The organism is Dorea longicatena, assembly GCF_025150085.1.
Classification (GTDB): Bacteria; Bacillota; Clostridia; order Lachnospirales; family Lachnospiraceae; genus Dorea_A; species Dorea_A longicatena.
Map to the genome: position 1 here is coordinate 1,584,043 of NZ_CP102280.1, position 57,671 is coordinate 1,641,713.

At 43.4% G+C, this 57,671-nt stretch carries 55 protein-coding genes (2 of these 55 only partly in view); 3 read left to right on the plus strand and 52 right to left on the minus strand.

The genetic code is table 11. The annotated features are described in order from the left end of the window. Both NQ508_RS07490 and NQ508_RS07495 read left to right on the plus strand, forming a co-directional pair. Positions 1–82, plus strand: the end of a protein-coding gene (locus NQ508_RS07490; protein WP_022415509.1) for a Maf family protein. 536 nt of this gene lie to the left of the window's left edge; only the last 82 of its 618 coding nucleotides appear in the window; its start codon lies beyond the left edge, outside the window; its stop codon occupies positions 80–82. Continuing rightward, positions 72–1,025, plus strand: a complete 954-nt coding sequence (locus tag NQ508_RS07495) for a cation diffusion facilitator family transporter (protein WP_006426479.1) — start codon at positions 72–74, stop codon at positions 1,023–1,025. Before NQ508_RS07490 ends, NQ508_RS07495 begins: the two co-directional genes overlap by 11 nt. A gap of 164 nt (positions 1,026–1,189) precedes the next feature. Here NQ508_RS07495 and NQ508_RS07500 read toward each other — a convergent pair whose 3' ends face one another. From NQ508_RS07500 to gpr, 46 genes are all read right to left on the minus strand, one after another. Then, positions 1,190–2,419: an aspartate aminotransferase family protein gene (locus NQ508_RS07500; protein ID WP_022415511.1), complete on the minus strand. Its 1,230-nt coding sequence runs from the start codon at positions 2,417–2,419 to the stop codon at positions 1,190–1,192. A gap of 349 nt (positions 2,420–2,768) precedes the next feature. Then, the gene (gene rpsU, locus NQ508_RS07505) at positions 2,769–2,945 is read right to left on the minus strand and encodes a 30S ribosomal protein S21 (RefSeq protein WP_005603101.1); all 177 of its coding nucleotides are present in this window, start codon (positions 2,943–2,945) and stop codon (positions 2,769–2,771) included. 163 nt (positions 2,946–3,108) lie between these two features. Then, a complete protein-coding gene (gene alaS, locus NQ508_RS07510) occupies positions 3,109–5,748 on the minus strand; it encodes an alanine--tRNA ligase (RefSeq protein WP_044919536.1) in 2,640 nt (879 codons plus the stop codon). Positions 5,749–5,944: 196 nt separating this feature from the next. After that, entirely contained in the window at positions 5,945–7,456 is a 1,512-nt protein-coding gene (locus NQ508_RS07515; RefSeq protein WP_006426475.1) for a 4Fe-4S dicluster domain-containing protein, read from the minus strand. 162 nt (positions 7,457–7,618) lie between these two features. Further along, positions 7,619–8,626 carry an aspartate--ammonia ligase gene (asnA, locus tag NQ508_RS07520; protein ID WP_006426474.1) on the minus strand — a complete coding sequence of 336 codons (1,008 nt, stop codon included), beginning with the start codon at positions 8,624–8,626 and terminating at the stop codon, positions 7,619–7,621. 56 nt (positions 8,627–8,682) lie between these two features. Continuing rightward, entirely contained in the window at positions 8,683–11,073 is a 2,391-nt protein-coding gene (locus NQ508_RS07525; protein ID WP_006426473.1) for a homocysteine S-methyltransferase family protein, read from the minus strand. A 29-nt stretch (positions 11,074–11,102) separates the two neighbouring features. After that, positions 11,103–11,747 carry a vitamin B12 dependent-methionine synthase activation domain-containing protein gene (locus NQ508_RS07530; protein WP_006426472.1) on the minus strand — a complete coding sequence of 215 codons (645 nt, stop codon included), beginning with the start codon at positions 11,745–11,747 and terminating at the stop codon, positions 11,103–11,105. 10 nt (positions 11,748–11,757) lie between these two features. Next, positions 11,758–12,627: a methylenetetrahydrofolate reductase [NAD(P)H] gene (gene metF / locus NQ508_RS07535; protein WP_006426471.1), complete on the minus strand. Its 870-nt coding sequence runs from the start codon at positions 12,625–12,627 to the stop codon at positions 11,758–11,760. A gap of 31 nt (positions 12,628–12,658) precedes the next feature. Continuing rightward, positions 12,659–14,095, minus strand: a complete 1,437-nt coding sequence (gene glgA, locus NQ508_RS07540) for a glycogen synthase GlgA (RefSeq protein WP_006426470.1) — start codon at positions 14,093–14,095, stop codon at positions 12,659–12,661. A 69-nt stretch (positions 14,096–14,164) separates the two neighbouring features. Beyond that, positions 14,165–14,953: a sporulation transcription factor Spo0A gene (gene spo0A / locus NQ508_RS07545; protein WP_006426469.1), complete on the minus strand. Its 789-nt coding sequence runs from the start codon at positions 14,951–14,953 to the stop codon at positions 14,165–14,167. Positions 14,954–15,071: 118 nt separating this feature from the next. Next, positions 15,072–16,136 (minus strand): SpoIVB peptidase, encoded by a 1,065-nt coding sequence (spoIVB, locus tag NQ508_RS07550; protein ID WP_006426468.1) that lies wholly within the window; start codon positions 16,134–16,136, stop codon positions 15,072–15,074. Positions 16,137–16,229: 93 nt separating this feature from the next. Then, the gene (recN, locus tag NQ508_RS07555; protein WP_006426467.1) at positions 16,230–17,903 is read right to left on the minus strand and encodes a DNA repair protein RecN; all 1,674 of its coding nucleotides are present in this window, start codon (positions 17,901–17,903) and stop codon (positions 16,230–16,232) included. A gap of 8 nt (positions 17,904–17,911) precedes the next feature. Beyond that, entirely contained in the window at positions 17,912–18,361 is a 450-nt protein-coding gene (gene argR, locus NQ508_RS07560; RefSeq protein ID WP_006426466.1) for an arginine repressor, read from the minus strand. A 4-nt stretch (positions 18,362–18,365) separates the two neighbouring features. Continuing rightward, positions 18,366–19,205, minus strand: coding sequence for an NAD(+)/NADH kinase (locus NQ508_RS07565; RefSeq protein WP_006426465.1), 840 nt, complete (start codon positions 19,203–19,205; stop codon positions 18,366–18,368). Positions 19,206–19,211: 6 nt separating this feature from the next. After that, positions 19,212–20,021: a TlyA family RNA methyltransferase gene (locus tag NQ508_RS07570; RefSeq protein WP_006426464.1), complete on the minus strand. Its 810-nt coding sequence runs from the start codon at positions 20,019–20,021 to the stop codon at positions 19,212–19,214. Between the two features lie 15 nt (positions 20,022–20,036). Then, positions 20,037–21,899: a 1-deoxy-D-xylulose-5-phosphate synthase gene (gene dxs, locus NQ508_RS07575; RefSeq protein ID WP_006426463.1), complete on the minus strand. Its 1,863-nt coding sequence runs from the start codon at positions 21,897–21,899 to the stop codon at positions 20,037–20,039. A gap of 15 nt (positions 21,900–21,914) precedes the next feature. Further along, positions 21,915–22,817, minus strand: a complete 903-nt coding sequence (locus NQ508_RS07580) for a polyprenyl synthetase family protein (RefSeq protein ID WP_006426462.1) — start codon at positions 22,815–22,817, stop codon at positions 21,915–21,917. Further along, entirely contained in the window at positions 22,807–23,034 is a 228-nt protein-coding gene (gene xseB, locus NQ508_RS07585; protein WP_006426461.1) for an exodeoxyribonuclease VII small subunit, read from the minus strand. The genes NQ508_RS07580 and xseB overlap by 11 nt, the downstream gene beginning before the upstream one ends. Positions 23,035–23,073: 39 nt before the next feature. Then, a complete protein-coding gene (xseA, locus tag NQ508_RS07590; protein ID WP_006426460.1) occupies positions 23,074–24,288 on the minus strand; it encodes an exodeoxyribonuclease VII large subunit in 1,215 nt (404 codons plus the stop codon). A 13-nt stretch (positions 24,289–24,301) separates the two neighbouring features. Continuing rightward, positions 24,302–24,700: a transcription antitermination factor NusB gene (gene nusB / locus NQ508_RS07595; protein ID WP_022415520.1), complete on the minus strand. Its 399-nt coding sequence runs from the start codon at positions 24,698–24,700 to the stop codon at positions 24,302–24,304. Continuing rightward, positions 24,701–25,084, minus strand: coding sequence for an Asp23/Gls24 family envelope stress response protein (locus NQ508_RS07600; protein WP_006427558.1), 384 nt, complete (start codon positions 25,082–25,084; stop codon positions 24,701–24,703). A 107-nt stretch (positions 25,085–25,191) separates the two neighbouring features. Further along, positions 25,192–26,796, minus strand: a complete 1,605-nt coding sequence (locus tag NQ508_RS07605) for a peptide chain release factor 3 (protein WP_006427559.1) — start codon at positions 26,794–26,796, stop codon at positions 25,192–25,194. A gap of 126 nt (positions 26,797–26,922) precedes the next feature. Beyond that, positions 26,923–27,585, minus strand: coding sequence for a SpoIIIAH-like family protein (locus tag NQ508_RS07610; RefSeq protein WP_044920015.1), 663 nt, complete (start codon positions 27,583–27,585; stop codon positions 26,923–26,925). Between the two features lie 31 nt (positions 27,586–27,616). Then, complete coding sequence (locus tag NQ508_RS07615; RefSeq protein WP_237998607.1) at positions 27,617–28,261, minus strand: stage III sporulation protein AG; 645 nt, start codon at positions 28,259–28,261, stop codon at positions 27,617–27,619. Further along, complete coding sequence (locus NQ508_RS07620; protein WP_006427562.1) at positions 28,236–28,700, minus strand: stage III sporulation protein AF; 465 nt, start codon at positions 28,698–28,700, stop codon at positions 28,236–28,238. Before NQ508_RS07620 ends, NQ508_RS07615 begins: the two co-directional genes overlap by 26 nt. Next, positions 28,693–29,973: a stage III sporulation protein AE gene (locus NQ508_RS07625; protein ID WP_006427563.1), complete on the minus strand. Its 1,281-nt coding sequence runs from the start codon at positions 29,971–29,973 to the stop codon at positions 28,693–28,695. The genes NQ508_RS07620 and NQ508_RS07625 overlap by 8 nt, the downstream gene beginning before the upstream one ends. Continuing rightward, complete coding sequence (locus NQ508_RS07630; RefSeq protein ID WP_044920017.1) at positions 29,970–30,356, minus strand: SpoIIIAC/SpoIIIAD family protein; 387 nt, start codon at positions 30,354–30,356, stop codon at positions 29,970–29,972. Before NQ508_RS07630 ends, NQ508_RS07625 begins: the two co-directional genes overlap by 4 nt. 59 nt (positions 30,357–30,415) lie before the next feature. After that, entirely contained in the window at positions 30,416–30,610 is a 195-nt protein-coding gene (gene spoIIIAC / locus NQ508_RS07635; RefSeq protein ID WP_006427565.1) for a stage III sporulation protein AC, read from the minus strand. 17 nt (positions 30,611–30,627) lie between these two features. Further along, positions 30,628–31,146, minus strand: coding sequence for a stage III sporulation protein AB (locus NQ508_RS07640; protein ID WP_006427566.1), 519 nt, complete (start codon positions 31,144–31,146; stop codon positions 30,628–30,630). Further along, positions 31,143–32,090: a stage III sporulation protein AA gene (spoIIIAA, locus tag NQ508_RS07645; protein WP_044920019.1), complete on the minus strand. Its 948-nt coding sequence runs from the start codon at positions 32,088–32,090 to the stop codon at positions 31,143–31,145. Before spoIIIAA ends, NQ508_RS07640 begins: the two co-directional genes overlap by 4 nt. A gap of 451 nt (positions 32,091–32,541) precedes the next feature. Next, positions 32,542–34,629, minus strand: coding sequence for a polyribonucleotide nucleotidyltransferase (locus tag NQ508_RS07650; protein ID WP_006427569.1), 2,088 nt, complete (start codon positions 34,627–34,629; stop codon positions 32,542–32,544). Between the two features lie 339 nt (positions 34,630–34,968). After that, complete coding sequence (rpsO, locus tag NQ508_RS07655) at positions 34,969–35,235, minus strand: 30S ribosomal protein S15 (protein WP_006427570.1); 267 nt, start codon at positions 35,233–35,235, stop codon at positions 34,969–34,971. A gap of 129 nt (positions 35,236–35,364) precedes the next feature. Continuing rightward, the gene (locus NQ508_RS07660) at positions 35,365–36,288 is read right to left on the minus strand and encodes a bifunctional riboflavin kinase/FAD synthetase (RefSeq protein ID WP_006427571.1); all 924 of its coding nucleotides are present in this window, start codon (positions 36,286–36,288) and stop codon (positions 35,365–35,367) included. 17 nt (positions 36,289–36,305) lie between these two features. Next, complete coding sequence (gene truB, locus NQ508_RS07665) at positions 36,306–37,205, minus strand: tRNA pseudouridine(55) synthase TruB (protein ID WP_006427572.1); 900 nt, start codon at positions 37,203–37,205, stop codon at positions 36,306–36,308. Between the two features lie 3 nt (positions 37,206–37,208). After that, positions 37,209–38,180 (minus strand): DHH family phosphoesterase, encoded by a 972-nt coding sequence (locus tag NQ508_RS07670; RefSeq protein ID WP_006427573.1) that lies wholly within the window; start codon positions 38,178–38,180, stop codon positions 37,209–37,211. Continuing rightward, the gene (gene rbfA / locus NQ508_RS07675) at positions 38,170–38,556 is read right to left on the minus strand and encodes a 30S ribosome-binding factor RbfA (protein ID WP_006427574.1); all 387 of its coding nucleotides are present in this window, start codon (positions 38,554–38,556) and stop codon (positions 38,170–38,172) included. The genes NQ508_RS07670 and rbfA overlap by 11 nt, the downstream gene beginning before the upstream one ends. A 12-nt stretch (positions 38,557–38,568) precedes the next feature. After that, complete coding sequence (gene infB / locus NQ508_RS07680; RefSeq protein WP_006427575.1) at positions 38,569–41,112, minus strand: translation initiation factor IF-2; 2,544 nt, start codon at positions 41,110–41,112, stop codon at positions 38,569–38,571. A 14-nt stretch (positions 41,113–41,126) separates the two neighbouring features. Continuing rightward, a complete protein-coding gene (locus tag NQ508_RS07685; protein ID WP_044920021.1) occupies positions 41,127–41,450 on the minus strand; it encodes a L7Ae/L30e/S12e/Gadd45 family ribosomal protein in 324 nt (107 codons plus the stop codon). After that, positions 41,437–41,691 (minus strand): RNase P modulator RnpM, encoded by a 255-nt coding sequence (gene rnpM, locus NQ508_RS07690; RefSeq protein ID WP_006427577.1) that lies wholly within the window; start codon positions 41,689–41,691, stop codon positions 41,437–41,439. The genes NQ508_RS07685 and rnpM overlap by 14 nt, the downstream gene beginning before the upstream one ends. A gap of 34 nt (positions 41,692–41,725) precedes the next feature. Next, complete coding sequence (gene nusA / locus NQ508_RS07695) at positions 41,726–42,925, minus strand: transcription termination factor NusA (RefSeq protein WP_006427578.1); 1,200 nt, start codon at positions 42,923–42,925, stop codon at positions 41,726–41,728. Positions 42,926–42,955: 30 nt separating this feature from the next. Beyond that, a complete protein-coding gene (rimP, locus tag NQ508_RS07700; RefSeq protein ID WP_022415534.1) occupies positions 42,956–43,423 on the minus strand; it encodes a ribosome maturation factor RimP in 468 nt (155 codons plus the stop codon). A gap of 190 nt (positions 43,424–43,613) precedes the next feature. Beyond that, complete coding sequence (gene nudC, locus NQ508_RS07705) at positions 43,614–44,450, minus strand: NAD(+) diphosphatase (protein WP_006427580.1); 837 nt, start codon at positions 44,448–44,450, stop codon at positions 43,614–43,616. A gap of 5 nt (positions 44,451–44,455) precedes the next feature. Further along, complete coding sequence (locus tag NQ508_RS07710) at positions 44,456–46,696, minus strand: DNA gyrase/topoisomerase IV subunit A (RefSeq protein ID WP_006427581.1); 2,241 nt, start codon at positions 46,694–46,696, stop codon at positions 44,456–44,458. A gap of 25 nt (positions 46,697–46,721) precedes the next feature. Then, a complete protein-coding gene (locus NQ508_RS07715) occupies positions 46,722–48,644 on the minus strand; it encodes a DNA gyrase/topoisomerase IV subunit B (RefSeq protein ID WP_022415537.1) in 1,923 nt (640 codons plus the stop codon). 129 nt (positions 48,645–48,773) lie between these two features. Continuing rightward, entirely contained in the window at positions 48,774–49,985 is a 1,212-nt protein-coding gene (locus tag NQ508_RS07720) for a stage II sporulation protein P (RefSeq protein WP_006427583.1), read from the minus strand. Positions 49,986–50,085: 100 nt separating this feature from the next. Next, positions 50,086–51,075 carry a GPR endopeptidase gene (gene gpr / locus NQ508_RS07725; protein WP_044920047.1) on the minus strand — a complete coding sequence of 330 codons (990 nt, stop codon included), beginning with the start codon at positions 51,073–51,075 and terminating at the stop codon, positions 50,086–50,088. Between the two features lie 187 nt (positions 51,076–51,262). Between gpr and rpsT the strand changes: the two genes are divergently transcribed. Beyond that, positions 51,263–51,526, plus strand: coding sequence for a 30S ribosomal protein S20 (gene rpsT, locus NQ508_RS07730; RefSeq protein WP_022415540.1), 264 nt, complete (start codon positions 51,263–51,265; stop codon positions 51,524–51,526). Between the two features lie 323 nt (positions 51,527–51,849). Here rpsT and ilvC read toward each other — a convergent pair whose 3' ends face one another. From ilvC to NQ508_RS07760, 6 genes are all read right to left on the minus strand, one after another. Further along, positions 51,850–52,869 carry a ketol-acid reductoisomerase gene (ilvC, locus tag NQ508_RS07735; RefSeq protein ID WP_006427586.1) on the minus strand — a complete coding sequence of 340 codons (1,020 nt, stop codon included), beginning with the start codon at positions 52,867–52,869 and terminating at the stop codon, positions 51,850–51,852. Positions 52,870–52,997: 128 nt separating this feature from the next. After that, the gene (gene ilvN, locus NQ508_RS07740; protein WP_044920023.1) at positions 52,998–53,519 is read right to left on the minus strand and encodes an acetolactate synthase small subunit; all 522 of its coding nucleotides are present in this window, start codon (positions 53,517–53,519) and stop codon (positions 52,998–53,000) included. A 131-nt stretch (positions 53,520–53,650) separates the two neighbouring features. Beyond that, entirely contained in the window at positions 53,651–54,322 is a 672-nt protein-coding gene (locus NQ508_RS07745; RefSeq protein WP_006427588.1) for an HAD family hydrolase, read from the minus strand. Between the two features lie 94 nt (positions 54,323–54,416). Continuing rightward, the gene (locus tag NQ508_RS07750; RefSeq protein ID WP_044920049.1) at positions 54,417–55,115 is read right to left on the minus strand and encodes a TraX family protein; all 699 of its coding nucleotides are present in this window, start codon (positions 55,113–55,115) and stop codon (positions 54,417–54,419) included. A 16-nt stretch (positions 55,116–55,131) separates the two neighbouring features. Further along, positions 55,132–57,195, minus strand: a complete 2,064-nt coding sequence (locus NQ508_RS07755; protein WP_006427590.1) for an ABC transporter permease — start codon at positions 57,193–57,195, stop codon at positions 55,132–55,134. After that, on the minus strand, positions 57,185–57,671 hold the 3' portion of the coding sequence (locus NQ508_RS07760; protein WP_130096282.1) for an ABC transporter ATP-binding protein. The gene runs 353 nt beyond the window's last position; 487 of the gene's 840 nt are visible here — the last part of the coding sequence; its start codon lies beyond the right edge, outside the window; it ends in the stop codon at positions 57,185–57,187. Before NQ508_RS07760 ends, NQ508_RS07755 begins: the two co-directional genes overlap by 11 nt.

The following is a 57,671-nucleotide window of genomic DNA, read 5'->3' on the forward strand; positions in this document are numbered from 1 at the left end:
TGTAGTCGGCCTTCCGATCGCACGACTCTACCATGAACTTGATTCCATTTTGCCAAAGGAGAAGATACATTATGCATTCTAGCCGGAGTAAACAGAAATACGAAAAATCCGCACTCCGTATCTCCATCACAGGAAGTACGATTTTCGTAATCCTGGAGATCGTTATGGCGGTCATCACAAGGTCGCAGGCCGTCCTTCTGGACAGTGTCTATGACGGCGTCGAGATTCTGATGGTATTCGTATCACTTTCACTGGTTCCGCTGATGTACAAGCCGTCCAGCGAAAGCCACCCATTTGGTTACCAGCAGATTGAATCCTTATTTGTTGTTGTAAAAGGTGCGATCATGATTGCTGTTACCGTCGGACTGATCATTAACAACATCCAGATCATCTTCCACGGCGGCCAGCATGTCAACTTTTCCATGGTTGCGTATTTTGAAATGAGTGCCACCTTAGTCAGTATTGCTGTGATCTTCCTGCTTCGCAGGATGAACAGTAAACTGACTTCACCGATCGTGATCATGGAGATCCAGGAATGGCAGATCGACTCTGTCGCATCGTTTGGTATGTGCATCGCATTCTTTCTGCCGCAGATCATAACCGGAGAATGGTTCCAGCCTTTGATTCCTTATCTCGACCCGATACTGGCGATCATCCTGTCCCTTTTTATGCTTCCGGTTCCGATAAAAACCGTGATCACGGGACTTCGGGACCTGTTCTTACTCCCTCCGGAGGAAGAAACGGTTCAGGAGATCAAAGAGATCGTATCTCCGATTCTTGCCACATACGGGGACACAAAATTATATTATGATATCCTGCGTACCGGACGGAAATTATGGATCAGCGTGTATATCACCATGAACCGTGATATGATCTCTATTTCCAAGTTCAAATCCGTGCAGAAAGAGATCATTCAGGCTCTTTCAAAAGAATATCAGGACTTTTATTTTGAACTGCTTCCGGACATTGAATACACTGGAGATACAGAGGTCCCTGAGCCTGTTCCTGATGAAGAAGAAACTTAATCTGCAAAACCTGCCACTGGCAGATTTTCTTGTATACTTTGGTATGCGTAAGAGGCTGCCGGCAAAATCGCCGGCAGCCTCTTTTTGAAGGTAGTTCTATGAATCAAAATTGTGGTAACGTCTGAATCATTTGTATTTCTGTATCTTCTTATATTTATTTACGCTTACTTGCTTTCGTATTTTGCGGCAGCATCTTCGATAGACGCTCTCATGATCAGCATCAGCTCATCGATCTGTTTCTTCGTTACGATAAGTGGTGGAATCATACGGTTTACGCTGTCTCCGATGGCTGTGATCAGTGCCATTCTGTCCAGGCATCCGTGTTTTACTTCTACTGCGATTGGAATATCATATTCGCATCCAACCAGAAGTCCACGTCCTCTTGCTTCTTTTACATGTGGGAGTTTTGCAAGTTCCTGTTTCATGTATTCTCCCATTTCTTTTGCATTTTCACTTAAGTTGTTATCAAGAATCTCTGTTACTGATGCAAGACCTGCTGCACATGTTACACAGTGTCCGCCATATGTAGAGCCATGTGTTCCTGCTGTAAATGCTTTTGCTACTTTTTCAGTTGCACAGCATGCTGCTAACGGCATTCCGCCTCCGACTGCTTTTGCCATAGATACTGCGTCTGGTTTTACACCATATCCCATGTAAGCCATCGGTGCTCCGGTACGTCCCCATCCTGTCTGAACTTCATCAAACAGAAGTAACATATCTTTCTCGTCACATAATTTACGAAGTCCTTCGATGAATTCCTGTGTTGCAGGATGAACACCGCCTTCGCCCTGTACAGGCTCAATCATGATTGCGATTGTATTCTCTGTTACCTTTGATTTGAAATCTTCAAGGTTATTATATTCTGCATAATCGAATCCAGGAAGCATTGGTTTGAATCCCATCTGAATTGCATTGTCCGGCTGGCCTGTTGCAGACATTGCTCCGTAAGTTCTTCCATGGAAACCATGTTTTGCTGTAATGATGTGATATCTTTCCGGTCCGAAATTATCTACACCATATTTTCTTGCCATCTTGATCATACACTCATTTGCTTCAGTTCCGGAGTTCTGATAAAAGATCTTATCCATTCCGATCGTATCACAGATCTTCTTAGCCAGTAATGCCTGTGGAATGGTGTATGGATAGTTGAATGTATGCATGATATCATCTAACTGATCCTTGATTGCTGCAATGACTTTTGGATTTCTGTTACCACAGCTGTTAACGGCAACCCCACCGTAGAAATCCAGATATGCATTTCCTTCTTCATCGTACAGATACATACCTTCTGCTCTCTCTGCAATGAAATCATATCTCTCATAAGTCTCCACCATATACTTATTAACCATGTCCTTCAGTTCTTGTGCTGTAAGTCCCGTATCCTTTAATCTCATAATAAAACTCCTCACTTTCATCCATCCTAAAAATTTGTTGAATAATTATGATCTCGTTCGTCTTCCTATCCTTTTATCACTCTATCAATAGAACGAAAAAAGGCACCACACCCTAACGGGTATGGCGCCTTTGCCTTTCAACGATTCACAGTATATACCTGTGTTTTGAAAACGTCAACATGTTTTTTGAAAAATTTTCAAAAATATTTTTCCAGACTGCTTCGCTAAAGTGTGCCACCGGCGGCTTTCCAGCATGCTAAGACACATATAGAACCTGTCACTGGCAGGTTCTATCGCATACTAAAGTATAAAAAATAGAGTGCCATACGACACTCTATTTCTGCACATATTAGTTATACTTACGTTTTCTAGCAGCTTCAGATTTCTTTTTGCGTCTTACGCTTGGTTTTTCGTAATGTTCTCTTTTACGAATTTCCTGCTGAATACCAGCCTTTGCACAGTTTCTTTTGAATCTGCGTAAAGCGCTATCTAACGATTCGTTTTCTTTAACGATTACATTTGACATAGACTCACACCTAACCTCCCCTCCAGTCCTATATTGTGCATCATACGACTGTTCGGGTATTTTTATTGCACTACATATGATTATAACATATTTTTTTCTCACGTCAACAACTTTCTTCCACTTTGGAAAAAATTGCAAAATTTCGCGAATTGACAGTAAAATTTTATGCAAGCTGTCCTTCTAATGCTTCTTTTGCAGCCTTCAGAGCATCCTCTACACCTGCCGGATTCTTACCGCCGGCCTGCGCCATATTCGGACGTCCGCCGCCACCGCCGCCAACTAATTTGGCAACTGCTTTGATCAGGTTACCTGCATGAGCTCCCTGTTTCATAGCTCCGTCTGTAGCGGTAGCCATCAGGCTTACTTTACCATCATTAACAGAAGCAAGCAGGATCACACCTTCGCCCAGCTTCTCTTTTAACTGGTCTCCAAGATCACGAAGGCCGTTCATATCTACACCTTCCAGGCTTGTAGCAAGGAATTTCACACCTTTTACTTCTTCTACCTGGTTCATTACATCACCCATGGCATCTTTTGCAAGTTTGCTCTTCAAGCTCTCTACTTCGCCCTTTAATACCTTATTTTCATTCATCAGATGAGAAACCTTCTCTTCGATGTTTTCCGGTGTTGCTTTCAGTAATTTTGCAGTCTCATGAAGCTTCTTCTCCTGAGCGCTGTAGTAATCCAGAAGTCCTTTGGATGTCAGGGCTTCAATACGGCGTACTCCGGCAGCCACACCTGTCTCGGACAGGATCTTGAATGCCATGATGTTTCCTGTATTCTTTACATGTGTACCACCACAGAATTCGATAGAGAAATCACCCATACTTACAACACGTACAATGTCTCCGTATTTTTCTCCGAACAGAGCTGCAGCTCCCGTCTTCTTAGCCTCTTCGATCGGCATATTTTTAATTACAACCGGAAGATTCTCACGGATCTTCTCATTTACGATATCTTCAACCTTCTGCAGTTCTTCTGCCGTCATGGCAGAGAAATGTGTAAAGTCGAAACGCAGTCTCTGTGCATTATTCAGAGATCCTGCCTGCTCTACGTGATTGCCAAGTACCATACGGAGAGCTTTCTGAAGCAAATGGGTTGCACTGTGGTTGTTCTCAGCAAGTGCACGGTTCTCTTTGTCAACCTTCAGAGTCACCTTGTCGCCGACTTTGATCATACCCTTTGTAACCTGGCCTACATGGCCGAATTTACCGCCTGCAAGCTTCACAACATCTTCTACGACAAATTCACCGTCTTCGGTACAGATGATACCTTTATCAGCTTCCTGTCCACCCATTGTTGCATAGAATGGAGTCTTGGCAACGATGATCGTACCCTTATCTCCGTCTGTCAGTGCATCTACAACTTCTGTCTCGCTTGTCATAGCTGTCACATCAGATTCAACCTCTAACTGATTATATCCGACGAACTCAGAAGATAATTCTGCATCCAGCTCATCATATACACTGGCATCTTTACCACTGTAGTTGTGTGTACCGAATGTTCCTTCGGATTTTGCACGCTGTTCTTTCTGTGCTTCTTCGAATCCTTTTTCGTCATAAGTCAGACCCTTTTCTTCCAGAATCTCACTTGTCAGATCGATCGGGAATCCATAAGTATCATAAAGCTTAAATGCGTTCTTTCCAGAGAGAACAGCCTCACCATTCTTCTTCATCTCTTCTTCCATGTCTGCAAGAATAGAAAGTCCCTGGTCAATTGTCTTGTTGAACTGAGCTTCTTCTTTGGCGATTACGTTAAAGATAAAGTCTTTCTTTTCTTCCAGTTCCGGATATCCGTCTTTCGATCCGTCAATGACAGTCTGTGCAAGTTTTACAAGGAATGCTCCCTTGATTCCAAGAAGTCTTCCATGACGGCATGCACGGCGGAGAAGACGTCTCAATACATATCCACGTCCGCTGTTTGATGGAAGGATACCGTCTGAGATCATAAATGTTACTGAACGGATGTGGTCTGTCAGTACTCGGATTGAAGTATCTGTGTTATCATCTTTCTGATATTCCACACCTGCCATGTTACATACATGGTCTCTTAAAGCCTTTAATGTATCGATGTCGAACATAGAATCTACATCCTGCACGATACATGCCAGACGTTCCAGTCCCATACCTGTATCAATGTTCTTCTGCTCTAATTCTGTATAGTTGTTATGTCCGTCATTGTCAAACTGTGTAAATACGTTGTTCCAGATCTCCATATAACGGTCACATTCACATCCGACGGTACATCCAGGCTGTCCACATCCGTATTTTTCCCCACGGTCATAATATACTTCTGAACATGGTCCGCAAGGTCCTGCTCCATGCTCCCAGAAGTTATCTTCCTTTCCAAAACGGAAGATTCTCTCTGCCGGGATTCCAATCTCTTTATTCCAGATCTCGAAGGCCTCATCGTCATCCTGGTAAATGGATGGATATAATCTATCTGGATCCAGTCCTACTACTTCTGTAAGGAATTCCCATGTCCAGTGAATTGCTTCGTCTTTAAAATAGTCTCCAAATGAGAAGTTACCAAGCATTTCGAAAAATGTACCATGTCTTGCTGTCTTTCCTACGTTCTCGATATCTCCTGTACGGATACATTTCTGACAGGTGGTAACACGTCTTCTCGGCGGTATCTCCTGTCCTGTAAAATATGGTTTCAATGGTGCCATACCAGAGTTGATCAGTAACAGACTCTTATCGTTATGAGGCACTAATGAGAAACTTTTCATTGCCAGATGTCCCTTGCTTTCAAAGAACTCAAGAAACATTCTTCTTAATTCGTTTACGCCATACTTCTGCATAATTTCCTCCTGCTCTACATTCATGTATCAAATCAGTATAAATATTTTTATCAATACTAACTTTTAATTATAAAGAGAGACAGGCGTTTTGTCAATCATTACGCCTGTCTCTTTTAAACTTAAATATGCATAAAACGCGCATAAAATATCGTCATGAACGACATTCCGGATTCTTGTTTTCTCATTCGGAACCCTCTTATTTTAACTCAATCTCACCGAGTTCCTTTGGTGGAAGCTGTTTGCTGGATGCTTTCACAAATTCCTGTACTTTCTTCTGTGCTTTCGGTACCGGAATATTCGTTCCTGCTCCGGCTACACATCCGCCCGGACATCCCATTCCTTCGATCAGACATCCGTTCATTCTTCCGATCTTCGCCATAGAAAGGATCTTCTTACAATCTGCAAGACCTTCTGCATGTTCGATCTTTACTTCCACACCCGGATAGTATTCATTCACACATTTTTCAATCGCGGATGCAACACCGCCTGCAACTGCATATCCACGTCCTACACCTGTTGCATTATGGAAAGATGACTCTGCTTCATATTCGGAAAGATCAATTTCCTTCGCATCGAACATTCCCTGTAATTCCTCAAATGTCACTACAAAATCAACATCACTTCTTACGCTTCTGCGCATTGCTTCCAGCTTCTTGGCCGCACATGGTCCGATGAATACTACTTTTGCATTCGGATGTTCTTTTTTGATCGTACGTGCAGTAGCGACCATAGGCGTCAGCTCCTGAGACACTTCATCGATCATATCCGGGAAATATTTCTTTGCCAGCATTGCCCATGACGGACAGCAGGATGTCAGAAGGAATGGAAGTTCTCCCGTTGTAACCTTTTCCACATAATGGTGTGCCTCTGCAACAGCTCCGATATCAGCTCCAAGAGCTACTTCGTATACCTGTGAAAATCCAAGTTCTTCCAGTGCTGCCTTTAAGTTTCTCGCATTGATATTATCTCCGAACTGCCCGGTAAATGCCGGTGCGATCTCAGCAATGATCTGCTCGCCTTCCGACAATGCTCTTGCAAGCTGGAAGATCTGGGATTTGTCTGAAATTGCTCCAAACGGACAGTTTACCATACACATACCGCAGGATACGCATTTGTCCGGATTGACATATGCACGTCCCACTTTATCGTTTTCAATCGCATTGACACCACAGGCTTTTGCACAAGGGCGCTCTTTCTTGGAGATTGCGTCATATGGACAGACACTCTTACATTTTCCACATTTGATACATTTTTCCTGATCAATGTAGGATTTTCCGTTCACCATGGAAATTGCACCCTTTGGACAGACTTCCATACAAGGATGTGCCAGACATCCTTTGCACATGTTGCTGACCTCATATCCTTTCGCCTCACATCTCATACATGCAGACGGGATAACCTGTATAAGCGGCGGCTCATAATATTTGTCTGATATGTTACTTGCTTCTACTCCCGCTGTCAGATGTACCGGTTTATCTTCAGGTCTGAGCGCAAGTCCCATTGCAAGTCTTACCTGCTCTCGTACAACTGCTCTTGCACGGTAGACACTGTCACGGTACTGTTCCGTCTCATCATTCACCAGCGCATATGGGATTGCTTCCATATCGTCGCATAAAGTATCCGCATCCGCTTTGAAACCAAGCGCTGCGACTTCTTCAAAGACTTTTCTTCTCAACCGTCTTACGGTTGTATTAATGCCTCTCATCATAGTTGGAGTTCCTCCTGTTTTTCCTTTGTCATTTTTATGACAGTCTATAGTTCTATTATAGACACTTGAGAAAATCTTATCAACTAATTTTGGGGATTAATTTATTAACTGGGTTGGCCTTTCGGTCCGGGTATCCACCAGCCTGTTGAATTAAGTACCAATTTACAGCAGAATAATATTATGCTCTCTGCAAGTCTCCCGCATCTCTTCCGGCCACAAACTTGCCTGCACCTCGCCGACATGAGCACGGTCAAGAAGCAGCATGCAGAGTCTGGACTGTCCAATACCGCCTCCGATGGTGTATGGAAGTTCTCCGTTTAACAGCATCTTATGATATGGGAGATTCTTTCTCTCTTCGCATCCTGCTTTTACAAGCTGCTCTTCCAGAGCTTTTTCATCTACACGGATACCCATGCTGGAGATCTCAAGTGCACAGTTCAGTGTCTCGAACCAGAACAGGATGTCTCCGTTTAACTGCCAGTCATCGTAGTCTGGTGCACGTCCGTCGTGCGGCTCGCCGCTTGCGAGTTTGTCACCGATCTTCATCAGGAATACACAGCCGTGTTCTTTTGTGATCAGATTTTCTCTTTCCTTTGGAGTCTTATCCGGATACATGTCTTCCAGTTCCTGGGAAGTGATGAAATAGATGTCCTCCGGAAGTTTCTTCACTGCCTGTGGATATTTGTACCATACCTCATGTTCCATATGTTTGATGATCTTGAAGATATTACGTACGGTAGCTTCCAGTGTCTCAACAGTACGTTCTTCTTTTTTGATCACTTTTTCCCAGTCCCACTGGTCCACGTAGCAGGAATGTAAGTTGTCAAGTTCTTCATCTCTGCGGATCGCGTTCATATTTGTATAAAGTCCTTCACCCGGCTGGAATCCATATTTGTATAATGCCATACGTTTCCATTTTGCAAGGGAATGTACAACTTCGATTGTCTCTCCCGGAACGCCTGCGATATCGAACTGTACCGGTCTTTCCACACCGTTCAGGTCATCGTTCAGACCACTGCTTTTTTCTACAAATAACGGTGCAGAGATTCTCTCCAGATTCATCTCTTTTCCGAATTCCTTCTGGAACGTGTCACGAATGTACTTGATTGCTTCCTGTGTCTCTCTTACGCTTAAGCGAGGGTCATAATGTTCTGGTAATATTAATCCCATTTTTTCTGTCTCCTTTTTGTCTGTTGTATATTTTTATGAAATTCTTTGCTCACTGATTACTCTTCTCCAAATACTCTCTGTGCATAATATACGGACTGCATTGCATCTTTGCCGTAAAAATCTGCCCCGATCATATCTGCATAATCCTGATTCAGCACAGCTCCACCTACCATGACTTTACATTCAGGTTTACGTTCTCTCAATAACTTGATGGTCTCTTCCATGCTTACAACCGTTGTTGTCATAAGCGCACTTAAACCTACCAGCCGGATATCCTGCTCAACTGCAGTATCTACGATCACTTCCGGCGGTACATCTTTCCCCAGATCGATCACATCAAAACTGTAATTCTCCAGAAGGACTTTTACAATGTTCTTACCAATATCGTGAATATCTCCTTTTACCGTTGCGAGAATAACTTTATTCTTCGCCTGGACTTCCCCGCCTTCCTGTGCGAGTACGTCCTTGATCACTGCAAATGCGATCTTTGCCGCATCGGCACTCATCAGAAGCTGCGGCAGGAAGACAGTTCCCTTTTCAAATCCTTTTCCCACCGTATCCAGTGCCGGGATCAGGTGTTCATTGATGATCTCCAGCGGTGCCTGTTCCTTTAACAGTTCTCCTGTTGCATGATGCGCTTCTTCTTTCAGACCTTTTTCGATGGCCTCTTTTAAAGTCAGTTCTGCCTTGGCTGCCGGTGCAGGCGTTCCTGCTTTCTGACTGCCATATACACGGATATAATCCTCGCAGTTCTTGTCGTAATTCATCAGCGCACAGAATGAATAGTAAGAACACATCATATCTTCCGAAGACGGATTGATGATTCCGGCACTTAAGCCATTCTGCATGGCCATCGTATAGAAATTCGAATTGACTGCCGGACGGTACGGAAGTCCGAATGAAATGTTCGATACACCAAGTACCGTACATACACCGTAAGTCTCTCTGACTTTTTTCAGTGCTTCCAGAGTGACCTTTGCTCCTTCCGGCTCGGAACTGATCGTCATTGCCAGCACATCGATTACAATGTCCTTTTTGTCAATGCCATATTTTTTCGCTTCTTCAATGATCTTTCCTGCCACACGGACTCTTCCATCTGCCGTTGCCGGGATTCCATCCTCGTCGATCGTAAGCCCGATCACAACACCTCCGTAACGCTTAATAAGCGGGAAGACAGCATCCATATTTTCCTGTTTTCCATTTACAGAGTTCACCATCGGCTTACCGTTATAGATGCGCATCGCCGCTTCCATTGCTGTGATATCAACGGTATCGATCTGAAGCGGCAGGCTTGATACGCTCTGAAGCTCCATGATGACTTCTTTCATCATCGCCGGTTCGTCAATATCCGGAAGTCCTACGTTGACATCCAGAATATGTGCTCCCTTATCCTGCTGCGTAATCCCCTCTTTCAGGATATAATCCATGTCGTGGTCTTTTAATGCCTGTTTGAATTTCTTCTTACCGGTCGGATTGATTCTCTCTCCGATAATCATCGGCTTGCCGCCAAGGATGACCGCATGTCCGTAAGAAGATACCATTGTGATATCTTTCTTTGTTGCCGGCTTTACGCTCATCTCTCTGGTCGTCTCAACCATCTTCTGGATATGTGCAGGTGTTGTTCCACAGCATCCGCCGATCACATGCGCTCCCATCTCTACGATCTTTGCCATATATCCAGCAAACTGTTCCGGTTCTACATCATAATAGACTTCTCCGTCACGCTGCTTCGGAAGTCCTGCATTCGGTTTTACGATGATCGGAACCGATGCGTATTTCAGAATATCCTCCAGAATCGGAAGCATCTGCTCCGGTCCCATACCACAGTTGATTCCCAATGCATCTACACGAAGGCCTTCCAACATGGTAACCACCGCCGGAACATCTCCTCCTGTCAGGAGTTTTCCCTTTTCATCGAAGATCATAGTTGCAAATACCGGAAGTGAAGTATTCTCTTTTGCAGCAAGTACTGCTGCTTTCACTTCGTAACTGTCACTCATGGTCTCGATATGGATCAGATCAGCTCCTGCCTGTTCTCCATAAATCATCGTTTCTTTAAATGCATCATATGCATCTTCAAACGAAAGATCTCCCATTGGCTTTAATAACTTACCGGTTGGTCCTACATCTAATGCTACATAAGTCTTTCTTCCGTCGTGCACGCCACGTTCTGCAGCCTTTTTTGCATTTTGGATTCCTGCTGTTACGATTTCTTTGAGTCCATACTTGGAATCATGGAATTTGATCGCATTAGCACCAAATGTATTACTTAAGACGATATCACTGCCTGCCTCAAAATATGCCTTATGGATATCGATGATTTCTTCTGCATGTTCCAGGTTCCAGACTTCCGGGAGTTCTCCCGGCTGTAATCCCTTTGACTGAAGAAGTGTTCCCATTCCACCGTCAAAGTACAATAATTCTTTTCCCAGTCGTTCTAATAACATTTGTCTGCTCCTATCCTCTTTCTTGTATCTTATGATCTGCGGTATGCGCAGTCTTTCTTCTGACACGCCTCACAACCTTTGATATGGCAGGAAGTCTCTGTTTCACTGAGACCGATCACTGCCGTCACCGATTTTGACGGTGTCAGCATATTGCCGCCGGTAAGTGTCAGCCCGATCTTCTTTGCCGTATCCAGCATACGGAGGATCATATCCTGATGTGCAATATCAAAGTCTCCATATCCAGGACTGAATCTCGGTCTGATATAATAACCCTCTTTCTTCATATCTGCTTCCAGAGCAGTCTGCCATTCATCCAGATATTCTTCTAGCATAGCAGCCGCACACGCCTGAAGTGTTACCACTCTTGCCATATCTCCGATGGAATATTTCCGCAATAGCAGATCAACTTTCGGTCCAAGCGTTGCACCCAGCAGCACTGCTTTTTTACATCCCGTCAGATTTTTATAAAGATTTTTACTGTGGATATCCAGATTTCCCAGAAGGATTCTTCCACTCTCCGGGAATTCTAATTCAAAAATGCGGTAGACGATCCTGCCGCACGCCGCCTGGGAAAGCTCTTCAAAACAGCTTTCCACAAGCTTCAGCGTATGATCATCTACCGCATGTCTGCCATATCCCAAGTAACGAATTGCTTCTTTCGTTCTTGCGTCCATTTTGCTTCCTCTATTTATTCAGAATCTCTGAAAGATTTGCCTGGATTGCCGCAGCAACCTCCGGTTTATTCATAGAATATACGTGAACATGGTTAATGCCATTTGCGAACAGATCGATGATCTGGTCTGTCGCATACGCAATACCTGCCTGCTGCATTGCTTTCGGATTATCTCCAAAGCGATCTACGATTGCTTTGAATCTCTCCGGAAGGTTGGTTCCGGACATAGACAGGATTCTCTTTACCTGATTTGCATTTGTTACCGGCATGATTCCCGGAATAACCGGAACGGTAACACCCTTTTCTCTCGCTCTATAGAGGAAATTATAAAGAATATTGTTATCAAAAAACATCTGTGTAGTCAGGAAATCTACACCACAGTCTACTTTCTGTTTCAGATGTGCAATATCATCCTTCTTATGCTCGGACTCTACATGTCCTTCCGGATAACATGCAGCCCCGATGCAGAAATCTCCCTGACTCTTGATATCCTCGATCAGCTCATATGCATACTGATAATGATTCGGAAGTGGGAATTCACTCTCTTGTGGAATATCTCCTCTGAGAGCAAGGATATTCTCAATTCCTGCTGCCTTTAACTGATCGATTACCTGATGCACTTCTTCTTTTGTTGATGATACACAAGTAAGATGTGCAAGGCTTGGTACATTATATTTATCTTTGATATGTGATGCAATCTTTACAGTATTCTTACTGGTACCGCCGCCTGCACCATATGTAACACTCATATATGACGGTTTCAATTCTGCAATTGCTTCTGTCGCCTTTAATACTCCTTCATATGCTGCATCTGTCTTCGGAGGAAATACCTCAAAAGAAAGATGCGGTGTCTTTTCTACTAATATATCACTGATTTTCATATTTTTTCTGTCATTCTCCTTTAGTCTGTTTTTACATTCCTTCGTATAATTCTTCGTACTGTTTTGCAGAATTCTTCCATGAGAAGTCTTTATTCATGGCACGTTCAACAATCTTGTTCCAGTCACGTTTCTTATCGTAATAGATCTGTTCTGCATAACGTACAGTTGCCAGCATCTCATGTGCATTGTAGTTCATGAAGCTGAATCCTGTACCAGTCTTTTCATACTCATTGTATGGTTCTACTGTATCTTTCAGACCGCCTGTCTCACGGACGATCGGAACTGTTCCGTAACGTAAACTCATCAACTGGCTGAGTCCGCATGGTTCAAACAGTGACGGCATAAGGAATGCATCACAGGACGCATAGATCTTATGAGACATTGCTTCTGAATAATAAATGTTTGCAGATACTTTTCCAGGATATTTCCATGCGAAATGGCGGAACATATTCTCATACTGTTCTTCTCCTGTACCAAGCGCTACGATCTGTACTGCATCCTGACACAGTTCATCCATTACATATGCAACAAGATCAAATCCCTTCTGATCTGTCAGTCTGGATACGATACCGATCATCATAGTTTTATGATTCTCTTCCAGACCAAGTTCCTTCTGAAGTGCGATCTTGTTCTTGATCTTCTCTTTACGGAAATTGCTGACATCATAATTTCTCTCGATCTTATTGTCTGTCAGTGGATTATAATCTTCATAATCAATTCCGTTCACAATTCCAGACAGGCAGTTTGCTCTTGCATTCATAAGACCGTCCAGTTTCTCGCCATAGAATGGTGTCTTAATTTCCTCTGCATAAGAGTTACTTACCGTCGTTACTCTGTCCGCATATACGATTCCACCCTTCAGGTAGTTTGCATCCTTGTATGCTTCCAGCTTATCCGGTGCGAAATAATACTGTGGTAATCCGGTAATGTCTCTGACACGCTTCGGATCCCATGTTCCCTGGAATTTCAGGTTATGTATAGTCATCACCGTCTTGATTCCACGGTAAAATTCATTGCCATATCTGAAATTATCCAGATAGATCGGAACCAGTCCTGTCTGCCAGTCATGGCAGTGAATGATGTCTGGTCTGAAATCGATCAGTGGAAGTGCACTTAATACAGCTTTTGAGAAGAATGCGAATTTTTCAATATCCGCATACATATCACCGTATGGTGCATATCCGTTAAAGTAATATTCGTTATCTATAAAATAAAACTTAATTCCGTCGTATTCCATTTCAAGAACGCCAACATACTGTTTTCTCCAGTTCAAGTCCATATAAAAATGAGTATGATACTGAAGTTTTTCTTTCCATTCGTCTTTCATGCACATATACTTTGGAAGCATTACGCGCACATCGTATTTTTCTTTATCAAAATATTTCGGTAATGATCCGACAACATCGGCAAGTCCTCCTGTTTTGATAAATGGGACTGACTCAGATGCCGCAAATAGTATTTTCTTCATTGCATTTCCCTCCCAACCTTAGAATACTTTATCATTATAACGTATTTTTATTCAGAATAAAAGGGTTGTTTAGCGGTTTTTATTTTCCAGTCGGATCGTATCTGCGATCAATGCTATAAATTCTGAATTTGTAGGTTTTCCCTTTCCATTACTTACTGTATATCCAAATAACTCATCCAGCGTATCAAGCTTTCCACGGCTCCATGCAACTTCGATCGCGTGACGAATTGCTCTTTCCACTCTGCTTGCCGTTGTCTGATGCATCTTGGCAATTGTAGGATACAAAACCTTCGTAATCGCATTCAACACATCCATATCATCCACTGCCATAATGATCGCATCCCGCAGATAATGATAACCTTTTATGTGCGCCGGTATTCCGATTTCATGGATCATATCCGTCACACGGGTCTCTAGATTATATTCTTGCTTTTTGGAAACTACATTCCGGCTTTCGGATTCCGAACTGTTCTTTCTCTCCCCGTTTCCCGCATCTTTGATCCTGCTTAAGATCATATCATTGTGAAATGGTTTCATCACATAGTAACTTGCTCCTTTTCGGAAGGCATCTTCTGTAATTCTTTCCTGTCCGACAGCTGTCACGATAATAAATTCCGGTCGTTTGGTAATCTGCTCATCCATATTTACTTTTTCCATCACACTTAATCCATCCATCTTTGGCATGATCAGATCCAGTAATACAACATCCGGTTTCTTTTCTTTGATCAGATGATAGATATCTTCACCGTTATCAGCTTTTCCTATCAGATTCAAATCCTGGTCTTGCTCTATGATTTCACCCAGCATATCCAAAATTCTTTCATTGTCGTCAGCGATTGCTACATTAACTTCTCTCATTTTACGTAATGCCTCCTTGTCCCTTAATAATTATGTCGAGTTTTATTATATATTTTCCTCAATTTTCGAACAAGAAAATACTGTCGTAAAAACATGACCCGCATCGACAAAATTCTGATTATTCTACATATTTCAGCATATTTTCGATAAAAATCCCATAACCCCTCGTTGGATCACTGACAAATACATGGGTAACCGCACCCGCTATCTTTCCATTCTGGATAATTGGTGTTCCCGACATTCCCTGAATGATTCCGCCTGTAATTTCCAGCAATTTTGGATCTGTCACTTCTATTTCGAGTCCTTTATTTTCCTCTCTGGTATGTTTGTCAATTTTTGTAATACGAATTTTATACTCTTTTACTTTTCCTTCCACACAGCATCGGATTTTTGCATCTCCTTTTTTTATTTCATCCGTCTGCATTATCTCCATCGGATCCGTGTCCTGAAACAGGTTTTCTGTGCGGTCAAGCGTTCCAAAAATCCCACAATCCGTATTTTTATCAATTTTTCCAAGCACATTATATCTGTTATAAACAATGATTCCTTCAATGCCTCCTGGATTACCGTCAATTCCTTTCTGGATACTTCGTATACTGGTTTCGTATACTCTTCCATTTCGAATCTCCATAAGTGCATTCGTATCTGTGTCATGAATTCCATGTCCAAGTGCTCCAAATCTGCTGTCAGAATTAAGAAATGTTACTGTTCCAAGTCCCTGTGCATTGTCCCTTACCCATATCCCGAGCATGCAATTATTTTTTTTGCTCCTGACCGGTTTTACCTTCACTTCCAGATATTCCGAATCTCTGCGCAGCTTTAAAATCACATCTGTTCCATCTGTAGTTTTTAATATCGTCTGTAGTTCTTTTTTATCCCTGATCTTCGTTCCATTGCATTCTACGATATAATCACCGGCCTTTACCAGATGTCTTGCCGGTTCCAGTCGTTCACCGTCTGTTCCTGTAACCTTCTCTGTTCCAAGAACCATGACTCCTTCTGTTTCCAGATAGATTCCGATCGGCATACCTCCCGGGATCACCGTATTGTCAGACACCGTCCCCGCGCTTACTTCCTCTTTTTCGTTACGTTCCATTTTTTCCTTCACTGAATATCCCGTGTAAAAAAAGACAGAAAAAACAAGTGTTATGATCAGACATTTTCGATACCAATATTTTCTCATGTTCCACACCTCAAAAAAAGATAGACATCCCTGCAAGAATGTCTATCTTAGTATGTGGTATTTTATAAAAAATACTCTGGATCTGTATACTTTTTATTTTATCTGACCTGCCAGATTTTTCATCTCTTTTGCGCTTTGGATCACGGTATCTGTAATTTTTGCACCGCCGAGGATCCTTGCCAGCTCTTCTACCGACTTTTCTTCTGTCAGCGGATAAATGTGTGTACGCGTCACTGCATCCTCTGTCTTTTTTTCAATCAGGAAATGCTGATCTGCCATCGCTGCAATCTGTGCAAGATGTGTAATACAGATCACCTGATGTTCTTTTCCGATCAATGCCATCTTTTCCGACACTTTCTGTGCCGTACGTCCGCTGATACCAACATCAATTTCATCAAAGATCAGTGTCTCAATCTCATCTTTATCTGCCATTACAGCTTTGATCGCCAGCATGATTCTGGAAAGCTCACCACCGGAAGCAACTTCTGTCAATGGTTTCACCTGCTGTCCCTGATTGAGCGAAATACGGAATTCCGCATCATCAATGCCATCTTTGGAATATTCTTTCTTTTCCGCAAAATGTATCTCAAACTGCACCTGTTCAAAATTCAGGTCTTCCAAGCCTTTCTGGATCTTCTTTTCCAGCATGTTTGCCTTCTTCTTTCGAAGAGTCGAAAGTTTCTGCGCCCTTTTAAGATAATCCTGTTCCAACTGCTCACAGGATGCTTTCAATTCCTGCATATACGCATCATAGTTTTCCAGAATTTCAATTCTTTCTTCCTGCTTCTTACAGTACTCCATGATCTTTTCATACGAGTTACCATATTTCGTCTTCAGATGATTGATCTCATTTAACCGTTTTTCTGTTTCATAAAACTCTTCATCCGAAAATTCACAGTTTTTCTGATACTCCGCCAGTTCGTGATTGAAATCATTTAACAGATTATCTACATCCGCAAGCTGCGAATATAACTGCGCAAGCTGCTCATCAGCATCTGAAACTTCCGACAGGGTTCTAAGTGCCCTTCCGAGCTTTTCGCTTGCGCTTTCCCCATCTCCGCCTGTATACTGATAGCTTTCGGTCACGCTCTGGACAATCCGCTTTCCATTGCACATACGACGGTAAAGTGACTCCAGCTCTTCGTCCTCATGCTCTTTTAATTCTGCCTGCACGATCTCATCGACTTCGAACTGTAAAAATGCCAGTTCTTTCGCCCTTTCGGATTCATCTGCTCCTGCCTCTGACAGTTCTTTTTGTTTTTCTTTGTACTGCCGCCATATCTCTACGACTTTTTCTTTCTGTCTCTTCGTCTCTTCACCTGCAAAAGCATCAACGATCGCCAGATGATTCTTTTTATAAAGCAGTGACTGATGTTCATGCTGTCCGTGAATATCGATCAAAATCGATGATACTGCTTTAAGTGTCGCCATCTGTACTGTCTCGCCATTGATCTTGCTGACACTTCTTCCTTCCATCAGTCTTCTCTGCAGTGTAATAAACCCATCTTCCGGGTAAATATCCAGTTCTTTTAATTTACGGATCTGCCGTTCATTTTCCACTGAAAATGTCAGCTCCACCAATCCGTATCTCGCTCCCTGGCGAAGAATGTCTTTCGTGTATCTTCCGCCAAGAGCAAGATTGACCGAGCCTAGAATGATTGACTTCCCGGCACCGGTCTCTCCTGTTAATATGTTCAGCCCTCTGCCAAACTCTACTTCGATCTCATCGATCAAAGCCAGGTTTTTCACATGCAAATATTGTAACATGCATCCTCCTATAAGATAATCTTGCTGATCTTGTCCATTACTTTTACCGTGTCATCCACGCTTCGTATTGCACACATAATCGTGTCATCTCCCGCAATACTTCCGACAATTTCATTCCATTTCATTGCATCCAGTGCCGCACATACAGCACTTGCCATTCCGGCCACTGTCTTGATCACCAGAATATTCTGTGCCATATCCATAGACAGATACCCTTCTCTTAAAACACGGATATATTTCTCACTCATTCCATTCTCATTATGCTGGTGCAGTGCATATCTCTGTTTTCCATTTTCTGAAGGTATCTTTGTAAGTTTCAGGTCACGGATATCTCTGGATACCGTTGCCTGAGTAACTTTGAATCCCTCCTGGTTCAGATATTCCGCCAGTTCTTCCTGCGTTTCAATATGATATTTATTAATCAATTCAATAATCTTCGCATGTCTGTTAACTTTCATATCATCAATTTCCCTTCATCTTTCTCCGTAATATTTCCAAAAAACTGATTTTATTAATCTTCATGATTTTTGTCGACTCTTTTGCCTTGCAAATGGTCAGACGATCTCCTGTCTCAAGCGGCACGCTGGTCGCACCGTCAAATGTAACCAGTACTTTTTCTATATTGCCTCTGCGTCCTTCTCCGATCTCAATCACGATCTCATCGTCGGAAGACAGAACAATGCTTCTTGTGTTCAACGCATGTGAACAGATTGGTGTGATCACAGTAAGAGACGCCGTAGGTTCTACGATCGGACCTCCCGCCGACATATTATATGCCGTAGAACCGGTTGGTGTGGAAATGATGATTCCATCCGCTTCATAGGAATTCAACAGTTCCCCGTTTACGAACAATTTAAAATATATAATACGCAGATCATCACCTTTACGTGACACAACAATATCATTAAGTGCAACATCTTTCTTTCCGTTCGGAAACATGCCTTCCAGCATCATACGCTCTTCATACAGATAATCACCTTTCAGCATCTGTGTGATATCTTCTGCCAGATTGCTTACCTCTACCTCTGTAAGATACCCAAGCGTTCCCATGTTGATACCCAGAATCGGAACGTCTCTTTTCCAGAGCGTTCTTGCCACTTCAATCAAACTCCCGTCACCGCCAATCACGATTGCACAATCGATCATGTCCGGAATCCGTTCCCTGATAATATTTTTCTCTGCATCTTTTTCACACAATATACAGCTTCTTCCCGCTATCTCCAGTAATTCCTTTACTTTTTCCGTCACCGCATGATTCGTATCTTTTCCATCATTTGTAACGATCCAAAACTTTTTTAACATCTGTCTCTAACCTTTCGCAAGTGTCGCAAATGACTGATCTACCGTCTTTTCGACATCAATCTCAGGCGAAATTCTGTCAGTCGCTTCGCATTTCTGTAAATGGACCAGATATTCGATATTACCTTCCGGTCCTTTGATCGGAGAGAATTCCAGATTCAGCACTTCAAATCCGATAGACATTGCATAATCAATCACTTTATGGATGACTTCTATATGCGTACTTTTTTCGCGTACAACGCCTTTTTTCCCAACCTTTTCTCTTCCCGCTTCAAACTGTGGCTTGATCAGTGCAACTATCTGTCCGTCTTCCGTAAGATAATTACGAATCGGAAGTAACACTTTTGTAAGCGAAATAAATGATACATCAATAGATGAAAACTGTACCGGTTCTCCAATGTCTTCCGGTGTGACATAACGAATGTTCGTTTTTTCCATACATACAACTCGTGGATCCTGTCTGAGTTTCCAGTCAAGCTGTCCGCGGCCCACATCAATCGCAAATACTTTCACAGCACCATTCTGCAACATACAGTCCGTAAAGCCTCCTGTAGAAGAGCCTACATCTGTACATACCTTTCCTTCTACACTGACATCAAAATTCTTGATCGCTTTTTCCAGTTTCAGACCGCCGCGGCTGACATATGGAAGAGTATGACCTCTCACTTCGATCGTCGCTTCTTCCGGAAATGTAGTTCCTGCCTTATCTTCTTTCTGTCCGTCTACATATACGATCCCGGACATAATGATTGCCTTTGCCTTTTCTCTGGAAGCCGCCAGATTTCTTTTTACAAGTAATACATCTAATCGTTCTTTCATAATCTCTCCTGTTATCTACATTGTCTCATACATCTTACAGATCTGTGCCGTCATGGATTCTACCTCCAGACCAGTCTCTTTGCGCAGGACATCTACATTACCATGTTCTACATAATCATCCGGGAGTGCCAGAATCTGCACTCTCACATCTGCACCGATCCTCATCAGATATTCACTTACATGTTCTCCAAATCCTCCGGATTTTACGTTTTCTTCAATCGTAACAATCAACCGATGCTTCTTTGTAAGCCGGTCCAGCATCTTGGCATCTAACGGTTTTATAAATCTCGCATTAATAAGCGAGCAGTCATAGCCTTTCTCTTTTAAATCTTCTCTTACCTTCAGTGCCTCTTCAAACATATGCCCTACGAAAATAATTGCAATATCACTTTCTTCATACAATATCTCACTTTTTCCGTATTCAATCGGACTTCTGAATTCCGGACAGACATCACATGCACTCCCCCTCGGATAGCGGATCGCGATCGGTCCCTCATATGAGATACCAAATCTCACCATATCCGCCAGTTCCCATTTGTGTTTTGGTGACATGATTACCATGTTCGGGATACTGCTCAGATAAGACAGATCAAAAATTCCCTGATGCGTCTCTCCGTCATTGCCTACTAATCCCGCTCTGTCCACGGCAAACATCACAGGAAGATTCTGAAGTGCCACATCATGAATCATCTGATCATAAGCTCTTTGAAGGAAAGAAGAATATACCGCAAATACCGGTTTCATCCCGCCTGCCGCAAGTCCTGCCGCAAATGTCACCGCATGTTCTTCCGCAATCCCCACATCAAAAAAGCGGTTCGGATATTTCTTTCGGAATCTCGCAAGACCCGTTCCATCTGCCATTGCTGCAGTGATCGCCGCAAGTTTATCATTTCTTGCCGCTTCATCACACATTACTTTTCCAAATACATCTGTATATGAATCTTTTTTCTTCGGTTTTTCCGGTTCACCGGTCTCTACCTGGAACGGTCCGATCCCATGGAATTTATCCGGCTGTTCTTCTGCCGGTTCATATCCTTTTCCTTTTTTGGTAAGGACATGCAATAACACAGGTCCCTCAATCTTCCTTGCTTCTTTTAATGCACGTACCAACATTGGTATGCTGTGTCCCTGAATCGGTCCCAGATATGTAATTCCCATATCTTCAAAAAACATTCCTGGTACGATCAGCTGCTTCAGACTGCTTTTCGTCTTACGGATATGTTCAATCATAGGATCTCCCACAACCGGTACATTATGAAGCATATTCGTTACACCTTTTTTCAAATCTGTATAAAAATCTGCAGTACGAAGCTTCGCCAGATAATCCGACATTCCACCTACGTTTTCGGAAATCGACATATGATTATCATTCAAAACAATAATAAAATTCTTCTTAAGCCTTGAAGCATTGTTCAAAGCTTCATAAGCCATACCTCCGGTCAGAGAACCATCCCCGATCACAGAGATCACACTGTAATCTTCTTTTTGCAGATCTCTTGCACATACATATCCAAGCCCCGCAGAAATAGAAGTCGAGCTGTGTCCCGTGTCAAATGCATCGCATGCACTTTCCTTTCTCTTCGGGAATCCGCTCATTCCACCATATTTTCTCAGGTCATCAAATCCATCTTTTCTACCGGTCAGGATCTTATGCGTATAAGACTGATGTCCGACATCCCATATAATCTTATCTTTCGGAAGATCAAAAACCAGATGTATTGCCATCGTAAGCTCTACCACGCCAAGATTTGATGCAAGATGACCACCGGTCCTGCTGATCTTTTCGATCAGAAACTGTCGGATTTCCTGTGCCAGTTCCGGCAGTTCCTCCGGTGCCAGTTTTTTTATATCATTTGCTTTTTGAATTCTTTCTAACATAACCAGGTATCCCCTCTATCTGTCTCTGTGGATCAACTGTATCAGCAGTTGTTCCAGATATTCATTCTCCCCTGAAAGCTGGTGAAGCAGATCTATTGCCTGATTGGATAATTCTTCTACTCTTTTTTGTGCCTGCTCAATTCCCAGAAGTGTTACATATGTTGTCTTCTGATTTTTTTCATCACTGTGGATTGGTTTTCCCAGTACTTCTTCCGTACTGGTCACGTCCAGGATATCATCCTGAATCTGGAATGCAATGCCCACATAATGTGCTATCTTTTCGACCTTTCGTACATCCTCTTCTTCTGCCCCTCCGAGAATTGCACCAATCATCATAGCACATTCGATCAGCGCTCCTGTCTTCAACTCATAAATCGTATCCAGAACATCTTTCGGCACAGCATGTCCTGTTTCTTTTACATCGATCACCTGTCCGCCGATCATTCCATAGACACCTGCTTTTCTGCCAAGGACACTAAGGGCACGTCCGATTTTAAGGCTCTCCTGCGGTGCTGTCTCAAACGCACGAAATGCTGTCTCAAACGCATAATTTAAAAGTGCATCCCCTGCCAGTATCCCCATATCTTCTCCATAGACAATATGTGTAGTCTTTCTGCCTCTGCGATATTCATCGTTGTCCATCGCAGGAAGATCATCATGAACCAGAGAATACGTATGAATCATTTCAAGCGCCGCCATAAATGGACAAAGCGCTTCTGTTTCATCGCCAAATAATCTGCTGGTCTCTCTCATTAACATTGGCCGCAGTCTTTTTCCCCCTGCCATCAGACTGTATTCCATAGCTTCCATGATCACCTTCTGATACCCTTCCGGTTTTGGAAGATATTCTTTCAGGATTTCTTCAATTTCGGCTACTTTCCTTTTCATCTGTACTGTAAATTCTTCTTTAGAATTCATGTTCCTCACCCTCTTCATCCAGTAACAGCATCTTCTTTTCTACCTTATCGATTTTACTGTTACATGCTTTCAGCATATCCATACCCTGATGATACAACCGGAAAGATTCCTCCAGCGAAATCTCCCCGTCTTCCATCTCTTTTATCGTCTGTTCCAGATCTGAGAAAATCTCCTCAAGGCTCTGGTCTTCCAAAGATTGTTCCTTTTTTTCTGCCATTGCATTTCTCCCGGTATCTGTCTGTTATCTTAATAATCCTTATATTTTATATGTCTTTTTCTGCACAGCTTTAACAGATGTACGGATGAGTCCATCCGTTACATATACTGTCAGCTCATCACCCTTTTCCACCTGACGGATACTCTTTACAACACCACCGTCTGCTTCTTCCACATAGGCAAAGCCCTGGTTCAGCTTTCTGACCGGAGACAATCCATTCAGCTTTTCAATCTGAATCGCCAGGCGATGTCTTGCTTCTTTTACCCGGTCTCTCATCAGCGTTCGAAGTTCCTCTTCCAGTTCTATCAGTCTTTGCTGTTGATCCTGCAGTTTGTGACGTGGATGCAGATAAGAAAGCCTCACATCCAATTCTTTCAGTCGTAACCGGTTTATACGAATCGTTCCTGTCATGCTCCGATTCATTCTCAATCTGCATTCATCCAGATATCCCTGTAACTGTCTGTAATCCCAGACTGCAAGTTCTGCCGCCGCCGAAGGTGTCGGTGCACGCAGATCTGCCACATAATCTGCAATTGTCACATCTGTCTCATGGCCCACTGCCGATATCACAGGAACCTGACAGTCAAAAATTGCCCTTGCCACGCACTCATCGTTAAATGCCCACAGATCTTCGATCGAGCCTCCTCCTCTTCCGACAATGATCACGTCTACATTTTTTGTCTCCAGCATACGGATTCCACGCACGATTGATTCTTTCGCTCCCTCTCCCTGTACCTGTGCCGGATACAGAAGTAACTGTACATACGGATTACGTCTTGCAGATATATTCATGATATCCCGGACTGCCGCTCCTGTCGGTGCAGTCACTACGCCGATCCGCTTCGCATATCTCGGAATTGCTTTCTTATATTCCGGTGCAAACATTCCCATCTCTTCCAGTTCCTGCTTCAGCATCTGGTATTTCTCATAAAGTGTGCCTTCTCCGTCCAGACGGATCTCCTGCGCATAGAGCTGATAAGAGCCTGTTCTTTCGTAGACATTCACCGAACCAAGTACAATGATCTGCTGTCCTTCTCTCATATGAAAAGAGAGCCCGCCTCGCTGCCCCGCAAACATGACACAGGCAATCGTTCCGGACTCATCCTTTAATGAGAAATATATATGTCCCGATGTGTGATACTTACAGTTAGAGACTTCTCCTTTTACATAGATACGGTTCAGCATAAAGTCCTGGGTGAACATATTCTTTATATAAGAATTCACCTGTTTTACTGTATATACATTTCGAGCCATTCTCTACCTCTGATTAATCTGCAAGTTTTGCCAGTACTCCATTTACAAATGATGCACCGTCTTCACTGCTGTATTTCTTTGCAAGATTGACAGCTTCGTTGATCGCAACACCTGTCGGAACGTCCTCGTCCCACTTCATCTCGTAGACTGCAAGTCTTAAGATTGTAAGATCTACCTTATTCATACGGCCAGTCTTCCATCCTGTTGTATGTTCATTGATCAATGTGTCGATCTCATCAATCTTCTCTATAATCTTCTGTGCTTTCTGACTGATATACTGCATATCTTTTTCCGTGGCACCTTCAATCTGCTCCAAATACAGTTCTGTCTGCGTTCCCTGTTCTGACTCTTCATTAAAATCAGCACCAAATATTAACTTAAAGATATGTTCTCTCTGCTCTGTTCTCTTCACTTATGCTTCCTCCGGTATCTCGACTCCGGCAACACGAATATTCACATCTGCCACCTCAAGTCCTGTCATGTTCTCAATTGCAGTTTTTACTTTTTCCTGCACTTTAGAAGTAATCTCTTTTATGCTGTATCCATAATTAAGATTTAATGCCAGGGATACAGTTACAATGCCATCCAGTACATCTACCTTTACACCTTTGGATAAAGACTTCATTCCAAGTTTGCTGATCAGTTCTCTTGTTGCATTACCTGCCATAGAAGCAACACCTTCTACTTCCATTGCTGCAAGACCTGCAATAATAGCTACAACTTCATCTGCAATCTTTACTTCTCCAAGATTTTCATCTGTTTTTATTGTATACGTATTCTTTTCTTCTTTACTCATCTTTTCAGAAACCTCCCGTCTGGTTTTTCACTGTCTTTTATTATAACAAACTTACATACATTTGAAAACCCCCAGTCAGCCTGGGAGTTTTATTTCTGTTTATATTTTTATGATCTGCCAAATTCCGTAAGTTTTAATCCATCATTTCTGTCTATCGTCATACGGATACTCCATTCATTCACGAACAGCAGTAATGGACGGCCTTTCAGATCTTTAACTTTCTTCATATCTGAAGTTCCTGTCAGCTTATCCAGATCAATCTCTTCATTTTCAATCCAGCGGATGTACTCGTACGGAAGATTTTCCAGACGGATCTCTACATTATATTCGTTCTCCAGACGGTATTTCAACACATCAAACTGAAGTACGCCGACAACACCGACGATGATTTCTTCCATACCAGTATTGTATTCCTGAAAAATCTGGATCGCACCTTCCTGTGCGATCTGGTTGATTCCTTTGATAAACTGCTTTCTCTTCATCGTATCAACCTGACGTACACGTGCAAAATGCTCCGGTGCAAATGTCGGGATTCCTTCGTATGTGAATTTGTCCTGTGCTGTCGTCAATGTATCTCCGATTGAGAAGATCCCCGGATCAAATACACCGATAATATCTCCGCCATAAGCTTTACTGATCATCTTACGCTCACTTGCCATCATCTGCTGCGGCTGGGAAAGACGTACTTTTTTGCCACCCTGCATATGATATACATCCATACCGGCTTCGAATTCTCCGGAGCAGATACGCATGAATGCAATTCTGTCTCGGTGAGCCTTGTTCATATTGGCCTGAATCTTGAATACAAAAGCTGAAAAATCTCCCTCTTCCATCGGATCGATCGGACCTCTGTCAGATATTCTCGGAAGCGGTGAGGTCGTCATCTGAAGAAAATGCTGAAGGAATGTCTCTACACCAAAGTTCGTAAGAGCGGAACCGAAGAAGACCGGTGAAAGTTCTCCTTTGCTTACCAATTCCTGATCAAATTCTGCTCCGGCACCGTCCTGAAGTTCAATCTCCTCTTCCAGCTGTAATTTCTGGTCATCTGTAATAAGCCAGGAAATCTCCGGATCATTGATATCGACCTTCTTTACCTCTCCCTGAGTTGTTCCTTTTTTCGTATCGGAAAAGATCTCAACTTTTTTAGATGCTCTGTCATATACTCCCTTGAATTCTTTACCGGAACCGATTGGCCAGTTGATCGGACATGTGGCGATTCCAAGTTCATTTTCAATATCATCAAGAAGTTCAAATGTATCCATTGCTTCACGGTCCATCTTGTTAATGAATGTGAAGATCGGGATATGGCGCATCGTACATACTTTGAACAGCTTTCTTGTCTGCGCCTCGACACCCTTGGATGCGTCAATGACCATCACTGCGGAATCTGCTGCCATCAATGTACGGTACGTATCTTCCGAGAAGTCCTGATGTCCCGGTGTATCCAGAATATTGATACAGTATCCGTCATAATTAAACTGCAGTACTGAAGAAGTAACCGAAATACCTCTTTCTTTTTCAATTTCCATCCAGTCAGAAACCGCATGCTTTGCAGTTGCCTTTCCTTTTACGCTTCCCGCCTGATTGATGGCACCTCCGTAGAGAAGGAACTTCTCTGTCAGTGTCGTCTTACCTGCATCGGGATGTGAGATAATTGCAAATGTTCTTCTTTTCTTTATCTGATTCTTTACTTCATTCGTAATCTGTGACATATATTATACACTCCTAATTTATAGTATATCCGTTTATAGGCACTATTAGTCAGTATAACATATGTCTATAAAATGCTCAAATACATTTTTCCTGTATTTTCAAGGTTTTCCTGTGTTTTTAGATAATTACTTCGAATCTGCATTCACTGGATTGATCACAATATTCTGCGCTGCCACGCCCGTCTTTCTTGTCACAATGTCCTCGATCTGCGCCCGGTTCGCATCACTTAATTCCGAAGCACCTACGATCACATCTGCCTGATCATCCGTAATACTTACCACAGAATCGTTAAATCCTTTTGCCGCGAGCAGTGATTCTGCTGCCGCTTCTTTTTCTGCGATTTCTGTCATCTGTACCATCTGGTTCACTGCATTTTCTTTCTCTGCATCACTAAGATTCTTATTGTCGATAATGCTCTGTAATGTCTCTTTATTCTTGGAGCGTACCTGTTCCCTGCTCACCTTCGCCTGTGCTGCCACAGAACTTACCGTTCCGTTGGCGAGGACTGCTTCCCCAGGCGTCCCGTCTACACTGCCGTCATCTGTACTGCTGGCATTACCGTCTGTGCTGCCAGTATCTCCATCCTGACTTTTAATATCCCCAGATGATACAGATGTATCTTCATCAGAAATATCTAATAATTCCTTATTTGCAAGTTCCGAATTTGTTTCCTGTGTTTTCGTCTTACCTGGGAATAATTTGCCAGAGTAATTCATATACCCTGCTGCCGCGATCATTACTGCCAGCGTTGCAATCACAATCTGATTCTTTTTTGCGATCTTTTTCACTATCTTGCCCTCCTGCTCTTTCATACTGCTCTTAATTTGTCTGCTTTTTCATTATTCTAATCTTATGCGGTTCAATATCAAATAATGCCTGGACCGCACTGCTGATATTTTCTTTTACTACTGCATTTTCCCCACCGTCTGCGATCACTACCACACCTTCGATCTTGGGACTTAGTTCCTTACTCACATACGGGGATCCACTTCCTTGACTGTTGCTTTCACTGTCCGTCCTATACACCGTATTTTCTTTTTTGGATGTCTTTGACGACTGTCTGGTCCCTCCCTGGCTGTCTTCTTCCGTCACTGTTTCCTGATCCGATTCCGTATCCTTATCCAGTACCTTTTCCGCCGAAGATTTCAGCGTGATCATCACCTTTACTTCTCCGGCTCCTTCAATCTGCGATAAGGTTCGGTTCAGGCGGTCTTCCAGATAAGCTGTATACGTTTCCTCATCCGTTCCGGCAGATGTCCCGTTTACTGATTTTCCTGTATTATCGTTCGATGCGGACGACATATTTTCCTTTTTCTTTCCTGCGGGGACTGCAATCACCATCAGAAGAATTCCTGTAAGGAGCAGGATCAGAAGCTGATCTTTTCTTAGATTTTTTAATGAGAATTTTTTCCAGTTTCCAAGTTTATTTGAAAATAAATCACTCAGATTCTTTGCCGATTTCAATCTGCTCCACCTCGATTCTCCTGTTCTGGCTTACATTTTCATCTGAACTCCTGTCTGTGTTCGAATCTTGTATCTGATCCTCTGTATTCTGGCTGCCCGTACCCGAATTTTCTATGTTTTGATTCTCTACGTTCTGTCCATCTATATCGAGAATATCTTCCTGAACTTTCTGACTTTTTTCTTCCAGTTCACTGGTCCGAATCTTATATGCACTATTATGATAAATCTCTTCAAATGCGGCTCTCTTATCAAACAATTCCAGTACCGGTACAACCAGCATTGCCGCCAGAATCAGTCCCAGGACAAAGCGGACATATTTTTGGAATCCATGATCCGGTATCATCTGCAGGATCACGCTTCCAAGCACGGCAAAAAATGATAATTTCAAGATCCAGTTATAGATCATCTCCATCTGTTCCGCTCCTTCCCGGTCATGCATTTGTTACCGCCGCCACGATTGCGATCGTCAGCAGAAATAACACTCCCACGGTAAATACAATCTGCAGCAGTATCTGACATCCTTCTCCCACTGCTTCTACACATCCTGTGACACGTTCATCCGACACCGGCTGGATCACGGCAGCCGCAAGCTTATAAAGCAGAGCCGTTCCCGCAGTCTGAACCAGCGGTATCACACACAGGGCAATGCAGATTACTGCTCCTGTCATTCCAATTCCATTCTTTACCAGCACTGCCGTTCCAAGCGCTACTTCCGTCATTCCGCCCAGAAGATTTCCTACTCCCGGAATTGCCTCTGCCCCTTTCAGCACAGTACTTCTCTTCACCGTATCGATCGCGGGACTGATCATTCCCTGAATCAGATTCGCACCGATGACACACGCAAGTGCCGTCTTCAGTGTCCAGCGGATGATCAGTTCCAGGAATTCCGATAATTTTCCCAGCATATCTTCCGGTCCCAGAAAGTTCAGAACACGGATAATCATATATACCCGCACCATCGGCAACAGTACATTTCCGATTATGATCTCAACCGCATAGATCAGGAACAGAACAAGATTATAAAATGCCACTCCGGTCACACTTCCCTTCGCCACCGCAACTGCCAGAAAGTAAACCGGATAAAACACTCCCATAAAAGCAGTGATATTACGTATCCCGGATTCCACCCACTGAATAACCACATCGAATGCCGCAACCGTCAGTGCCGCCAATAATATATAAATCATATAGAAACCGACACTTGCCACCTGTCGGTTCTGAAGGGTACCCGCGAACTGATTCATGAATGCTGCGATCATTGCGATCAGCAAAATATGTACCAGATTTTTCTTCCCTGTCTGAAGCAGATAAAGCATCTGTTCTCCGGCAAATTCGGTAAGAAGTTTGACGGAAGATTTCAGATCTCCGGTTAAAATTTCTGATATTACTTCTTGAAATGCAATCCGTTTTTCAGGAAACAGTGAGCGTAAGGAATCATCGATTTCTCCATATTCAAATTCCGAAAGGATGGTTTCTTTTATTTTCTGTTGTTCCTGTTCTGCATCTTCCGCAGTATTTTCACTGTCTTCAGATAATTCATCTGCATAACAATATATAAGTCCTACATTTCTCGTCGATAAAAACAACAGAAAAAAAGCCAAAATACAGCAAATAAAAACACCTGCCAGTTTTTCACATTTCTTTTCACATTGCAGATTACAGCTCTCATTATCTTCCACATTCAATTTCTTATATTTCATATCGTATCTCATACCAGAAATCCCCGTATCGTCTGCAAAAGCGCACTTAAAACCGGAAGACTCAAGACCAGAATCGTAATCTTTGCGAACACTTCAATCTGTAATGCGATCGTCTGATACCCCGCATCTTTACAGATTGCCGACGAAAATTCAGCTGCATATGTAACTCCCAGAATTTTCCACAATGTTTTAAAATAATCACTGTTAAGCCCTACTACATTACTGACCTCATTCAGTACATCTTTGAGCAGACTGATCTTTCCAAGCAGAGATGCAAAGATCAGCATGCCAAGAGCGATACTGATATAGATGCCATATTCCGATTTCCCGCTTTTGAACTGAAGTGCCAGCAGAACTCCTGCCACCCCCAGTATCCCAATCTGCAGCATGCTCATGCGTTCCACCTCCCATGCCTGTACAGAATACATTTTTTACAACATATAGCCCCTTTCCTTTATAATGAAAATAAATTCTGGATGGATTCAAACAGATCATAAATATACGGCACGATCCAGAACAGTACCAGCAAAAGTCCTGCAAGACTGGTTAGAAAAGCCTGTTCTTCCCTCCCACTGTGCTTCAACACCTGACACAGTATTGATACCAGAATCCCGACCGCTGCAATTTTAAATATCAGATTTATCGTCATACATACTCTCCCTTTTCTTACAGGAGGATGATTGCCAGAAATACACCTCCGGTCACTCCGATACATTGATACAGACGGATTTTCTCCTTCTGTTCCGTTCTCATGTCCTCCATTTTCTGCTCCATTTGTTCCAGATACAGATCCAGTGTCCTTACCTGCATCTCGATATCGATTGTTCCCAATTCACCTCCCAGACGGATCAGGCTCTCCAACATATCCTGTGGGATTCCGATTACCGGCAGATGTGTTCTCGTCTCTTCTTCCCATATTCCCGCCAGACTTGTACCCTGTCTGTTTTCCAGCCGCTCATACAAAGATAACAGCCACATCTTATACGGCTCCTGAGCTTCACTCCCTACACTCAGGAATGCTTCTGGAAGCACCCGTCTGGAATAACGGATCTCACTTCTGATCCGGAAAATTAATTTTCTCAGGTAACGCATCTGCCTGTAACATTCTTCAATTTTCGCCGCCTGCAGCATCCCCCAGCCGCTGCCCGCAAGAATCACCATGACTGCTCCGATTGCCTTTATCATTTCGCCATTTCCATTGCTTCTTTGTAAAGAAGACTGCCCCTGTTATCAAAGATCCCTTCAATCTGTCCTACGTGTACATTATTTCCAAGTAAAATGTACCGTTCAAATCTTCCCTCTCCGATCATCCGGTTGAACAACGGTTTCTTTCTTAATTCTTCCATAGACTCAGCATGTACTGTTGCCAGCATCTTACACCCACAGTGCATCGCATATTCAATGGCATGTACATCTTCCGGTGTCCCGATCTCGTCCACTGCGATCACCTGCGGTCCCATTGAACGAATCAGCATGATCATTCCCTCCGCTTTCGGGCAGCCGTCCAGAATATCCGTCCGGATTCCCAGATGATTCTGTGCCACGCCCATATAGCAGCCGCCGATCTCCGAACGTTCATCCACCACTCCTACCGCAAGCCCCGGAATCCAGGAATTTCCTTCCGATATCTGACGGATCAAATCTCTTAGCATCGTGGTCTTTCCACATCCCGGCGGTGATACGATTAATGTATGACACAACACCCGGTTGCATACAATATAAGGAAAGACCGCATCGGCGCATCCGATCATCTCATGCGCCACACGGATATTCACCGAAGAAATGTATTTCAGGTTCTTTACCTTTCCATTTTCCATAATAGCCTGTCCCGATAATCCCACTCTGTGTCCTCCTTCAATTGTAATAAATCCCTGCCGCATCTCCTGTTCACATGCGTAAAGAGAATAATTACTGATGTATTCCAGCATTTCGCGGATATTATCTTTTGTCACCAGGTATGGCCGTCTGGCTTTCGCTCCGGGGATAACTTCCGTGTCATGATACAGAAAGATCAGTGGTTTTCCTTCCCGAAGACGAATCTCCTGCAAGTATTCAAATTCCAGCTTTTCCTTTTGTATAATACTTCTGACATCCCATGGCAGGACTTTTAAGATTGTATCTTCTTTCATGTTCATCACCTCTTTACACCCATGTATATGTGGATGGATAGAGATTATGACTGGTATTTTTCTGGGGACGCAAAAAGGTGATATGAAATTTTGTGTTTTGTTTCATATCACCTTTACTCCTATATCCATTTTATACTTCTTATAATCACAAGATTATCCATTATTTTCAAAATTACTCTTTGTTTGCAGCATTTCTTCTACTTGCTCTTTATCTAGTCCTATAAGTTCACTAATCTGGGCCGAATTCATTCCTCTATCATATAATCTCCTCACCAGACAAATTCTCTCTTCTGCTCTTTCTTCACGTAAACCACTCTCTCATCCTTCACGTCTGACTCAATTTGCCTTATTTTCCAATCTCTTTCCCATGCTTTAGTAACAAAAACGCCCCAGGCTTCCACTACCGGAACCCTGGGGCATTCACATTACATCTTATATTAAATTTATAATCTTATTCCGCTACATCCTTCATAGAAAATGAGATTCTTCCCATCTTGTCCTTGCCAAGGCATACAACCTTAACAACATCGCCAAGTGTCAGAACGTCTTCTACGCGGTTTACTCTTTCTTTGGAAAGCTTAGAAATGTGTACCATTCCTTCTTTTCCAGGTGCAAATTCAAGGAATGCGCCGAAGTCTTTGATGCTGACAACTTTTCCTTCCAGAACCTGTCCTGCTTCGAAATCTGTTACGATAATGTGGATCAGCTTCTGCGCTTCTTCCATGCTCTTAGCATCTGTTCCGCAGATAGATACGGCACCGTCGTCTGTGATGTCGATCTTCACGCCTGTCTGCTCGATGATCGCGTTGATTGTCTTTCCACGCTGTCCGACTACATCGCCGATCTTCTGTGGATCGATCTGCATCTGAACGATCTTTGGAGCGAATTCTCCAACCTGTGCTCTTGGAGCATCGATTGCTTTATTCATAACTTCATCAATAATGTAAAGTCTTGCTTTTCTTGTCTTAGCGATAGCTTCTTCAATAATTGGTCTTGTCAGTCCATGGATCTTGATATCCATCTGGATCGCTGTGATACCTTTGTGTGTACCGGCTACCTTGAAGTCCATATCTCCGAAGAAGTCTTCCAGTCCCTGAATATCTGTAAGTACAAGATAATCATCATCTGTATCACCTGTAACCAGTCCACATGAGATTCCGGCTACTGCAGCCTTGATCGGTACACCTGCTGACATCAGTGACATAGAAGATGCACATACACTTGCCTGAGAAGTAGAACCATTTGATTCAAATGTCTCAGATACAGTACGGATCGCATATGGGAATTCTGCTTCGCTTGGAAGTACCGGAAGCAGTGCACGCTCTGCCAGTGCTCCATGTCCGATCTCACGACGTCCCGGTCCTCTGGATGGCTTTGTCTCACCTACAGAGTATGATGGGAAGTTGTAGTGGTGCATATATCTCTTTGTTGTCTCTGCTTCATCCAGACCATCCAGTTTCTGAGCTTCAGAAAGTGGTGCCAATGTACAGATGTTGCAGATCTGTGTCTGTCCACGAGTGAACATTGCAGAACCATGTACTCTAGGAATCAAATCAACTTCTGCTGCAAGTGGTCTGATCTGGTCAATCTCTCTTCCGTCCGGACGTTTGTGGTCTTTTAAGATCATCTTACGTACTGTCTTCTTCTGGTACTGGTATACAGCCTCAGGAAGAACTGCAAGCCACTCTTCATTTTCAGCAAATGCTTCTTCTAACTTTTCTGTTACGACACGGATATTTTCTTCTCTTGTCTGTTTATCATCAGAGAATACTGCTACTTCCATCTCTTCCGGAGTAACGATCTCTTTGATTGCTGCAAAGAGTTCTTCCGGAACTGCACAGCTTTCATATTCGTGTTTTTGTTTTCCACACTCTGCTACAATTGTATCGATGAATGCGATTACTTTCTGGTTTAATTCATGTGCTGCAAAGATTGCATCGATCATCTGCTGCTCTGGAACTTCGTTTGCTCCGGCTTCGATCATAATGACTTTCTCTCTTGTAGAAGCAACCGTTAAAGCCATATCAGATACTGCTCTCTGAGCTGCTGTAGGGTTGAATACGAATTCTCCGTCTACCAGACCTACCTGTGTAGTAGAGATCGGTCCGTCAAACGGGATATCGGAAATCGTTGTTGCGATTGCTGCACCAAGCATAGCTGTAAGCTCCGGAGCACAGTCCTGATCTACAGATAATACAAGGTTCTCCAGTGTTACATCGTTACGGTAATCCTTTGGGAACAGTGGCCTCATCGGACGGTCGATTACACGGCATGTAAGGATAGCATTTTCAGATGCTTTTCCTTCTCTCTTATTGAATCCTCCAGGAATCTTTCCTACTGCATACATTCTTTCGTTGTATTCCACGCTCAGTGGGAAGAAATCGATTCCGTCTCTTGGCTTCTCTGAAGCAGTTGCTGTACAAAGTACAGTTGTGTCACCGTAATGCATTAATACAGCACCATTTGCCTGTTTTGCAACTCTGCCTACGTCAACTTTTAAAGGTCTTCCGGCGAGTTCCATTTCAAATGTTTTATACATAAATGTTTTCTCCTTTATTTTTCTTTTGTGGTTCAAGATTACCCCGAAACTACTGAAAAACACATTTTTCACTATGCAAATGCCATATAAAGCAGCATTTCTGCATCAAATATACTTTTCAGTGGTCTCGGTGAAGCTTTCCCAATCCACAATCTTAGTTATTATAACATACCCTTACATAAAAAGCTACACCAAAAACACTTACTACTGCAGAAACTGCCACTTCGAAAAGCATCCCCAAAAAATTGCCAGCAAAAAACCTTACAGATGATAACTTTTTACCGATATCAGGCAACGAAAAAGGGACATTCTTCCGAATGTCCCCATAAAAAGCATGAATTATTTTCTTAATCCAAGTTTCTCGATCAGTGCACGATATCTTTCGATGTCTGTCTTCTTCAGGTATGCAAGAAGTCCTCTTCTCTGTCCTACCATCTTAAGAAGTCCTCTTCTTGAGTGGTGATCCTTTGGATTAGCTTTGAAGTGATCTGTAAGATCATTAATTCTTGCTGTCAGGATAGCGATCTGTACTTCCGGTGATCCTGTATCTCCTGCTGTTCTACCATACTGTGCTACGATCTGTTCTTTCTGCTCTTTAGAAATCATGTTTGTTTCCTCCTATATACTCTTAATTAAAACGCCTGATATTAAGTAACGGTTGGAGTTTCCAGTTACCGAACACCGGCTTCAACGTTGCTTAGTATATCATATGAAATTCCTCGTGTAAAGAGAAATTTATACAATTCCGAAATATTCCATTCCTTTTGCAATATCCTTATCGATCTGTCTTTTCAGTGCATCGATCCCGTCAAATTTCTGCTCCGGTCTCCGGAATTTTTTAAGATTAATCCGTACTTTTTCCCCGTATGCATTTCCGGAATATCCGAAAAGAAATGCCTCGATCAACAGCTTCTTTTCTTCTGTCACGGTCGGTTTGATACCGACATTGGCAATTCCCGGATAAGTCTTTCCTTCGATATCTATCTTACAGAAATAGACTCCGTGCGCCGGCACGATCTTTCCTTCCGGCCATGCTACATTCAGCGTCGGGAATCCAAGCGTACGGCCAAGCTGTCTGCCATGTTCAACCGTCCCTTCTACTTCAAACGGATAACCAAGCAGAGTTTCTGCCAGCCCTACATCGCCCTCTTTTACTACTTCTTTTACATAAGTACTGCTGATAATCCGGTCGTGATAACGTTCTTTTTCTATAACGATCAGTTCATAATCATACTGGTCTGCATATTCCGCCAACATATGCACATCCCCGCGTTTCTCACATCCGAATGTAAAATCTGTCCCTACCACGATATATTTCGCACGAAACAGATCATGGATGATCTCCTGTATAAAATCTTCCGCACTCTTCTGACGAAAAGATTCGGTAAACGGGCATTCGATCAGGTAATCGACCTCATCTTTTACCCTTTCCTGCCGTTCCTCTCCGACCATCAGAAGTTCCGGGGCAATCCCTTTTTCCTTCCATAACGGTCTCATGTCAAACGAACATACGATACTGTTTATATTCTCCTGTTTTCCTAATTCACGGACCTTTGTCACAAGCATCTGATGGCCTCTGTGTAATCCATCGAACTTTCCAAAAGTCACTGCTGCCCTTCCGTTTCCGTTATATTCCGCAAGCTCTCTGATATACTGCATAGTCTTTTCTTCCTCGTTTACTCGTTAAAAAACATCTTGACGATGTGGTATTTTTTTTCTTTCCACTGGTAAATGGCGATGAATTTACCCGACTCATCATACAGACGCACCTGAGTTTCTTCGTCTTGTCCGCATGCCTCTTTTAACATTTTAAGATCCAGAGGATTCCCATTCTTAGCAAATGCCTTCCAATCATCTTTCACCGTGATCTTCGGATAAGACGGGAACATCGCATCGATCGGTACCAGAAGCTCTGCAAGCTTTCCTTCCTGCTTCAAGGTTTCGATTTCATCCAGCGTTTTCGCATCTTCAATCCGGAACGTTGACACCCTTGTACGGATCAGTGATTCCATGCAGCCTCCGCATCCGAGCTTCTCACCTATATCATGACAAAGCGTACGGATGTAGGTCCCTTTCGAACACGATACTTCCATACGGACTTTCGGAAGATCAATCTCAAGAATCTGAATATCCAGGATCTTAACCAGACGCGCTTTTCTCTCTATGACCTTTCCTTCTCTGGCAAGCTCATATAATTTCTTTCCATTTACCTTAAGAGCCGAATACATTGGGGGAATCTGTTCATAATCTCCGATAAATCCTTCAATAGCTTCTCTGACTTTTTCTTCGGTCAGTGCCTCTGTTGACTTTTCTTCCAGAACTTCACCTGTAATATCCTGTGTATCCGTTGTCTTGCCAAGAAGCAACACTGCTTCATATGTCTTGTTCTTGTCAGTCAAAAGATCACAAAGCTTGGTTGCTTTTCCAAGACACACCGGAAGGACACCTGTCGCATCCGGATCAAGTGTCCCTGTATGTCCGATCTTCTTTTGTCCGACGATCCCGCGAAGTTTCGCCACCACATCATGGGATGTAAATCCCTTTTCTTTATACACATTGATAATTCCGTGTATCATAGTTTACTGCTCCTGTGTCTTTTCCAGTTTTTCCATCTGTACCTCAATCTGTTTGGACAAATTATTCAGCACATCAAACGGTGTTCCCGCCATTGTAAATCCGGATGCCTTCTTATGACCGCCGCCGCCAAAATACTGTGCGATCTTGCTGACATCGATTTTCTCTTTGGAACGGAGGCTTACTTTGAATTCATTCTGTTTCAACTCATACATGAATACAGCAACCTCTACTCCTTCTGTCACGCGAAGCTGGCTTACAATTCCTTCCAGATCTTTTGGTCCCACACCGTAAAAATCCATCACATCTTTCCGAATATAGGACGCGATACCTGTTCCATTTAAAAACAGGATACTTTCCATCAGTGCACGGCCCATCACAAGATTCTGCGCATAAGATTTCGCATAGAATGTATCTTCTATGATCTTTGGTCCGTCAATGCCTTTTTCCAGAAGATTTGCGGCCACCCGGAATGTCTCCGGTCCGGCGCAGGAATACTGGAATACGCCTGTATCATGCACAATTCCAAGGTACAGTGCTTCCGCCACATTTTGAGAAATCTTCTCTTCATCCAGAAGTCCGTATACCAGTTCTGATGTCGAACTTGCTTCCGGAACGATATGATTTACATCTGCAAAGCCGATGTTACTGATATGGTGATCCACACAGAACGTATGCTTTGCTTTATTAAATAACGTTTTAGAATACTCCAGTCTGTCTGTATCCCCGCAGTCCAGGGAAATGAAGAGATCATATACTTTCTCTTCATCATCCACAGACTCCCGGATTGTCTCTGTCCCTTTTAAGAAATGAAACGATTCCGGGATATCTTTCAGATAAATATCCACGATTTTATCACTGTAGTTTTCACGGATATACTGTCCGAGTCCCACACAGGAACCCACACAGTCTCCATCCGGACGCACATGTCCGCCGATCGCGATCGTGGACACGTTCTCCAATACTTTATTCAGCATCTTCCTCAACACCTTCCGTTTTCAGGTCTTTGGTTACTTCATCAATCTTCTTTGACATATTCACACCATACTCAATGGACTGATCCAGTACAAACTTGATCTCAGGTGTATTACGCAGATTTAGTGTTCTGGCCAGTTCACGACGGATATAGCCTTCTGCACTCTGCAGCCCCTTAATTGTCTGCTCCTGCTCATAAGCATCTCCAAGTACACTGATATATGCCTTACACGTCTTAAGATCCGGTGCAACTTCTGCAGCCACGACCGAAGTCCACGGTGCAACACGCGGGTCTTTTAATCCCCCGCGGATGATGTTCGATAACTCATGCTGCACTTCTGTATTTACTCTTGTATTCTTAATGCTTCTTTTTCTCATTTATATCAACTCCTAGCGTGGAATCTCTACCATCTTGAATGCCTCTACGAGGTCTCCTTCTTTGATGTCATTGAAGTTTGCAAATACGAATCCACATTCGTAACCTGCTTTTACTTCTTTTACATCATCTTTGAATCTCTTCAGAGATGCCAGAGGTCCTTCAAATATTACAATACCGTCACGTGTCAGGCGGACAGAGCAGTCTCTTTCAAATACACCATCCAGAACATAAGATCCTGCAATTGTTCCGACTCCGGAAGCCTTGAATGTCTGACGTACTTCTGCGTGTCCGAGTACCTTCTCCTCAAATACAGGATCCAGCATACCCTTCATAGCTGCTTCTACATCTTCGATTGCATTGTAGATGACACGGTACAGACGGATATCTACACCTTCACGGTCTGCTGTTTCTTTTGCTGTTGCATCCGGACGAACGTTGAATCCGATGATGATCGCATTTGATGCAGAAGCCAGACTTACGTCAGATTCATTGATTGCACCAACGCCACCGTGAATGATCTTAACGACTACTTCATCATTAGACAGCTTCAGTAAGCTCTGTTTGATTGCTTCTACAGATCCCTGTACATCTGCCTTTACTACGATACCAAGTTCTTTTAAGTTGCCTTCCTGAATCTGTGTAAACAGGTCATCCAGAGAAAGTTTAGATTTTGTCTCTTCCAGAAGTTTTACCTTGCTCTGTGAAATGAATGTCTCTGCAAAGTTTCTTGCTTCTTTTTCATTTCCACATCCGACGATAACTTCTCCGGCATTCGGTACATCGTTAAGTCCAAGGATCTCTACCGGTGTAGACGGACCTGCTTCTTTGACTCTTCTTCCCTTGTCATCCATCATGGCTCTTACTTTACCAAATGCAGAACCTGCTGCGATTGGATCTCCGACACGGAGTGTTCCCTTCTGAACCAGGATATTTGCAACGGAACCTCTTCCCTTATCCAGTTTTGCTTCCAGTACAAGACCTCTTGCACGGCGGTTTGGATTGGCTTTTAATTCCATTACTTCTGCTGTTAAAGCAATCATTTCCATCAGATCTTCCAGACCTTCTCCTGTCTTGGCAGATACCGGAACGAAGATTGTGCTTCCACCCCAGTCTTCCGGAATCAGTTCGTATTCTGTCAGTTCCTGTTTTACACGGTCAATGTTGGCACTTGGTTTATCCATCTTGTTGACAGCTACGATGATCTCTACACCTGCAGCTTTTGCATGGTTAATCGCTTCTACTGTCTGCGGCATAACACCATCGTCTGCTGCTACTACGAGAACTGCGATATCTGTAGAGCTTGCTCCACGCATACGCATTGCTGTGAACGCCTCATGTCCCGGAGTATCCAGGAATGTGATCTTCTCTCCGTTGATCTCTACAACATAAGCACCGATGTGCTGTGTGATACCGCCGGCCTCACGGTCGATGACATTTGTATGACGGATTGCATCCAGAAGGGAAGTTTTACCGTGGTCAACGTGACCCATAACGCAGACTACAGGCGGACGTTTCTTCATCTTCTTTTCGTCCTCTTCTTCTTCTTTTAGAAGTTCTTCGATCACGTCTACAACTTCTTCTTTCTCGCAGAGAACGTCGAATTCCAGCGCGATCTCTTCTGCTGTCTCATAATCGATCTCCTGGTTCACCGTAGCAACTTTTCCCTGCATAAAGAGCTTTTTGATAATTACAGACGGAACAATCTTCATCTTATCAGCCAGTTCTTTGATTGTCAGAACCTCTGGGATTGTGATCTGTTTGATCTCTTCCTCTACCTTCTGCTCTTTCTGCTGTGGTTTCTGAAGCTGCTGTTTTGGCTCGTTTTTCTTCTTGCCCTTTGGCATTCTTTCTTCATCATCACGACGATAATCTTTCTTCTTGTGATCGTCTTTTCCCTTGGCATTCTTTCTCTGTGGTTTCTGTCCTTCGATTGCAGGAGCCGGAATGCTTGGGTTGTTCTTTCTGTCATTTCTTCTGTTGTCGTTTCTGTCTCCGAATTTACGTCCCTGTCTGTCATCGCCACGGTTATTGTCTCGTCTGTTATCACGGTCTCCCTGGTTTCTGTCGGAACGTCCGTTCTGCGGGCGGTCTCCTCTCTGGAATCTCTGTCCGCCTCTTCCTTCCTGGCGGTCACCGTTACGTCCGTCTCTTCCGCCACGTCTTTCACCACCACGGTTATTTCTGTTATCGGATCTGTCGTTTCTATCAGATCTTTCATTTCTTTCAGATCTCTCCGGTCTTTCACTTCTTTCCGGACGTCTGTTCTGTGTTCTTTCTGCTGCCGGCTTCTCTGTCCTCTTTGGAGCCTGTGCTTCTTCTGCAGACGCATTCTGTGCTGCAGAACGGCCAGAACGTCTTGCCGGACGGCCGTTATTTACCTGCATCGGTTTTCCCTGTCCGGAATTCTGACGATTTCCTCCGGATCTTCTTCCTTTGTTACCACCGTTCTGTGCATTCTGCGGACGTATTACATGCACGATATTCTTTTTCTTTGGTGTTTCTGATTTTTGTGTATTTTCGTTTGTATTTGTTTCTATATCTTTATTATTTGACATATAATCTGCCTCCTCTATGCAATTGTCTGATTCTCTGTGTCTATATGCTTCCGGATTCCTTTTGCAAATCCCTCATCCAGGATAACCAAAGATGCACGGAACTCTTTTCCCATTGCATGCCCCAATGTATCTTTATCTTTGTAAAAATAGATCGGGACCTGATAAAAGTCACACATGTTCTGAAATTTCTTCTTGGTATTATCGGATGCATCGTCTGCAACGATCACAAGATATGCCCTTCCGGATTTTACTTCTTTCTCCGTACAGAACTCCCCGCTTGCAACCTTGCCGGCTTTCGTGGCAAGACCGATCATAGATAATGCTTTATTCTGACTCAAGTACTTCCATCTCCTTTTCCAGTGCTTCATACACTTCTTTCGGGATAGCCTGCTTAAAGGATCTCTCCAGGCCCTTATTCTTCACTGCTTTTGCAAGGCAGTCACTGTTCGGGCAGAGATAAGCACCGCGTCCGTTCTTTCTTCCTGTTGCATCCAGTAGAAATTCTCCCTCCGATGTGCGGATGACACGAATCATCTCTTTTTTACTCTTCATTTCCTGACATCCTACGCATTTACGCATAGGAACTTTTTTATTTGCTCCCACGAATTATCACCTATTCCTCTGTATCCTCTACTTCATCGAATGTGATCTCTGCGTCGTCATCATCATATTCAGCATCTGCTGTGTTCTCTACATCGAATTCTTCTGCATCGTCATCGTACTCTTCTTCGTATACACCTTCGCTTAATTCCATGTAGTTCTCCGGAAGTTCACCGGATTCGATTGCCTGTGTCTCATTCTTGATGTCGATCTTATATCCTGTCAGTCTTGCTGCCAGTCTTGCATTCTGACCTTCTTTACCGATAGCCAGTGATAACTGATAATCCGGAACGATAACGCTTGCTGTCTTTTCATCCGGATCAGCCATTACAGAAATAACCTTTGCAGGGCTTAATGCATTCTCGATCAGGATTGCCGGATTGTCACTCCAGTTGATGATGTCAATCTTCTCGCCGCGCAGTTCATTGACGATCGCATTGACTCTGGCTCCGTTCATACCAACGCATGCACCGACCGGGTCTACATCAGGATCGTTAGACCATACAGCGATCTTTGTTCTGCTTCCTGCTTCTCTTGCGATACTCTTGATCTCTACGATACCGTCCTTTACTTCTGTAACTTCTGATTCAAACAGACGTTTTACAAGTTCCGGATGTGTACGGGATACCAGGATCTTAGGTCCCTTTGTCGTATTCTTTACTTCTACGATATATAATTTGATACGTTCTGTCGGTTTGAAGACCTCACCTTTTACCTGCTCATTCTCTGTCAGCATAGCATCTGCTTTACCAAGGTTGATGCTGACATTCTTTCCAACATAACGCTGTACGATACCTGTCACGATATCTTTTTCTTTTTCAAAATACTGATCGTATACAACCTTACGCTCTTCTTCACGGATCTTCTGTAAGATCAGGTTCTTTGCATTCTGTGTTGCAATACGTCCGAATGATTTGGACTCGATCGGAATATGCACGATATCACCAAGCTCGAACTTGCTGTCGATCTCTTTTGCATCTTCCAGACTGATCTGCTCCAGTTTGTCTTCCACTTCTTCTACAACCGTTTTCTCAGCGTATAACTGATACTCACATGTCTCCTTGTTCATGATCAGTTTGATGTTGTCTGTCTTACCGAAATGGTTCTTACAGGCATTCATCAGTGAATTTTCAATGGCGTCTAACAGTGTCTCTTTACTGATATCTTTCTCTTTCTCCAGTATATTTAACGCTTCTAATAATTCTGTATTCATGGTCTGTTCCTCCTTACTTATCCATGCCGTTTAAAAATCAAATGCTAATCGGATCAGTGCGATCTCGCTTTTTTCAAATGTTTTCTCAGTCTCATCTTCCATCTCGATCGTAACCGTTGTCTCATCGTAATCCTTTAAGATCCCGGTGAATTCCTTCTTTCTGTCGATCATACGGTAGGTTCTGATCTCAACTTCTTCTCCAAGGCTTCTCTTGAAGTCCTTTTCCTTCTTCAGTGGTCTGCCAAGTCCCGGTGAGCTGACTTCCAGAATATACGAATCTTCGATATAATCTTTCTCGTCCAGAATATCGGAAAGTCTGCGGCTTACAACCTCACAGTCATTCACTCCGATTCCACCCGGTTTATCAATATATGCACGAAGGTACCAGTTACTTCCTTCTTTTACATATTCGACATCCACCAGTTCAAATCCATACTCTTCCACGATTGGAAGCAGGATCTCTTCTGTTTTCTGTTCATACATTTCTCTTTTTGACAATCTAAAATCCTCCTTATGCAGACCTTACTTATCTATGTTTCTATATCAGTCGGCACTTTCTTATCTGCGCATACTTTGATATGCAACAAAGAAGAGTGAACAATATGTCCACTCTTCTGCCGATTGATTTATGTAACTGAATTAACTATAGCACTGTTCTTTTGTAAAATCAAGGGATTTTGCGTATTTTTTACACTTTTCCGTGTTTGAACGCCATCATCATCTCGTTTGTCAGGCTTAAGTCTTCTGCCTCTACCGGCATCTTATCCCGTTCAAACCACTCCGCCATGGCAAGTTCATCGGTATCCAGTGTGATACCGTCCTCCCCGTCCAGTTCACAGAAGAATCCCATCAGCAGCGTATCGGTAAATGACCACGGCTGGCTCTTATAATACCGCAGGTTCTTCACCTTCAGTCCGACCTCTTCCATGACCTCACGCCTTACCGTCTCTTCAATGGATTCGCCTGTTTCATTAAATCCTGCAAGCAGTGCATACTTTTTGTATTCTCTTCCCGCATACTTTGACATCAGAATCTTATCCCCATGTGTGACAGCTATGATCACCGCCGGACAGATCTTCGGGAATTCCATCATACCGCAGTCCGGGCAGCGCATCATACGCTCTTTGTCGTCATGCACCATCGGCTGTCCGCAGTGACCGCAGAACTTCCGCGACTGATACCAGCGGTAAAGCTGCCATCCCGTCACTGCCGCAAACTGTCTGTATTTCGGTCTTGCCTCGCGGAAATACTGATTGTCCTTCAGTTCGAATCCTGGGAAATTCTCCGGATCAATTCCTTCTGCCAGATAATATCCCTGTCCGTCAATTGAAAAGAGATACGTATACTCTTCATATACATCCGGATTGTAAACTGCCGCCTCTTTAAATGTAAGGAACGAGATCTCCTGATCCTCAATCTTCACCAGGATCTTTCTTCCTTCATAATATAAGATCACGCTGTCTTCCTTTGGCGGCTCCGGTACATATTCATTTCTATATACATGTGGTTCTATGTTCTGTATCATATCGTTTACCCTCTGTATTTGGTTCCTGTTCCGTCTCGTTTTGCAAGTTTCAGGCGGTTCAGGGTAACTTCTTTTTCATGGTATGAAATCTTACACTCGGTTCCTTCTTCAAACAGATACACATCTGTCAGTGCATCGTCTTTCTTCAGACGGATGCCGCGCACTCCGATCGCACCTTTCTTCTTCTCCGTCACTTCTGCTGCCGGGAAGCGTAAGAAGAATCCGTCCGTTGTCTGCAGTACGATATGCTGGTTCTCCGTCACAACCTGGATCTTCACGACCTCATCTTCCGGCTGAAGCTTAGTTGCTGTAATGGTACGCTTTGTTACCTGGAATTCCGTTCCTTCAACCTTCTTGATCATCCCCTGCTTTGTGGCAAATAAAAGCTTCGCATACCGCATCTGTTCGGAGTCGCAGATGTACACGATCTCTTCCTGCGTGCTGTCATAATTACTGATATTGTCGATCGGCTGTCCCTTGTCACGGAATTTTCCATATGGGATATCCATCACTTTCACCTGATGCATCTTTCCATCTTTTGTGAAAATGCAGATCTTGCCAGTATTCATGCAGTGCAGGATGTATTTATTCTCATTATCTGCCGCTTCTTTATTACGCTCATAAGTACTTACATCTACCGTCTTCGCATATCCGAAACGGTCCATTAAGAACACAACTTCCTGTTCTTCGACTTTCTTCTCTTCAAATACAGCTTCTTCTGCATTCTCTACAACCGTACGTCTCTTTCTTGCGAATTCCTTCTTGATACGGTCCAGATCTTCCATGATAACTGCTGCCATCGAATCGTAATTATTCAGGATATCTTCATATTTTTCAATCTTAGCCAGCGTCTCTTCATGTTCTTTCTGAAGTGCTTCGATTTCCAGACCGATCAGCTTGTACAGACGCATCTCCAGGATCGCTGTTGCCTGACGCTCTGTAAATCTTAACATTCCCGCCATCTTTTTGGAAATGGAGGACTTGAACTTAATGTTCTCTGTCTCCCCGTTCATCAGACATGCCTTTGCGTCTTTTACATTCTGGCTTCCTCTTAAGATCTCGATGATCAGATCGATCACGTCACAGGCTTTGATCAGACCTTCCTGGATCTCTTTTTTATCCTGCTCTTTCTTAAGTAATGTCTTATATTTTCTCGTCGCCATATCGAACTGGAAGTCTACATGTGCCTCGATGATACGCTTCAGGCCCATGGTCTCCGGTCTTCCGTCCGCAACTGCCAGCATATTAACTCCAAAGGTATCTTCCAGTCGGGTCTTCTTATAGAGCATATTGGTCAGATTCTCTACGTCCGCACCTTTCTTCAGGTCAATGACGATACGGATTCCTTCTTTGGACGACTGATTGGAAATATCCACGATGTCTGTTGTCTTCTTGGTCTCTACCAGATTGCAGACATCATTTAAGAATTTCCCGATTCCCGCACCGATCATGGTATAAGGAATCTCTGTGATGACCAGACGTTTCTTTCCGCCCTTCATATCTTCTACTTCAACTTTTCCACGGATCTTGATCTTTCCGGTTCCTGTCTCGTAGATCTCCGGCAGGTCGTCTTTGTTGACCACGATTCCACCTGTCGGGAAATCCGGCCCTTTGATATATTTCATCAGCTGTCTGGTCGTGATCTCCTCATTTTTCATATAGGCTTTGACACCGTCTACAACCTCTCCCAGATTGTGTGTCGGGATACTGGTTGCCATACCGACCGCGATACCTTCCGCACCGTTCACCAGAAGGTTCGGGATACGCACCGGAAGTACGACCGGTTCCTTCTCCGTCTCGTCAAAGTTCGGTATGAAGTCTACAATATCCTTGTCCAGATCAGCCAGATACGCTTCCTGTGTGATCTTCGCAAGTCTCGCCTCAGTATAACGCATTGCGGCTGCACCGTCTCCTTCGATCGAACCGAAGTTACCGTGTCCGTCTACAAGGATCATTCCTTTTTTAAATTCCTGTGCCATGACCACCAGTGCGTCATAGATGGAACTGTCTCCGTGCGGGTGATATTTACCCATGGTATCTCCAACGATACGCGCACATTTACGGTACGGTTTGTCATACCGGATCCCCAGTTCGTGCATATCGTAAAGTGTACGTCTTTGTACTGGTTTCAGTCCGTCTCTTACATCCGGCAGGGCTCTGGCAATGATTACGCTCATTGCATAATCGATATATGATTTTTTCATCACGTCCGAATATTCGGTTCTGATGATCTGTGAATCCTGCATTGTATTTCTCCTATCCTATATATCTCTATATATCAAGTTCCGCTTCTGTCGCATTTTCATAAATAAATGAACGTCTTGGCGGTACTTCTGATCCCATCAGCATCTCGGTTACGCTGGATGCCATTCTTGCGTCTTCAATCTCTACCAGTTTCAGAAGTCTGGTTTCCGGGTTGAGGGTTGTCTCCCACAACTGTTCTGCATCCATCTCTCCCAGACCTTTGTATCTCTGTAAGGTAAATGGACCGTCATGCGTCTTTCTGTATTTTTCCAGTGCTTTATCATCATACAGATATTCTTCCTCGCCTTTCTTCGGCATCGCCTTATAAAGAGGCGGCATCGCAATATAGACATGTCCTTCGAAAATCAGTTCCGGCATAAAGCGGTAGAACAACGTCAAAAGCAGTGTCGAGATATGGGCACCGTCCACGTCGGCATCGGCCATGATGATGATCTTGTCATACCGCAGCTTGCTGATATCAAAGTCATTTCCATATCCTTCGGAAAATCCGCAGCCAAATGCATTGATCATCGTCTTGATCTCTGCATTCGCCAGCACTTTATCGATACTTGCTTTTTCCACGTTCAGGATCTTACCACGGATTGGAAGGATTGCCTGGAACATACGGTCTCTGGCTGTCTTCGCAGACCCCCCGGCAGAGTCTCCCTCTACGATGAAAATCTCACATTTTGATGCATCACGGCTTTCGCAGTTCGCAAGCTTTCCGTTACTGTCAAAGGAATATTTCTGCTTGGTCAGAAGATTCGTCTTCGCACGCTCTTCCGTCTTACGGATCTTTGCCGCCTTCTCCGCACAGCCAATGACTTTCTTAAGCGTCTCCAGATTACGGTCAAAGAAACGGATGATCTCATCGTTCGTGACCTTACTGCAGGCCTTTGCCGCGTCCGGATTGTCAAGCTTGGTCTTCGTCTGACCTTCAAATCTCGGATCCGGGTGCTTGATCGATACGATTGCCGTCATACCGTTACGGATATCGGCTCCGGTAAAGTTTGCATCCTTTTCTTTCAGAATACCAAGTTCTCTTGCATACTGGTTGATCGCCGTTGTAAATGTCGTCTTGAATCCGGTCAGATGCGTTCCTCCTTCTGCATTGTAGATATTGTTACAGAAGCCAAGTACATTTTCATGGAACTCGTTGACGTACTGGAAGGCCACTTCTACTTCGATGCCTTCTGCTTCCCCTTTGAAATACACCGGATCATGTACGACTTCTTTTTTATGATTCAGTTCACGGATGAATCCAAGGATTCCGTCCGGCTCATGATAAATGATCTGTTCCGGTTCTGCTCCCCTTTTATCTTCAAATACGATCTTCAGATCCGGATTCAGATAAGCAGTCTCATGAAGACGGCTCTTTACCTCTTCTGCTTTGAACTTTGTCTTTTCAAATATCGTATCATCCGGAAGGAAATTCACTTTCGTTCCGGTCTTTCTTGTCTTTCCGATCGTCGGCAGTAATCCGTCTTCCAATTCGATCACCGGTTTTCCCTGTTCATACCGGTCATGGTGGATATATCCGTCCCTGCTGATCTGCACATCCATATAGGTAGACAGCGCATTTACAACAGAAGAACCGACACCATGCAAACCTCCGCTGGTCTTGTATGCCGAATCGTCGAATTTTCCTCCCGCATGAAGTGTCGTGTATACCACACGAGCTGCCGATACTCCCGTTGCATGAAGGTCTACCGGTACACCACGTCCGTTATCTGCGATTGTTGCCGAACCGTCTTTTTCCAGTGTCACATGGATCTCGCTGCAATATCCGGCAAGATGCTCATCCACCGCATTATCCACGATCTCATAGATCAGATGGTTCAGACCTTTGGTTGAAACACTTCCTATATACATTCCGGGTCTTTTTCTTACCGCTTCCAGTCCCTCCAGGATCGCGATACTTCCCGCATCATATGTATTCTTTTTCGCCATTCTTTCTATATCCTTTCTCCGTTTCCATCTGTATGACAGACATTGAAAAACATCACATCTGATACCTTCCACAAGTATCATACAGATTTTTCCATACTTTGGATATCTTATCATAAAAATATTTTCGAATCAAGACAGCACCTGATGCAGAAGCTCTGCAAGAAGTTCCATGGCATTTCGCATCTCTTCTACTGTATTCGTCTGTGCTCCTGCCTCGACCAGAAGTGTCTTCGGTTTGAAATGCATGTTATAGCGGTATGCCCGAAGGAAAATGTGTCTGGCAAATCCCGGATAATATTTGGCTGCTGCAATCTCCATCTGAAGGGAAAATGCCAGATTGTCTTCCAGATATGGATTCGGAAGATAACTGATATTTCCATTTGCCCGCGTTCTGCTGAGTCCGTTGAAGAACATGATCTGCGCCGTCTGTCTGCCATCCACCTCTGTCACAAGATGTGTCCCTTCCGCCACACCGTCCCGGTGGAGGTCGATCACCACTTCTATGCTTGGATTATCTTTTAATATCTTCTGCACATCCGGTTCCGCAAGCTGATATGCTTTGCTGCGGTCCAGTTTGCCATTTACCAGATCATAAACACCTGTGTGATGATACGTCTCGATTCCATACTTTTGATTCAAAAGATCTGTCAGATACGTTCCCATACCTACAATCGATGTATTCGCATCCCCCGGAACAGAATCTTTAAACTGCTCCTGGGAATGTGTATGATAGATCAGCACCTTCGGTCCGGCTGCCTCTTCATTAGAATTGGAATTCAGCTTCATATTCTTTCCAAGCAGCCGGTCTGCATTGATCAGATTTGCATCCGCCATCGTACTGCTGTCCACTGTGTAAAAATGGCTCATCAGATATTCGTAATCTCTTAATTTATCCATGGATATGTCTACTTTAGCCTCCGGTATCTTCACCATCTCCTGCTGCGTGACACTTTGCTCCTGCGTAATGAGCTTTCCATTTTCATCCACGGCATTTTCATCATTTGCCTGCTTTTCTAATATCATGGCATAGGTCTGGGAATCTTCGGCGATAGTATCCTCTTTTTCCGCTGACAGATAGGTTCCAATCGGGAACAATTTCATCACTGTCTGTGTCACATCCTCTGCAGGACCTCCGACATGGTCTTTTTCCGATGTATAAGTCAGTGTCGTCATTATATTTCCGACAGCACAATCTGCAATGACCTCTTTTTCTTTTTCCAGGAATGATATTTTCAGTTCTCGTACTGTTCCATTTTCTTTTATTACATGACCTCTTATGAAACAGGTCAGAAGTATTCCAGCACTGCCCCAGGCTGCACACTTCATATATTTTTCCAACATTCTCTGCCTGTCTTTCTTTTTCACATTTTTAACACCTCTGCCGTTTACTGATTTTTACGATATCTTAGTTCTTACTATAATTATGGCAATATTGTAAATGTTATGACTGCATTATTTTTTCTTTCCCCGCAAAAAGCATATTCATTGCTTCTGAAATTGTATAACTGATTCGTCTTACTGTATCATCAATATCTTTTGGTGTCACAAACATACCATTCAGATGCGGAGCAATCAATTCCTTTACCAGTTCATATTTCTCTGCGGAATTATATCCCTGCAATACCACTCCCACCCCTTTTAATGTTTCTGATGTTTCCAGTGCCGTAATAAAGTTCTCCATTGTATCATTCACAATGGTTGCCGCATCCACAACTGTCGGCACTCCGATTGCAATGACCGGAATTCCCATCGTATCTTTTGTAATCTCACTTCGGTGATTTCCAACCCCTGCTCCCGGATAAATTCCCGCATCAGAAATCTGTATTGTCCGGTTCAGTCTTTTGGTACTTCTTGCTGCCAGTGCATCAATTACCATAATCAGATCAGGGGTTGTCTCATTTACTATTCCCCGTATAATTTCTGCAGACTCCATCCCGGTCTGTGCCATCACTCCCGGAACGATCGCACTTACAATCCTGCTTCCGCCTTTTCCCACTGCATACCTTCCATATTCCTGCACAATATGTCTGGTAACATTCAACTGATCCACCACATACGGTCCCAGTGCATCCGGTGTCACTTCACGATTGCCAAGGCCTACAACAAGTACCGAATATCCTTTTTCCTGATTTTCTTCCGTATCTTTCATATATTTTTCCAAAAAATCTGCCAATGTCTCCGATATTTCCCTGTGATACCCTTCATCTGCAGCTGCCATATTCGGCGCTTCCAGTGTCAGATATGTCCCCACAGGTTTTCCCATCGACTTCGCCCCATTTTCCGTTTCAATCCTGACCGTTGTGATCTTAATCTCCTTTTCTTCATCATACTCCTCTTCCAGAACGACACCTGATACCTCCACATGATCCGATTCAAACCGTTCTTTCTGTTCCATCGCAAGATCCGTCCGTATCTTATACTTCTCCACCATCATTTTTATCCATCCTTTCTCAAATTAATGCTAGTTTTTCCAATATTTTCAGAAATATGTATTGACAGATTCCAATTCATGCCCTAAAATAAATTCGTATGTTTCGTTAGATCGTCCGTGTCCGGCTCTAACGAACTGGAAATCGAATTAAAAAAATCGAAATACATTGATATCGGAGGTGGACAAATTGGCTAATATCAAATCTGCAAAGAAAAGAATTTTAGTAAACGAAACAAAAGCTGCTAGAAACAAAGCAATCAAGTCTAAAGTAAAAACTTGCGTAAAGAAAGTTGAAACAGCTGTAGCTAACAAAGATGCCGCTGCTGCTGCAGACGCATTAAAAGTTGCAATCGTTGAAATCAACAAAGCTGGAAGCAAGGGTGTTTACCACAAAAACACATGCTCTAGAAAGATTTCCCGTCTGACAAAAGCTGTTAACGGAATTGCTTAATAATAGAGATTAAACTCGAGTTGCAAAATTTTTAGAACCCGGATCATCCCGTCAATGATCTGGGTTTTTTTCTATTTAATTAATCATCGCGGCCTCTCAGTCCACGAGAAAGACTTGGCATTCTGTTTGTTGCTGGATGTCACGATGCAGAAGCTCTAAGGCAGTCCGCCTTCCCTAAGGGCAAAAGCCACTCCGCTCAAACTCACCCCTACGGGGCTCAAACAGTTCGGTCCGGGTAACCAGCTTAGTGAATTAACCAGAAAAAGGATACAGCAACCGCCGTACCCTTTTCGTATGTATTCTTATTCTAACAAGTCTGATGATTAGTTGTTGATCAGTTTGTCTTCTCCATTCCAGCTGTAGAGCTTTCTGATCTCTGCTCCGACTTTCTCTGATGGATGTTCTGAAGCAAGTTTTCTCATAGCTTTGAAGTGTACCTGACGTCCTGCTGGAGACATGTCTAATAAGAAGTCTTTTGCAAATGTTCCGTCCTGGATGTCTGTCAGAATCTGTTTCATAGCTTTCTTTGTCTCAGCTGTAACGATCTTAGGTCCTGTTACATAGTCACCATATTCAGCTGTGTTAGAGATAGAGTATCTCATTCCAGCGAATCCTGACTGATAGATCAGGTCTACGATCAGTTTCATCTCATGGATACACTCGAAGTAAGCGTTTCTTGGATCATATCCAGCTTCGCAAAGTGTCTCGAAACCAGCCTGCATAAGTGCACATACACCACCGCAAAGTACTGCCTGCTCACCGAAGAGGTCTGTCTCTGTCTCTGTTCTGAATGTTGTCTCAAGAAGACCAGCTCTTGCTCCACCGATTGCAAGACCATATGCAAGTGCACGATCCCATGCTTTTCCTGTAGCATCCTGCTCTACAGCGATAAGGCAAGGTGTTCCTTTTCCAGCCTGGTACTCACTTCTTACTGTGTGTCCCGGTGCCTTAGGAGCGATCATTGTTACATCTACATTCTTTGGTGGTTTGATACATCCAAAGTGAATGTTGAAACCATGAGCGAACATTAACATATTACCTTCTTCAAGGTTCGGCTCAACGTCTTTCTTGTACATATCAGCCTGTAACTCATCGTTGATCAGGATCATGATGATATCAGCCTGTTTTGCTGCTTCTGCTGCTGTGTATACTTTAAATCCCTGAGCTTCTGCTTTTGCCCATGATTTACTTCCTTCGTAAAGACCGATGATAACATCGCATCCGGACTCTTTTAAGTTCAGAGCATGTGCATGTCCCTGGCTACCATAACCGATGATAGCGATCTTCTGTCCCTCTAATACTGATAAATTACAATCTTCCTGATAAAAAATTCTTGCTGCCATTATAGCATACCTCCTAAAAAATAAATGATTTTTTATTTTCTTAAACAAGGGGTCGCCCTTCCACCGGGCTCGTCTCTGTTTAATGTCTGATTAAAATGTGTTACTGTTTGTCCATTATAATATATCAATTATAATGTGTTGATGTTTCCTTCCTGATCAATGACTATTACATCCTTGATTCCTCTCTGTAATCCGGTAATACCTGTTCTTGCAAGTTCAAGAATCTCGTAACCTTCCAGAAGTTCCAGAAACGCATCTACTTTTGAACCATTTCCTGTCAGTTCCACCATCAGGGAATCCTTCTCTACATCAACAATCTTCGCGCGGAATATATCCGCCACAGATATGATCTCCGTTCTCTCCGTCTTATTCGCCCGAACCTTCACCATGATCAGTTCACGATATACCGAATCTTCCGGCTGAAGTACTTTGATCTCAATGACATCTTCCAGCTTTCTGACCTGCTTTTCGATTTGCGATAAGATCAGCTCATCTCCGCTGGCCACAATGGTAATTCTGGTAAATCTCGGATCTGCCGTAACTCCGGCAGTTATACTGTCGATACTGTATCCTCGTCTGCTGAACAGTCCGGATACACGGCTTAATACACCGGGATTATTGTCTACCAATAATGAAAATACTCTTTGCATATTGCACCTCTTTTCTATCATTTATAAAAAACAGAGTGCGTTCTGTTTTTTTATAATAACAACTACTTCTTCTTTTGTCAAGTATTGGCACCCATATTTTTACATTTTTCACAAAATGCAGGATTACCGCATTATTTCAGGATGATCCCGGCAATGTCTTCCGGCGTCCCGGCAACGTATACTGCGCCTGCTTTTTCCAGTTCTTCACGGTTGCCGAATCCGTATAATACCCCCATACAGTCAAGCCCTTCCTGCTTTGCCCCAAGCACATCATGTTCACGGTCACCGATCATCAGTATCCTCTTCTTATCCTGCATCCGGCAGGTATCGATCAGATATCCGATCACCTCTGCCTTACTGCCTCTGCCTCCGTCCAGTTCCATACCTGCCACATATTCAAAATATTGATCCAGGTCAAAATGTTCAATGATCCTTCTCGCATATACTTCCGGTTTGGACGTCGCAACAAAAAGTCTTTTTCCTGCTGCCTTCAATGCCTTTAATGATTTTTCAAATCCGGGATACACCGAGCACTCAAAAATCCCCGTATCCTGATAATATTCCCTGTAATACTCCACCGCCTTCCAGCTTTTCTCATCGTCAAATCCATAGAATCTGGCGAACGAATCGGTAAGCGGCGGACCGATGAATTTATATAATTTTTCCCGTTCGGTCTCTTCGATTCCGAATTTCTCCAGCGCATACATCACCGAATTCGTAATTCCCGGTGAAGAATCGATGATCGTGCCATCCAGATCAAAGAAACAGATATCATACATTTTATCAAGCTTTTCTTTTTCCATATTCTCTACCTGCCTGCTTCAAAAAATACCGGAGCTGTCCTTCTGCGTTTTTTCCGCATTCGTCACACCCCCGGTATTATTATAACCGTTCCCTCTATACTTTTGCAAACTGTATCATCCAGAGAAGCAGAAGATGCACCGGATAAAATCCGTAGAAAAACCATTTTTCCCAGCCGTGTGCTGTTTTATCTGCTTTATTATACATACACTGTATAACCACTCCCGATGCTGCCAGCCCGATACAGGCACATGCAGAATGTATGAGCGCACTCTCCAGCCCGCAGTCCGCCCTGTATGACAACACATTCAACAGAAAGAAGAGTCCCACTGCTTTTCCATATGCCAGTGATACTTTTTTCCTGTCCCCATATGCATTTGCAAACAGCATCGTAAATACCGGTGCCAGAAGTGCCCAGTCCGTCCAGAGCGAACAGATTACCAGCACGCACAGCCATAGCATTTTCTCCCCTTTATGTTTTACATGATCTGCAACCCACACCACTCCCAGACATAGAAGAAGGCTGAACATCATGTTCAGGTTCGTCTGTTTCAATGCCAGCATGAAGGGGATCTGTGAAAGGATCCCAAATACAAGCAGCCGCAGTGCATAGTTCTTTACAGATCTTGTGTAATGATATCCTTCCACAAGGAAATAGCACATAGTAATGGCTGTAAAATACCCGATATCAACCATAACTTCCTGCCCTGTACTGCCTTCTTTTAAAAATATATAGGCAAAATGATTACAGAACATAGCTGCCATTGCCAGATATTTTATTGCATTTCTACTCATACTTCCCTCTCCATTTTCATTCTTCGATATTTCTGATAAATCCGACATAGGTCGCTCCAAAATAAACTACATATACGCCAAAGAACAGGGCGAATGAAATTGCAAAATACTGTAACACCGGTGTACTGACTCCTGTATAGAAGTTAAATCCGGCACCCATATACACCGCTACGATCCCGCTGATCACTGCCGAAAGGATTGCCGGACACAGATAATACCCGGACAGCTGACGGAATACGGTCTGTTGGATCTCGCGTCTTCCAAGGCCGATTTTCGAAAGCACCTGGTAGCGGAACCTATATTTTGCCGAATCACTCAGCTGCTGTACCGATAACACCGTCAATGCAATACACAAAAATACCAGCCCGATATACATACATGGGAATGTGATACAACTCATCATATATCTGACCTCAGCCGATGCATTTTCCCGCACAAGATTCACCGCAGCATATGTGACAATGGTATCCGTACCATAACATACATTATCATCGTCTTCTTCCATGTATGTATGACCGGCATAATCATGTTTATCTGACAGATCATCCAGCTTATTCTGCAGGTTATCCGGTACTTTTTTCTTCACACTTACCGCAAGTTCCGAATAGTACGGTGTCATCTGCTGTATCCGTTCATCCGGCACAACGATGATATAATCACCGCCGTTATGTCCGTCCTGCGAAAATGATTCGGTGCAGATCTTCCTGCAGGTCAGTGTCTCTCCTCGGTCCTGAAGCTTCACGTCATCCGTAAAATATCCGGTTTCCTTATACACTCTTTGCTTCATCTGAAGGATATATTCATTTTTTTCAAGCGTTTCCGTGGAATATCCCAGCATTTTTCTCAGATGATTGTAATCACTCAGCCCCATATATGTATCATATCTGCAATACGCATCATCGGAACCTTTACGTATCTTTTTCTCATCCGGTGTTCCGTCTTCTCTGCGGTACTCATCTCCAAAATACCGCAGATGCGTATACATCCATGTATTCATTGTGTTCGTATGATTTTCATAAATACGGTACACGCACGAATCCTTTACACCTGCTTCTTCTCCGACAATATCCAATTCCTTTGCAAAATCATATTCCGGATTCTGACTGTTCACCTGTACATCAAATGGAAATTTCATCTCTAAAACCTGATTCTGCCAGTCCGTAAACATTAATGCAACCGAGCACCCCAGAAATGCGACCATAAAAAGCACCGTAAGTGTTCCCATGGTAAACCGCATCGTTTTCAATTTAGATGCAAACTGACGCAGCAGGAACAGATTCTGCCCCCGGTAGACCGCATTTCCTTTTTTCTTCACATAGCAGATGATCCATGCGGAAAGCCCTATATAAAACACATACATTGTAATAAACAGACCCGTCAGAAATACTGCTGCCCCTCCCGGCGACTGTATATTTCCGCTCAGTATCCAGACACCGAACGCAAAGATGAACAGAATGGAAAACGGCAGTAATAACCGCTTTATTTTTTCATTCTTTTCTTTTAATTCCTCATTCTTCTGATTTTCTCTCATCAGATCATGAATGTTCATCTTGCGGAATTTCCGGCTGCACCGGAACAGTGCCAGCAGATAACATCCTGCAAAGCAGCACACAGTCATAAGGAAACAATATCCATTGAATTCCAGATGGGGTCTTAGTTCCACCTGTATGACACTATAAAGGACAACGAGCAGCACCTGCTGAAGCAACATTCCAAGCCCCAGTCCTATCACAAAGGAACACACACCGAGCAGCAGATTTTCTTTCATATAAAGCCCGGACACTTCCTTTTTATTCATTCCGATCAACAGATAGATACCGAATTCACGGCTCCTTTTTTCCAGCATGAACCGTACCATATAATTGATCAGCCATGCAACGATCAGTACAATAAAGAATGTGGCAATACCGATCATCGCTGCCATTATCGCTGCCATTTCATACATTTTCTGAAGATCCTTAGAAAAAATGATACTGTTAAATGCAAACATCAATGATACCACAAATGTCATCGTCAGCACATACACCAGATAATCTCTGGCGGAACGTCTGACATTGCGCAGTGCAAGCTTACCGAACATCTGACAGTTCACCTCCTGTCAGAGATAATACATCCAGGATCTTATTCAGAAATTCCCGCCTTTCTTCCACTCCTCTTACCAGTTCATGGAATATCTTTCCATCTTTCAGGAAAAGAATACGGCTGCAGTAGCTGGCTGAAAACGCATCATGTGTAACCATGAGGATCGTAGAGTGCATATCACGATTCATCTTGCGGAATGTTTCGAGCAGCATCTGTGCCGCTCTGGAATCCAGCGCACCGGTCGGCTCATCTGCGAGGATCAGTTTCGGACGATGAATCATCGCTCTGGCACAGGCACAACGCTGCTTCTGGCCCCCGGATACCTGATAGGGGAATTTATCCCGGATTTCTTCGATATCAAGCAGCTTCAATATGTGATCACATTTCTCTTGGATCTCTCTTTTACTCTTGCTGTGCAGCGTCATTGCCAGCACAATATTCTCTTCTATCGTAAGTGTATCTAACAAGTTGTAA

What these genes read in the sequence shown, in the direction of transcription:
- NQ508_RS07495 (WP_006426479.1), top strand. Translation starts at nt 72, where the DNA reads ATGCATTCTAGCCGGAGTAAACAGAAATACGAAAAATCCGCACTCCGT.
- NQ508_RS07500 (WP_022415511.1), bottom strand. Translation starts at nt 2,419, where the DNA reads ATGAGATTAAAGGATACGGGACTTACAGCACAAGAACTGAAGGACATG.
- rpsU (WP_005603101.1), bottom strand. Translation starts at nt 2,945, where the DNA reads ATGTCAAATGTAATCGTTAAAGAAAACGAATCGTTAGATAGCGCTTTA.
- alaS (WP_044919536.1), bottom strand. Translation starts at nt 5,748, where the DNA reads ATGCAGAAGTATGGCGTAAACGAATTAAGAAGAATGTTTCTTGAGTTC.
- NQ508_RS07515 (WP_006426475.1), bottom strand. Translation starts at nt 7,456, where the DNA reads ATGATGAGAGGCATTAATACAACCGTAAGACGGTTGAGAAGAAAAGTC.
- asnA (WP_006426474.1), bottom strand. Translation starts at nt 8,626, where the DNA reads ATGGGATTAATATTACCAGAACATTATGACCCTCGCTTAAGCGTAAGA.
- NQ508_RS07525 (WP_006426473.1), bottom strand. Translation starts at nt 11,073, where the DNA reads ATGTTATTAGAACGACTGGGAAAAGAATTATTGTACTTTGACGGTGGA.
- NQ508_RS07530 (WP_006426472.1), bottom strand. Translation starts at nt 11,747, where the DNA reads ATGGACGCAAGAACGAAAGAAGCAATTCGTTACTTGGGATATGGCAGA.
- metF (WP_006426471.1), bottom strand. Translation starts at nt 12,627, where the DNA reads ATGAAAATCAGTGATATATTAGTAGAAAAGACACCGCATCTTTCTTTT.
- glgA (WP_006426470.1), bottom strand. Translation starts at nt 14,095, where the DNA reads ATGAAGAAAATACTATTTGCGGCATCTGAGTCAGTCCCATTTATCAAA.
- spo0A (WP_006426469.1), bottom strand. Translation starts at nt 14,953, where the DNA reads ATGAGAGAAGTTAATGTAGCAATCGCTGACGACAATGAAAGAATTTTG.
- spoIVB (WP_006426468.1), bottom strand. Translation starts at nt 16,136, where the DNA reads ATGAGAAAATATTGGTATCGAAAATGTCTGATCATAACACTTGTTTTT.
- recN (WP_006426467.1), bottom strand. Translation starts at nt 17,903, where the DNA reads ATGTTACAATATTTGCATGTGAAAAACCTGGCTTTGATCGATGAGATC.
- argR (WP_006426466.1), bottom strand. Translation starts at nt 18,361, where the DNA reads ATGAAAGTTAACAGACATGCGAAGATTATTGAATTGATTAATAAATAT.
- NQ508_RS07565 (WP_006426465.1), bottom strand. Translation starts at nt 19,205, where the DNA reads ATGTTAAAAAAGTTTTGGATCGTTACAAATGATGGAAAAGATACGAAT.
- NQ508_RS07570 (WP_006426464.1), bottom strand. Translation starts at nt 20,021, where the DNA reads ATGAAAGAACGATTAGATGTATTACTTGTAAAAAGAAATCTGGCGGCT.
- dxs (WP_006426463.1), bottom strand. Translation starts at nt 21,899, where the DNA reads ATGTTAGAAAGAATTCAAAAAGCAAATGATATAAAAAAACTGGCACCG.
- NQ508_RS07580 (WP_006426462.1), bottom strand. Translation starts at nt 22,817, where the DNA reads ATGAATTCTAAAGAAGAATTTACAGTACAGATGAAAAGGAAAGTAGCC.
- xseB (WP_006426461.1), bottom strand. Translation starts at nt 23,034, where the DNA reads ATGGCAGAAAAAAAGGAACAATCTTTGGAAGACCAGAGCCTTGAGGAG.
- xseA (WP_006426460.1), bottom strand. Translation starts at nt 24,288, where the DNA reads ATGGCTCGAAATGTATATACAGTAAAACAGGTGAATTCTTATATAAAG.
- NQ508_RS07600 (WP_006427558.1), bottom strand. Translation starts at nt 25,084, where the DNA reads ATGAGTAAAGAAGAAAAGAATACGTATACAATAAAAACAGATGAAAAT.
- NQ508_RS07605 (WP_006427559.1), bottom strand. Translation starts at nt 26,796, where the DNA reads ATGTCACAGATTACGAATGAAGTAAAGAATCAGATAAAGAAAAGAAGA.
- NQ508_RS07620 (WP_006427562.1), bottom strand. Translation starts at nt 28,700, where the DNA reads ATGCATGACCGGGAAGGAGCGGAACAGATGGAGATGATCTATAACTGG.
- NQ508_RS07625 (WP_006427563.1), bottom strand. Translation starts at nt 29,973, where the DNA reads ATGAGATACGATATGAAATATAAGAAATTGAATGTGGAAGATAATGAG.
- NQ508_RS07630 (WP_044920017.1), bottom strand. Translation starts at nt 30,356, where the DNA reads ATGAGCATGCTGCAGATTGGGATACTGGGGGTGGCAGGAGTTCTGCTG.
- spoIIIAC (WP_006427565.1), bottom strand. Translation starts at nt 30,610, where the DNA reads ATGACGATAAATCTGATATTTAAAATTGCAGCGGTCGGGATTCTGGTA.
- NQ508_RS07640 (WP_006427566.1), bottom strand. Translation starts at nt 31,146, where the DNA reads ATGATAAAGGCAATCGGAGCAGTCATGGTGATTCTTGCGGGCAGCGGC.
- spoIIIAA (WP_044920019.1), bottom strand. Translation starts at nt 32,090, where the DNA reads ATGAAAGAAGATACAATCTTAAAAGTCCTGCCATGGGATGTCAGAAGT.
- NQ508_RS07650 (WP_006427569.1), bottom strand. Translation starts at nt 34,629, where the DNA reads ATGTATAAAACATTTGAAATGGAACTCGCCGGAAGACCTTTAAAAGTT.
- rpsO (WP_006427570.1), bottom strand. Translation starts at nt 35,235, where the DNA reads ATGATTTCTAAAGAGCAGAAAGAACAGATCGTAGCACAGTATGGTAGA.
- NQ508_RS07660 (WP_006427571.1), bottom strand. Translation starts at nt 36,288, where the DNA reads ATGCAGTATATCAGAGAGCTTGCGGAATATAACGGAAACGGAAGGGCA.
- truB (WP_006427572.1), bottom strand. Translation starts at nt 37,205, where the DNA reads ATGATACACGGAATTATCAATGTGTATAAAGAAAAGGGATTTACATCC.
- NQ508_RS07670 (WP_006427573.1), bottom strand. Translation starts at nt 38,180, where the DNA reads ATGCTGAATAAAGTATTGGAGAACGTGTCCACGATCGCGATCGGCGGA.
- rbfA (WP_006427574.1), bottom strand. Translation starts at nt 38,556, where the DNA reads ATGAGAAAAAGAAGCATTAAGAATACAAGAGTAAATACAGAAGTGCAG.
- infB (WP_006427575.1), bottom strand. Translation starts at nt 41,112, where the DNA reads ATGTCAAATAATAAAGATATAGAAACAAATACAAACGAAAATACACAA.
- rnpM (WP_006427577.1), bottom strand. Translation starts at nt 41,691, where the DNA reads ATGCGTAAATGCGTAGGATGTCAGGAAATGAAGAGTAAAAAAGAGATG.
- nusA (WP_006427578.1), bottom strand. Translation starts at nt 42,925, where the DNA reads ATGAATACAGAATTATTAGAAGCGTTAAATATACTGGAGAAAGAGAAA.
- nudC (WP_006427580.1), bottom strand. Translation starts at nt 44,450, where the DNA reads ATGATACAGAACATAGAACCACATGTATATAGAAATGAATATGTACCG.
- NQ508_RS07710 (WP_006427581.1), bottom strand. Translation starts at nt 46,696, where the DNA reads ATGCAGGATTCACAGATCATCAGAACCGAATATTCGGACGTGATGAAA.
- NQ508_RS07715 (WP_022415537.1), bottom strand. Translation starts at nt 48,644, where the DNA reads ATGGCGAAAAAGAATACATATGATGCGGGAAGTATCGCGATCCTGGAG.
- NQ508_RS07720 (WP_006427583.1), bottom strand. Translation starts at nt 49,985, where the DNA reads ATGTTGGAAAAATATATGAAGTGTGCAGCCTGGGGCAGTGCTGGAATA.
- gpr (WP_044920047.1), bottom strand. Translation starts at nt 51,075, where the DNA reads ATGGTGGAGAAGTATAAGATACGGACGGATCTTGCGATGGAACAGAAA.
- ilvC (WP_006427586.1), bottom strand. Translation starts at nt 52,869, where the DNA reads ATGGCAGCAAGAATTTTTTATCAGGAAGATTGTAATTTATCAGTATTA.
- ilvN (WP_044920023.1), bottom strand. Translation starts at nt 53,519, where the DNA reads ATGCAAAGAGTATTTTCATTATTGGTAGACAATAATCCCGGTGTATTA.
- NQ508_RS07745 (WP_006427588.1), bottom strand. Translation starts at nt 54,322, where the DNA reads ATGGAAAAAGAAAAGCTTGATAAAATGTATGATATCTGTTTCTTTGAT.
- NQ508_RS07750 (WP_044920049.1), bottom strand. Translation starts at nt 55,115, where the DNA reads ATGAGTAGAAATGCAATAAAATATCTGGCAATGGCAGCTATGTTCTGT.
- NQ508_RS07755 (WP_006427590.1), bottom strand. Translation starts at nt 57,195, where the DNA reads ATGTTCGGTAAGCTTGCACTGCGCAATGTCAGACGTTCCGCCAGAGAT.